Genomic DNA, 51,398 nt, shown 5'->3' on the forward strand with positions numbered 1-51,398 from the left:
TTTCTGCCTGATCGTCGTTGCGAACAATTTGCATCGCCGCACTCATTCCGGCTGCATCCCCGCCAATGATGACGTATCTCATTATTTCACTACCGATACATCGTCATACTCACGGCCACGGTCGAACTTGGCTACTACATAGGAACATGTCGGAACAATCTTCAAGTCATTTTCGCGCGCATATCCAACAAGAGCATCCAGCAGCTGACCTGCTGTTCCGCCGCCGCGCAATTCCTCGGATACATACGTATGATTCGCATTAATTTTCCCTTCTCCGGCTGGAACGTACGTGATTTCAGCTACGCGGCGTCCCTCTTTTTCTATATAAAACATACCCTCTTTATGATGAATTGTTTCCACTTTAAAAACTCCTTTCTCATTGTTTTATGATGGTATTATACCCATATCTATATAAATCCTTAAACCCATTATGAATTTCTGGACAAGAATATTCAAAGATAATTATGGTACAATATAAACACAATTTGAAAGTCGGAAAGGAGTTGTCGTCACTTGAAAGACCGCTCGACAACACACATTTTTTCAAAAGGAGAAGAAATCGCCAATTCGATTACACATGGCATCGGCGCATTGCTCAGCGTCGCTGCGCTCGTATTGCTCATTGTCTTCTCTGCACTGCACGGGAACGGATGGCATTTAGCGGGTTTTATGGTATTCGGTATTACGATGGTTTTACTATATATGTCGTCGACACTCGTTCATAGTTTTCCTCAAGGCAGGGTGAAGGACTTGTTTGAGATTTTTGATCACTCGTCCATTTACCTTTTTATCGCCGGCACCTATACACCATTTCTATTAATTGCAGTAAAAGGCGCGCTCGGCTGGTGGCTGTTTGGTGCAGTTTGGGGACTGGCACTGGGCGGAACGATCTTTAAATGTTTCTTTGTTAAAAGGTTCGTTGTTATGTCGACTGTTGTTTATGTCATAATGGGCTGGCTTATCGTGTTTGCCTGGGATCGGCTCGTTGATGCGCTATCCCCCTCCACTTTATCCTTTCTCGTTATAGGCGGCATTTTTTATACAGTCGGCGCCATCTTTTATGTGTGGCGGGGATTTAAGTATCATCATATGATTTGGCATCTTTTTGTGCTTGCCGGCAGTATTTTTCATTTCTTTGCTGTTCTTGGTTTGCTTCCGGACGCCTAAAAACCATTCCCGAAATTCGGGAATGGTTTTTATATTGTTTATCCTTTACATTTGTACGCCTTCTATTCATCTAAATCCCACAGCAAATTAAACGCTTTCAAACAAGATAAAATAAAATCTATTATAATTGTTGACTCCGTAACTTTGCATCAGACGGTAAAAAGACGGCGATTACTCCTAACAGCGGCAGAGCCCCGGCTAACAACATGACACTTCTGATTCCAAATGAATCTGCCATCATTCCAAACAAAACAGCGCCAAGAGCACCCATTCCGAATGCAAGTCCGACAATAAGACCTGATGCCATCCCTACTTTTCCCGGCAATAGCTCCTGTGCATACACCACCGCAACGCTGAAACTCGATAAAATAATGAATCCTGTAATGATTAAAACAGGCAAGACCGCAAACTCTGGCAGGTGCGGAAGCATCAGTGTAAACGGAACCGCTCCAATCATGGAAAAGAGAAGAACATTTTTCCTGCCGAACCGATCGGCAAGCGGTCCGCCAAAAAATGTGCCCGCAACACCTGCGCCTAAAAAAGCAAACAAATAAAACTGCGCTTTTTGGATCGAAAATCCGTACCCTTCTATTAAATAAAACTGATAAAAATTTGTGATGGCAGCTGAGTACCAGGAACGTGCGAAAACAAATAGAATCAGCAACAAGATCGCTAGTTTCATTGCATTTGGTATAGAGAGAGATGAATCTTTCCCCGATTTATTATGAGACGTACCCGTATTTATCATTTGTTTCTTGTACCAAATTGATACGTTATAAAGTAAAAAAATACCTGCTAACGTTACTGCTGTAAATAACAAGGCACCTATTTGACCAAACGGTACGAATAAAAGTGCTGTAAAAACAGGGGCTAGTGATTGACCTCCGTTTCCTCCCATCTGATAAATGGATTGTGCCAAACCTCTTTTAGAACCGGCAGCCATAAAGGCAACACGTGATCCTTCAGGGTGAAAGACAGCTGAACCTAATCCAATAAATAAAGCAGCTAGCAAAACGAGAAGAAAGTTTGGCGCAAGAGCATAGCCAATCACACCAGCAGTTGACAGCACCATGGCAAACGGCAAAAAATACGGCCGGGGTTTTACATCTGCAGCCGCGCCAAAAACAGGCTGCATAATCGATGAAGTCATGTTTAACATAAACGCGATCCAGCCAAGTTGAGAATAAGATAAGTCCAGTGACTTTTCCAGAATCGGAAACATAGCCGGTACAACTGATTGAATGGAGTCATTAATAAAATGGCCGCCGCTGATCGCAAATAAAACTCCATACGTTGTATATTGCGTGTTTATTTTACTCAAAAATGTGTCCTCCTTTCATTATTTAGACAATCGAAATATTTAAAAAAGCTTCTGCTAAGCAGAAGCAATGAATACTTGAATTATATCGAATTTAATAGACGTCTTCCAGGGCTTTTCTTAATAATGACATACTGCGGTCAAGGTCGGTTTTGACCTGTTTTTTATAAAGTTTCGCTTTTTCATAATCCGCAAATTGATAAATGACAATTTCTTTATACTTTGCCCCCTCCTGCACTTTTTTTTGACGCTTAAGGATGCCATCATCAATTAGTTCGTGCAGCGACCGGTATATTTCTGAATGGTTTGGCTCATAACCAAATGGTTTAAAAGAGGCTTTTAATTCATCCATTGCCTGCATCCCATACATTTTATGTTCTTCTACAAACCGAATCATATATAACTTTAAGAAAGCACGCTGTTTAATTAAGAATTTCCCTTCTCCTCTTGGCATACATTCACGTCCAGTCTATAATGTTTTCTTTATTTTAACACATTGAATTATAGACTTCTTTTGTTTTTAGAAAATTTGAATTTTGCACATAATTTATTATGTTAAAATCTTCTTAATTCAACTGCGTGTGCAATGCAAGGAATAGAGTCTTTCTGCAAAACTGATAATGGGGAGAGGAGAGCGCCAGTAGCCGCTATTAAAACTCGTGACCATTCGCCGGCCTTCATTTTTTGATAGATGTGCCCGCATGTAACGGCTGCGGAACATCCTGCCCCAGAACCGCCGGAAAAAACTTGCGGTTCAGAACCATATAGTAATTCACCACAATCCAAAACAGATGTTTGGGACAAATTCATCCCGCTTTCTTTTAACAATTTGATCGCAATTTGTTTTCCAATTCTGCCTAAATCCCCGGTAATAATACAATCATATTCATGCGGTTCCTGCACATGACGGATAATTGTGTCTGCTGCAGCAGGTGCCATGGCGCTTCCCATGTTATACGGGTCTTTTATTCCGTAGTCGATCACCCGGCCTGGTGACGCTGAATGGATGTAAGGCCCCTCACCGCTTAAAGACAGAATCGCTGCTCCACATGCAGTTGCCGTCCACTGAGAAACAGGCGGCTTTTGACCTCCATATTCGGTTGGGTAGCGAAACTGTTTTTCAACGGCGGAGTGATGGCTTGCTGCTGCAGTCAGCACATGTTTCGCGTAGCCGCCATCAATGAGTGCCGCTCCGGTCATAAAACCCGCCATCGATGTCGCACAGGCATTGTACAAACCAATAAAGGGAATTGACAGCGTACGTGCCGCAAAGTTTGTCGGCGTCATTTGGTTAATTAAATCGCCTGCTAAAAAAACGTCAACTTCCGCATTTTTTAATTCCGCTTTTTTCATTGCATGAACGGAAGCATCTTCCATTAACCGTCTCTGTGCTTTTTCAAAGCTGCCTTCTCCCCCGTCTAGCTTATCAAAAAATTGATCAAATGAAGAGGCTAGCGGACCTTTCGCTTCAAACGGCCCTCCAACGGCGGATGCAGCTTTGATGACAGGTTTTGTCTTAAAAATCCAGGCCATGGTTGAATCATCCTTTTCTTACTAGAATTGGTCCAGCCCCTATTTTTTATTCAAAAAAAAATGGCCTGAGCCATTTTTTGTTTAAAATGTAGTGAAATGAAGGAGTTTTTGGATTGTATAAATGATCCTTTTCGTTATAGCTATGTCTTCAGCATGTTTATGATAGTCAGCTGTATAGACCGCTCCTTCATTTCCCCATAACATATGAAAGTAGTTGTTCACTTCTGTCATGATTTTGCTGTCATTCGCGGATGAAATTTTCACGTCAGTTTCCAAATTAAAGTTGTTTAAATTTCTCGACGTATGATTGGCTGATCCGCTGATGATGACAGACTCTTTTTTCTGTTTCACATACATCATTTTTGGATGAAACTGCTCAGGGTAGTGTACAAACCATCGGACCTTCACTTTCCCATCGGTATCTTCAATCAATTCTGAAGCCATTGGAACGTTTGGCAGACCCGTCTTTTTACGCCCAAAAGAATTTTTATTCGTATCGAGAATCAGTTTAACTTCCACACCCCTGTTCGCTGCATCAGTCAATCCTTCAACAACTGTCCGGTCAGCTAAATAAAACATTGCAAGCCAAATTTCGTCTCCTTTTACTGTCTTGGCGATTTCATTCCTTATTGCTTCCTGCACTTTTCCTTCGGTTACAAGTTGTACTCGGATGCTGCCTCGATCTTGATGCTCTGGAACAGATTTCGGAAAAGATGTATCACGCCGTGTATCCGCTGCCGCTTTTTCACTTTTCAACATATCATTCACAAGCGCTCCTTTGACTTCAAACGCTGCGTTTGCAAAGTATGCACTAGCATCATGTGGATTCGCTGAACTAATGAGTGTTGTTTTTTCCGTAGTAAGAGTTTTGCGATGATTTGCTTTCACATTAAACAAAGTCAAATAGGATCGGATCGTCATATCTGGCGCTGTTTCAACAAACGCGTTCGACAGCCAGCCATTATGGCTGTCGCCAAACCATGTAAACAACATACGGTATATGCCGCTGTATACAGGGGTCGAGTCTCTTAACGGATCCATGTTCGTCATAACAACATCAATTCCTGCTTCTTTCATTTGTTCAAATTCTGGAACGTTGTGTGAATTGTAGGATGAGTTCACTTCATCAGAAATAAAGATGATCGGCATCTCTGGGTTCTCTCTTTTTTTCACCAATAACGCATCGGTTATATTTTTAACATTTCCCGGGTATTCTTTATCTTTCTCGTGATACGAGTTAAATAAAAAATAATCGATGACAATGAATTTGTCTGCTTCATCAATGATTTCCAACGTGCGTGTGAAAATCTCCTCTTTAAAAAACTTCCTGCCGTTTCGTTCGCCAGTTACATTGTAAAAAAAATCGATGTCCCCATCCGATACAAGATATTCTTTGCTTTCATATGAAATGTTTTCAGGAAGAGGTTTATAAACGTTATACAGCATAACTACAATATATATAGACAAAAAAAGAATGGCGGTCATCCGCCACTTTGCCAATTTATTCTCTCTTTTATTCAAACCCGGTCTCATCCTCTCTTTTTGCTTCTTGTACCATACCCCGATGCGTAAGAGAGATAAACCGGATAATCAATATTAATTTACATATTCAAACAACATCGCGACACCAATACCGCCAGCACTTCCAACAGCTGCTACACCGTACTTTGCCAATTTATGCGGCATGCCATAAAAAAGGCGAAGCGCAAGCATGGCACCGGATGCGCCGTACGGATGACCGAGTGCGATTCCACCGCCGAATACATTGATTTTTTCAAGCGGAATAGTGAGTTCACGGGCCGTGTATAAAATTTTGACTGCAAATGCTTCATTTATTTCCCATAAATCAATATCTGAAGGTGTTAAACAGGTTTGCTGCAATAATTTTTTGATCGCCGGAACAGGTGTGGCCGCCGGGAAATTCGGATCTGCACCGGCTGCGGCACTTCCGATAATTTTTAATCCACGGTTCGCTTTTGACGTTATCGTGACGGCGCATGCAGCATCATTATGAGCTGATGAGTTGATCGCAGTTACCGTTCCGCCTGTTTGAAATGCTGCTTTTGCGCGGCCTGCCATTTTTTCAATGGGCCTTTTTTTCACAGCTGATTCATCTGCTTTTATTCCGTGTACCGGAATCACTTCGTTTTGAAAAAAACCTTGATCATACGATTCATAGTAGCGCTTGTAACTGCGAATCGCGAAATCATCCTGTTCTTTCCGGGAAATGTGTTCCCGTGCCGCCAGCCACTCAGCAGCAATCCCCATTTCCGGATCGCCAATATAATCTGGTGAAAAAATGGCTTTTTCGGGACGTGGCGACGTGCTGGAACTTTCACATCCACCCGCAATAATCAAGTCTGCCTGCCCTGAATGAATAAGTGATGCACCAATACGAATCGCTTCTAAGCCGGATGAACATTGACGGTCTACCGTAAGTCCCGGGACGGTGTCTGGAAGTCCCGCAAGCAAGGCGGAAAGTCTTGCAATGTTCCCTCCTGGTCCTGTAACGTTGCCTAAAATGACTTCATCAGGTGGTGAGTCTAGATTAGCGTACAATGTTTTGATAACCGGTGCAGCAAGTTCTGCCGCGCCAATCTCTTTAAACATGCCGTTTTTTATGCCCACCGGTGTCCGGTACGCTCCTGTGATGTAAACACTCATTTAAACACCTCTAGTGCCATTTTTTTAAGCTCGCTGCGGGCGATTTTTCCATTTGTCGTATGGGGCAGCGATTCGGCTTTCACCCACTTGCGCGGTATTTTTTCAATCGAGAGAAGTGATTTTGCAAAAAATTGAAGATCAATCGGCTCAATATCACCTGTATATAGACATACGATACGCTCACCTAAATGCACATCCGGGATCGATGTGACAGCGGCTTCTTGTATGAGAGGGTGCGTTGTTATCACCCTTTCAACTTCTTCCGGATATACATTCACACCGCCGGTAATGATCATAAACTGCTCGCGCCCGACGATAAATAAATAGCCTTCTTCGTCTATGTACCCTGCATCCCCGACTGTATAAAATCCGTCTTCTCCTATATCCGCCTGATAGGAACCATTAATCGCGTACCCACTAAACAGCATTGGGCTTTTTACAAATACCTTACCCTTTTCTCCTGTTGTCAGTATTCGATCTCCGTCACGAATCGAAATCGTGACACCGGTACTTGGACGGCCGGATGAATCTGGTTTTCTCATATAATCATCAGGCGTCATATAAGAGACAAAACTAAGCTCTGAAGCACCGTAAAACTCATACAGTTCAGCATCCGGGTTCTGTTTCAGCCATTCTTGCTTCCGTTCAGCCGGCCATCCGGCTCCTGACAAAAATACGATTCCTTTTCCTTTCAGATTCAAATCGTATTTTAACAGTGATTCCAGCATGGTCGGGACAGCATAAAAAGCAAACGATGATGCGTTTTTGATCGTATTTACTGTTTGATGGGGCAAAAATTTTTCAAGAAGAATGATCTTCTGCCCCGTAAAAAATGCAAATGCGGCACCGTATAAAAATAGAGAATGATGAATCGGTCCGGCTATGATAGCTGACTCCTGTCCCGTTAATGGAAAATCAGCTAGCCCCGCCTCAAAACTTTTGATCCACGACTGATGATGCCGTCCAAATTGCTTCGGTTTCCCGCTGGAGCCGGACGTAAATCCGGAGTAAAAGATCGCTTCTCCGTCTTCGCAGCAATAGTCAGAGGGTACTGTTTCCATAATGGTTTGTCCTGCTTTTTCAAGATCATCTTTCCCGATAAAAAGCCGTGGAGAAGCCATTTGTAATCGCTCTTCCCGTTCTTTCCCTTTCATGCGCGGATCCAGCGGCATAAAGGTCCATCCCGCACGCGCTGCACCACAAAAAATAACAAGTGTTTCCCACCTGTTTATTGACGTAACGGCAGCGGTATCTCCGGGCTTTCCATGGGATAATAACCAGCTTGCCGCTTTTTTTGTTAGCTCTTCCCATTCAGCATATGTAAATCTCTTTGTTTCTGTCTCAACAAACAAAGAATCCGGGCACGTTTGTGCCCGGAGAGAAAATGTGGATGTAATATTCAACGATAATCCCCCCACATGAGTATATCAAAATTCACGCAGCCCTGCGAAATGACGGGACTGCCTGCAGAGCCTCCCGTAATTTAGGAACGAGAACAGCAGCAGCAGCTGATTTAATTATGTCACCAGGAATAAACGCCATGCTTGCAATGGCTACTTCACGAATGCCTACTCCCGTTACGAACGATTGAACCGGAATCCCAATTGCATATAAAACAGCGACGCCGCCGATTAAATTAGCTGTAAATGTGCGGCGGACGGTTAATTTCGCTGCACGCTCCGTCAACAAGCCGATTACGAAAGCCCCCGCAATCCAAGAGATTAAGAAACCGGCGCTCGGACCAGCAAAAACGGCAAGACCTCCGCGGCCGCCTGCTAGAAGTGGTGCACCCGCTGCGACAACAAGTAAAAATAAAATTTGGCTGACAGCGCCCAGTCTTGAACCGAGAATGCCTCCCGCAATCATGACCCCGATTGTTTGAAAGGATATTGGCACCGGTGTGAATGAGAGTGGAATAGGCGGCAAAAAGCCCAGAACCCCCATGATCGCAGCAAACATCGCAGCTTGTATCCAATGTATTGTTTTCATGATGTATGCCTCCATTATATTGTTTTTTACAGTGTAATCGAGATGCTTTTTCATTGTCAACCTAATATTATAATAGTTAACAATTAAGCTTTTCATTCATGCGCCCACAATTGATAGTCCGTGTGTTAAAATATAGCCCATGTATATCTATTTATAGGGAGTGCTTTTTTAATGATTGAACCTTCAGCCAAAATGACGGCATTTCAGCCATCAATTTTCAGTGATTTAAAACAATACACTGAAAGAAAACGAAATGAAGGAGCCGAGTTAATTGACCTTAGTTTAGGAAGCCCGGATTTGCCGCCGGATGAAAAAATTAGAAACGTGATTGCCGAGGAAAGTGCTAAAAGTTCTTCGTATGGCTATACACTTGGCGGCACAAAACGTTTTAACGAATCTGTTTCCCATTATTATGCCCGCCGTTCAGGTGTACAGCTTGATCCGGAGACTGAAATTTTACAGACGATGGGGTCGCAGGAAGGCCTTGTTCATTTGCCTCTTGCCTTCTGCAATCCAGGAGATATCGTTATCACAACGAATCCGGCATATGTGGCGTACGAAGCGGGTATAACACTAGCAGGCGCAATTCCTTATTATATGCCGCTGATTGAAGAAAACGGCTTTTTACCGGATATCGAGGCGATTCCAGAGGAAGTCGCAAAAAAAGCAAAGCTGATCATTTTTAATTTACCGGGAAATCCGGTGCCGGCAATGCCCGATGACGCTTTTTTTGAAAAAGTAATAGCCTTTAGTAAACAATATAATATTGTGGTTCTCCACGATGCCGCTTATTCTGAATTTTATTTTACCGGTACAAAACCATTCAGTTTTTTATCTGTTCCAGGAGCGAAGGATGTAGGAATTGAGATCAATTCGCTCTCTAAAAGTTTTAGCCTGGCCGGCGCACGGATTGCTTATATTGCAGGAAATGCCAGTATGATCGCGGTGTTAAAACAGTTAAAGTCCAACCTGGATTATGGTGTCTTCGCTCCTGTACAGGAAGCAGCAGCGACAGCATTGGACAATGCAGAAGAAATAACCGGCCGCTTGCGCAAGGAATTTATCCACAGACGTGATATTCTTGTGAATGGTTTAAACGATATCGGCTGGTCTGTTTCAAAACCGGACGGCGGCATGTTTTTATGGGCAAAAATACCAGCAGGAACAGATGACCGTTCGTTTGTTTTTGAAGCGATTGACCGTTCGGGTGTCGTCATGATTCCGGGCAGCGCCTTTGGGACAGGGGGTATTGGATTTGTACGAATTGCACTCGTCCAGCCTTCAAATGTCCTTACACTTGCAGTGGAACGCCTGAAAAAAATCATTCCAACTATTTGATCAATGGAGCAGGTTCATGATAAAACCTTTAAAAGTAAAAAAAGCGTTAAAGCTTTCTCCTTTTCAGTTAATCGTTCTTTTATATTTCACCGGAGCCGTTTTTTCGAGCATCCTGCTTCTCCTTCCGGTGGCTCATAAACCGAACGCTGACATTACATTTATTGACGCGGTATTTACGGCAGTCAGCGCCCTGAGCGTCACCGGGTTAACATCCGTCAGCACGATTGATACGTTTAGTACAACCGGCTACTTCTTTATTATGCTTATATTACAGGTTGGCGGAGTTGGCATCATGACATTCAGTTCGATGGTGTGGCTTTTCTTTGGAAAAAGAATCGGCATGCGCGAACGCCAGCTCATTATGGCTGACCAGAACAGGACAGACTTAAACGGCCTAGTGAAGCTAATGAGGGAAATCTTTTTACTTATTTTAGCCATTGAAGCCGCTGGAGCGTTAATACTCGGTATTTATTTTACCCAGTATTATCCAACCTTATCGGAAGCTTTCCTTCACGGGCTTTTTGCTTCGATCAGCGCGACAACAAACGGCGGATTTGATATTACAGGGGCATCACTCATTCCATTTGCGGATGATTATTTCGTTCAGTTTGTTAATATGATTTTAATTATTCTCGGCGCGATCGGTTTTCCTGTACTTATTGAACTGAAAGATTTTATTACGTACCGTGGAACGCGGAAATATGAGTTCAGCTTATTTACGAAGCTAACTGTAACAATGTATGTGATTTTAGTGGTGATCGGCATAGTGGGGATTTATTTTTTTGACCGGCATCATTTCTTTGCAGATAAAAACTGGCATGAATCCTTCTTTTATGCAACGTTTCAATCGGTCGCCTCTAGAAGCGGCGGTTTAACAACAATGGATTTGAATGAGTTCTCTTCTCCGACTCTTCTTTTACTTTCGATCTTGATGTTCATTGGTGCATCTCCTTCCAGCGTTGGAGGAGGCCTCCGGACGACAACGGTAGCGATCGCAGTTTTGGGTGTTTACACATTTGCGCGCGGTAAAAATACGATTAAGGTATTTAATCGTGAAGTTCATCCAATTGATATGCACCGGTCATACGTCGTCATGGTCACAGGGACATTCATCTGGGGAATGGCGATTATTTTCATGTCCTATTTAGAACCGGAAATTGGATTGCTGCCTATCTTTTATGAAGTTTCTTCTGCATTTGGTACAACCGGCTCATCACTGGGTATCACCCCTCATTTAAGCACGCCGGCAAAAATGATTTTAATCGTTCTCATGTTTATCGGACGAGTCGGATTATTCTCACTCCTATTCCTCATTCGCGGGAAAGAAATAAAAGATTCGTACCATTATCCAAAAGAACGCATTTTAATCGGGTAATAAAAAAGCCAGCGTAAAAGACGGCAAAACCTGTAGACAAAGTCTTAGCTTAGAAGACGATGTTTACAGGTTTTTTTATATTCAATACGCTTTTACTGCATCCTCATAATCCTTTGGTGTATCAACATCGAAGATCACGCCCCTATCATCAACAGGTACGAAAATATGTTTCTCCGCAAACTTAAATATCCTTTTCGCGCCTTGGTCACCTGACAATTCTCCAACATAGGGAAACAGTCCGGAGGGAATAAAAACAGGGTGTCCCGTTTGACCGTTATAAGTTGGCTGAATGATACATGTTGAAGAGGTTTCCAGGTTCATGATTTTATCAAATAATTGTAATATGGTCTTTTCCTTAAATAACGGCTGATCTCCTAAAAAGACCATCACCCCTATTATGTCTGTATCGGCATGTAATATTGCTTCTTTGATGGAACTGCTTAAACCTTCGTGAAAGTGATCATTTGACACCCATTTAAACCGTGTGTCCTTAATGATGACTGAATTCTTTATTTCTTCTTTTTTAAACCCTACTACTGAAATGATTTTTGAAAATGGAAATGATAGTACTTTTGTTAAGATGAGCTCTGCCATTGCGACACCTTGAATCGGTAATAACTGTTTTAACTGCCCCATCCTTGAAGACTTCCCCGCTGATAAAACGACAGCCATTATCGGAATGTTGTCTTTCATTTACTAACCTCACATTTCCTAATTCTATATAAAGCAATACTCGGCCATCCGCAGGAATTCCACTTTCATGCTGCACTTTTACATTTTTTCTTTTTCAACTAAATTAGCGATTATGGCTCCAATCGTTAAAGCCCATACTGGAGCGCTAATATAAAAAACAATAATATTTGATAAAGCTATAACAAAGGTAAATGTAACACTCATCGTCATTTTTTGTTTGGAAAAACTTAGATTTAAACTCGATCCCAGAACTCCTAATAGGGCAAATCCTGCCAGAAGCGAGACAAAATCGTTTGGCAGCGAATTTATAAATGGCACGATCATCCAAGCAAAAACCCCGAATAATAAAATCAGAATTCCTGATACAATTGCAGCAATATATCGTTTATCTTTTTCTCCAGCTTCATGACTTGAACAAATAGCAGACATCATACCTGCTACATTTGCCGATTGTCCTCCAAATAACCCGGCTGCCATAGAAAAAACACCGCTTAATGTCACAATCCGATTTGTCGGAGGCTTATAATCATTTTGTTCAAGTGCGCCAATACCCGGTGCGGCATCATTGCTTAAAATTAATAAAGCAAGTGGAAATGAGACAGTAAGTATAGATAACCAGTTGAAATCGGGATATTGAATATATGGCAAAACAAACGTTAATTCTTTATCGTATTGTTGGAAATCTTGTGTAAGAAACAACAAGAGAAAACTTGTAAAAATTGCTGCCAATACGGGTGGTATTCGCAAGTTCCATTTGGAGAATACGAAATAAACGAAAAGAGCAACACCACCAATTAAAGGAAGGTGGTGCAATCCGATGATAAATCGAACAACATAGTTTGTAATTAAACCAGCTAACATCGCTGCAATGATTTCCTTTGGGATATATTTTAATAACCTTGAAAACAAGCCTAATATCCCAATAAGAAAAATAATGACGCTTGACATGAAATAGCTCCCGATTAATTCACTGTATGTAAAGTGTGGAGCAACTGTTGCAAGAAAAGCTACTCCACTAATCGAGTGAGCGCCTACAATCGGAATTCTATAATAAAGGGGAAGAAATATACTGAATAATCCTCCAAATACATAAACTGAAAACATCCAAAAAATCGTCTGTTCATTTGAAAAATTCCCATTAGAAGCTGCCTGCAAAATAATAACCGGAGGGCCTGTTGCTGCTAATAAGCCAGATACTACTCCTGCTGAGATATTCTTAGTATTTATATCCTTAAGAGACCTGCTTTTTCTTTTCTGCTCCATTTCTAAATTCATTTTATCCTCCCTCCTGGACTTAGCTGTAAATGAGATCCGGCAAAACCATTGAGATGGAAGGGACAAATGTTACGACGATTAAGATAACAAGTGCGACAACAATAAACCTTACTAGCCCTGGAATCATTTCCACAAGGCTCATTTTCGTAATACTGTTTGCTACAAAAATGTTCAAACCAAACGGCGGTGTAAATGTGCCAATTGCTAAATTTAACACCATAATGATGCCTAAATGAACTGGGTCAATTCCAAATGAGAGAGCCGCCGGCAAAATTAAAGGAGCAATAATCACCAAAGCTATTGTCGAATCTAAAAACATTCCAATAAGTAATAAAATCAAATTTAAAAATAACAGAAATGACCAATCTGCAACAAATTGTTCCGCTAAATAATTAGACATCTCAAGCGGAACTTTAGCAATGGTCAGAACCCATCCAAATGCAGAAGCAGCCCCGATTAAAATCATAATTTGAGCTGTAGTGCCTGCGGTTGATAAACATAGATCATAAAGCTTTTTCATCGTAATTTCTTTATAGACAGCCATTCCGACAAAAATAGAATAAAGCGCGGCTATCCCGGCAGATTCTGTTGGTGTAAATACCCCGAGGAAAATTCCGCCCATAATAATAACAGGAACAAGAATGGACCAAGAAGCCTCTTTTGTTGCTTTCCAAAACTCATATTTCGTCGCTTTGGGCTCTTTTTGAAGATTATTTTTTTTGGAATAAAAGTAGGTGTATCCTAAAACGACAATAGAATAAAGAAGTCCTGCCCCTAATCCTGCCATAAAGAGGGCGCCAACGGATGTATTAGTGGAGGTCGCATATAGGATTAGTGTAATACTTGGAGGAATCAATAATGAGACAGAACCAGATTGGATAATTAAACCGCTTGAAAAACTTTTCGTGTACCCATTTTTTAATAGTTCCGGATACAGCACCTTACCAACAGCGATTACTGTAGCAGGGCTTGAACCTGATAAAGCGCCAAAAAATGACGCAGCTGTCTGAGTCGTCATGGCCAGTCCACCACTAAAATGACCTACAAGCGTCCTGCACCAGCGAATGATTCGAGTGGAAAGCCCGCCAACATCCATAGCATTTGCAACCAAAATAAAGAAAGGAAGAGACATTAGAACAAATTTATCAATCCCCCCAAACACTCTTTGCATAATGATCATTGGAGAAAGATCTGTAAAGAACCATAGGCTCGTTATGGAAGACAACAATAACGCTACAAAAATGGGAACTCCTAAAAATAACAAAACAAACATTAATAGAATCAATGTTAATACCATATGACCACCCCTAATCCTTTAATAAATTATCGAATATCTTCCACTTTTCTAAAAAGGACTTCGATAATCTTTTGAGAATATCGAATGGCCATTAATAAACCCGAAAATGGAATCACTATATAAATGATGTACATCGGCACATTTAGTGCAGGTGAAAATTGACTTGTATTCATACTAAAATTGATGAATTCGAAACTAAACCATGAAAAAACAAGAGCAAAAAGCAAGCCGATTGAATAATTGATTAAAACCAAACTTTTTTTAGCGTTTCCTTTTAGCAATCCAGGCAGAAAGTCAATGAACATATGATCATTTTTCCTTACACAGTAACTAAGACCAATAAATGTAACCCAGATTAATAAATATCGAATTAATTCTTCAGCCCAAATCGATCCATTCCCTGTAAGGCGCAAAAAAACATTAAATAGTACCAATAATGCTGAAACTAATATCGCAGCTGAAATAGATATTTCTTCTATTTTATTTAAAATCTTCACTGATCTTCCCCCCATCTTTACAAGAAATACAGGAGGACGAAAATGTATACCTCCCGTCCTCTCCACTATTGCACACTTATAATTGACTTCTTATTAATTCCAGCAATTCTTTCTTCTCTTTATTGTCACTTAGCTCATCATGCAATGGTGTTGAGGTCTCAATAAACGTTTGTTTTTGTTCGTCTGTTAACTCAAATACTTCAATGTTTGTTTTTTTAAGTTCCTGCAAATATTCCTTGTTTTGCTTTATATTCAGTTCAACTGCATATTCACCAGCTTCGTTTTCTGCTTCTTTCAGCACGTTTTGGATATTAGAAGGAAGCTGATCAAACCAGTTTTGGTTAACAGTAAAAATATAAAATTGGTAACCATGATTAGATAACGTCAAGTATTTTTGAACTTCGTAGTACTTTTGGGTGTAAATGGTTTCTAGTGGGTTTTCCTGTGCATCGACAGTACCTTGCTGGAGAGCACTATAAAGTTCCGAAAAATCAATCGGAACAGGGTTCCCTCCCCAGCTTTTGTACTGTTTCAATAAAGTCTGGGAAGGGATAACTCTAACATTTACTCCATCGAGGTTTTCAGGGGATAATACAGGCTCGTTATTGCTTGTAATTGCCTTGTATCCGCCTGCCCAGAACCCTAGTCCCGTTAATCCGTTATTTGAAAGTGACTCAAGCGCTTTTGATTCAACTTCACCATCAACCGCTTTCCAAAGTGATCCCTCATTTGTTGGCCATAAATATGGATATTCAAATACTTTTAAATTTTCATCGAACGTTGAAAGTGTCGAAATGAGTGAAATTGACATTTCAATGGTGCCCATTTGCGTAGCTTCCACTTGCTCCCTTAATGAACCGAGCTGGGATGTCGGGTAAATATCAACTAACACTTCCCCGTTTGTTTTTTCTTCAACCAGTTCTTTAAATTTAAAAGCCCCTTTTGTCTGTGATGTCATTAAAGGTGTCGACGTTGCCAATTTGATCACCATCGGTTCTTTTTCAGCTTGGACACTTGTTAAACTGTCTCTTCCACATGCAGTGAGCACGAATAGAGATATGACAACTAATACAACCATTACTGTGTAATTTAATCGCAAAGTAATCCCCCCTTTTCGACGTTTTTTCTGAATACTCAAATAAATTATTTTAGATAATCAGCCGCATAAAACTCTGCTTGCTTCCATTTCCCGTCTTTAACTTCCATTAAAGAGTAAGAAGCGATAACATTTCCATGGTCATCAAAGTCAATTGGTCCGGAAGCTCCTTGATAATTGATATCCTGACCAGCCTTTAATTCTTTCAATCCTTCTTCGAATGTATCAACTTCTTTGCCAGGAGGGTTCGTCACCTCTCGTATCTTTTCATTAATAGCGGACCCGCTCGCTTCTCCTCCAGCTTCCATTGCGAGTGCTGACGCAATAAGAAGATCATACGTATTCGCATTATAATAACCGCCAGATGGAACAGCGTTGAATCGTTTCTCATAATTTTCGTTGAAACGTTTAAAGGCGGCGTTGTTTTCATCTTCCATTGGAATAACTGTTTTAACACCTTCCGCCACACCTTTTCCAACGACATCAATGAATTCTTGAACAGCCACGTCCGGCGTTACATACCATTCCCAATCATAGCCGCGCTGCTCTGCCGCTTTGAAAATAATCGGTGCCGTATCAATACCGCCAGAATAGTAAACGAGCTTAGGATTCACTGAAGCAATTTGTTTTAACTCTCCATTATACGTATTTTGACCGATATTAAAGGTTACTTCCTTTAAAATTTTGCCGCCTAACTCTTCGAAAGTCTCCCTAAACCTTTCAACGTCACTTTGTGCTCCTTCATAGTTGCCAACCATAACAGCTACTTCCTTAATCCCATTATCAATTAATATCTTTGCGCGGACTTCTCCAATAAGAGAGTCTGATGCAGCTGTACGAAAGGCAAAATCCCCTCCTACTTCATCTAACTCAGTAGAACCCGCAAATGCAGACATAATAGGCACTTTCGCTTTTGGTGCTTCATTTAACAATGCGAGCATTGATTCAGTTTCCGGACCTATTGCAGCAACCGCACCATCAGCATTTACTAATTTTTGATACCCTTTAATGGATCCTTCGACAGTGGAAGCCGTATCCACATCGATCACGTTTATTGTTTTACCGTCAAGTATTCCCCCAGCATCATTAATTTCTTCCTGGGCAAGAATCATGGAATTAACATTTTCCTTCGTAAAAGAACCAAGCCAGCCGGTCAAGCCGGATAAAAATCCAACATTTATGCTGTCGCCTGTACTCCCGCTACCGGCCGCACCTCCTCCATTGGAGGATGAACAGGCTGTTAACATTGAAAAAATTAAAGATGCTGACAAAAAAGCTGTAACATTTTTCTTCATTTAATTTCCCCCTTTTAATGGCCTAAAAATAATTGTTCAAAATTCTCTTCTTCCAGAAACTCTCTTCCTGTACGTACCATTTTGATAATGCCAGAGTCCATTAAATAAACACGATCGGCATGTTTCAGCACATCTTTTGGATTTTCCTCTACAACCCAGACAATGGTTGTTCCTTGGCTGCAAGTTGCTACAATCATATCGATTAACCCTTTGATTATTTGCGGAGCCAACCCTGTTATCGGTTCATCTAACAATAGAAATGTAGGGTTTACGATGAGAGCACTGGATAATGCTAACATTTGCCGTTCTCCTCCGCTTAATGTGCCGGCCTTTTGCCCAAGCCTTTCTTTCAAGCGTGGAAACATATCCAGCATTTCATCGATACGTGCTTTTGGATTTTTTAGTGTATAGGCCCCCATTTCCAGGTTTTCCTGTACAGTTAATTCCGCAAATACATTTTTTCGCTGTGGAACATATCCCAACCCCAGCCGGGTGATCTCACTAGGCGCTTTATTATCGATTCGTTTTCCCTGGAAATAAATAGAGCCCTTCAATGCCGGCAGCAGCCCGCTAATTGTATGCATCAAGGTCGATTTCCCCGCGCCATTAGAACCTATAATCGCAACCATTTCCCCCTCATTTACTTCAAGGTTCACCTCATGTAAAATAGGAATCTTTCCGTATCCTGAAACCAGCTCATTCACTTCAAGCAGACTCATTTTCATTCACTCCTAAATACACGGATTTGACTCGTTCATTATTCGATATTTCTTCCGGCGTGCCCGATGCAATTAATTCACCGTTTGCCAAACAGTAGATCCGATCGCAAATCCGATAAATAAATCCGAGGTTATGGTCAATAACAAGGAAAGTCATTCCTTCCTCCCTGAGACGAAGAATATGTTCAACCATTTTGTCGAGCATTACAGGATTCACCCCTGAAGCAGGCTCATCTAACAGCATGATTTTAGGATTTGCCATCAGCTGCCGGCACAGTTCTAGCAATTTCAATTCTGCCGCACTCAAATTTTCTGCAAGTTCATTCCGTTTTTGGAACAAATTAAACTGTTCTAACAAAGCGCAAACCTTATAATAATTCTCCCTTTCGTGTTGAACAATTGATTTTCTTTTTAAAAAGGTGCTGAAAATCCCTTCACCTTTTTGCTTTGGAACGACCATTAAATTTTCTAAAACTGTTAATTTTGGAAAACCAACAGGTGTTTGAAAAGTGCGTAATAACCCTTTTTCAACAACCCTTTCCGGAGTCTCCCTGGAAATATTTTCACCTAAAAACTGAACCCCTCCTTTACTGGAAGAGAGAAAAAGACTGATCATATTAAATAACGTTGTTTTTCCAGCGCCATTTGGTCCGATTAACCCAACAATTTCTCCCTTTTTCACTTCAAGATTTACATCTTTTACAGCTTGAATCCCACCAAAACTTTTACTTATGTCATTAACCAGCAACATTTCTTCTCCCTCCATCCGGTTCATTTACTATGGAATTTTTCAGCTCTAAATTAAACAACCTTTCTACTGATTTAAATTTTTCTGCTATGAAGCCTTGAGGGAGAAATCTCAATACTAGGATTAGCAGCATACCTGAAATCAATTGCCTTATTCCAGCCAGTAATGTACTGTATTCCGTTGGCACAGGGATAAATCTTGTTGCTTCTTGAACGAAAATTAAAACAAATGCTCCTATTATTGCTCCTTTGTTGTTGCCAATCCCCCCTAAAACAAGGGCCGTCCACACGGTGAATGTAACGGTTGAGTAAAACATATTAGGTGCAATAATCGACATGTACCAAACATAAAAACAGCCTACTACACCGACCATTGAACTGCTTAAAACAAATACTTTTAATTTTGTTTTAAAAATTTCCTTCCCAATTGATTGAGTCACCTGTTCGTTTTCTCGAATTGCCCTCATATACCTGCCCATTGGTGAATCAGCTAATCTTTGTGCAAAGAAATAATAGCCTCCTAATGCAGCCAATACCAATCCTGCAAAAAACACCATATAAATGGAACCTGGAATAACCTCCTGAAAAGGTTTTTCTAGTCCGAATATTCCGACATTTCCGTTTGTCAGCCAATCTTCATTTGTCGCGACAATCCGGATAATCTCAGCAAATGCAAAAGTGGTAATTAATAAGTATTCGCTTCTTAAACGAAGAGCGGTAAATCCTATAAACAAACTGAGCAAACCTGTAATAACTGCTGATGCGATTACTCCGATCACCATGGGCAATCCAAGCCCGTATGGTGCATCAGTTGAAATCAGTGTATAAGAATAGGCGCCTAAAGCAAAATAACCAACGACCCCAAGATCCCACAATCCCAGCATTCCTCCATTGACATTCAATGAAATAGCCAGCATTGCATATATTCCGCCTAAAGCGACAAGGCCAGAGATAAAAACAAGTGCTTCCATTAGGCTGTACCTCCTTTTGAAAGTCCTTGAGGTCTTATTAACAATACAAGGATAACGAAAATAAAGGCAATGGCGGTCCGATAAGATGTTGGTACGATGATTGTGCTAATATCCATGCTTAAGCCAATAATAAGTGCCGCAAGCATCGTTCCATAAAGATTCCCCATTCCTCCAACGATGGCAACCGACATAATAATTAATATTTGCTGCCATCCCAGCTCCATATTAAGAGTGCCTGTCATGGCCAGCAAAATCCCTGCCAATCCAGCAAGACCAGATGAAATTAACCAAACATAATCGGATAATTTTTTTGAATTAATCCCTCTAATCTGGGCAAGATCACGATTCTCCGCCATTGCCCTAAACCCTTTTCCATTTTTCGTCTTCGTTAAAATAAAATGGAGGGCCATTACGCATGATAGCGACAAAATGATAATAAACAGTTCTTGATAGGAAATAATTTGTTTGCCGAGCAATTCAATCATACGGCTTGTTTCCAGTCCATACGTGCGAATGTCTGGACCAACTATCGCTTGAATAATTCCATAGATGACCCAGGAAAGGCCGATTGACGTAAAAAGCAAAACTAAAATCCCGCTTTTTCGTACTGGAAAATAAAAAATTTTTGCTAATAACAAGCCAACAAATGCTGTCAATATAACAGAGGACACTAAAGATAGACCAAATGGAATGTTTAGCACTTCTTTGAAAAGATAAGCAAAATAAGCGCCAATAAGTAATAGTTGGCCATGGGCGATATTTAAAAAATTTTCTGTTTTCCATACCATTGAAAAACCGATTGAAGCAATAATTAAAATACACCCTGTTACAATCCCAAATACAATATAATCCATCTCTGTCCCTCCCTTTCATGATCTAAGCATGAATTTTCTTTTTCCCTTTCAGGTGTCCCGAGGTTTTTTCATTTCGTACGGCAAGGAGCTCAGAAATAATGCTTATCGCGACCTCTTCAATTGTTTCAGCTCCCAAATCAAGTCCTACAGGAGAATATATCATTTTGTCTGAATACACATATCCAACTGATCCAAGCAATTCATCTGACCGTTTAATAGGGCCCAGCAGCCCGACATATTTTGGATTGCACTGGAGGGCTAATTGGAGAGCTTCCCGATCTCTTTCCATATGGTGGTTCATGATGATCCAATATGAGTCATGCAGCTCAGGTAAACCATCCATCATGTCAGACTCAGCAATCATATGATTCACTCCTGGAAACCGGGACTCGTGATTAAATTGCGTTCTTGGATCTAATACGGTCACATCAAAGTTTGCTTTCAAAGCCAGGTCAACAACAGGGACTGCATCATGCCCAGCACCACAGACAACGATTTTTTCAAGAGGAAAGTTTGTATCGATGACAAAACGCTTGCTTCCTGTTTGGATAACGTGCGCAAACTTTTTATCGTGTTTAGAAATACCATTTAATAGATCAATAGGTATATTTTCACCGTTTTGCGCTAATACCTCATTTTGAGCGTTTAGCAGCCATCCTTCTCCAGAGAAAGTGTCAAATACAAGACGGATGATTTGATTTTTGCACGCTTCTTCGTTTATCCTGTTCCAAAAAAGAGATTCTCTTTCTATCGGAAGTATCAATACCTCTAAAGAACCTTTGCAGCCAATGCCTAAACCCCAGAGGTCATTTTCACTCAAATTGTAAGACTTTGTCATTGCCTTATTTTGTTCAATGGCGATTTTCGTCCATTCTGCTAAATCACTTTCCAAGCATCCTCCACTCAGGCTTCCGGATATTTGTCCATCGCTCGAAATCAGGATTTTCGTTCCGGGTTTTCTATAAGAAGACCCTTTCACCTCTGTGATCATAAGCATCGCTGCCTTTTCATCCCGCTTCCATACCTTGTTTAATTGCAAAGAAATATCTTTTATTTCTTTTAAGAAAGACACTTTACTTCACTCTCCATTTCGCCTGATCTGTATCTTTGAACAATTTTATATCTTTTAAAGAAATCAAATGGGTGAGGTAAGGGGCCACCGTACGAAAAGCCTCTGTTTCAGGAAAATATCCTTCACTTCCCAGTAATGGATTAATCCAAATAATTTGGAAAACTTCTTGATTTAATTTTTTCATTTGGGTATTTAATTGTTCCATATCTCCCCGGTCCCAGCCATCACTGAAAATTAAGATTGTCGTGAGTTGAGGAGACAGTCTGGATGAATGATATTTACGAAAATCTCTTAAACATTGGCCAAGATTAGTACCATTAGAGGAAATACGGAGCCGTTCATTTAGCAGTTCCATCGTTTGTCCGTACTGACGGTTGAAAAATTTAGAAACTGGATAGATCGATGTGCTAAAGAAAAAGGTGTCCGCTCTCCCGACAGAGCGATGTAGTTGATAAAAAAGAGGCAAATACATTTTTATATATATTTCCATTGATCCACTAATATCGATAAGTGTTAATAGTATCTGTTTATCCGTTTTGCTTTTTCCTTTTTTATACAATTCTAAAAATTCCATAGCACCGTGTTTTATATTTTTACGCAATGTTTTCTTTAGAAAGAAATCATTATTGCCTTGAATAAGACTATCCTTTTGCATTGAATTCGTAAGTATTGTCAAAAGCTGCTTATATTCTTTCGATTTGGATAAATCTTGAATAGGCACTGATGTAAATTCTTTCAGCATGAGTCTTTCATCAGGCGAATAGGTGTACATTTTGCCGGCCTGTTCTAAATCTTGTTGAAAATCTTCTTTTACTAACATGTCATCATCCAATTCATTCATGCTCGCATCTGAAGAAGACAGATTTACATCCAATTCTTCCACATCTGCTTTCTTTTGAGCATCATTCATTTCTTGATCGCCTGTTTCTTCTTCGGATTCGATTTCTTTCCCCGCGTAAGGTACCGCATCTTCCCAAAATCCTCGAAACACACGATCGTAAACTTTATAATCTTCATGACTGGTACAGAAGATACAGCGAAGCCCATAATAAAATTTTTCTTTTTGCAGCACATTGATCTCTTTTAATGCTTCTATAGCCTTTAAAGAATGACTCTGGTTAATCCTTAAACCATCATCTTTTAGACGGCGGGCAAATCTGACAATGGTTTCATTAAGATGAAACGTATCCATTTATCCAATCAGCCTATTTAAAATATTTTTGCTGTCTTTTAGAGCGTCATCCAAAGACTTTATGACCATATCCGTATCTTCTTTTGTTTTAACCAGGCAGCCTGCCGTGTTTTTTAGAATATTTTTATCCCATATGTTATCTAACCCTAAGCTCGAAATGGTTCTCGCCCAATCAAGGCTTTCCGATAATCCAGGTTTTTTATCTAAAGGATATTTTCTTAGCACAGATAGGAAGGAACAAATTTGGTTTAGGAGAATTTCTGATAATCCTGACGTTTTGCTGCGAATAATCTCCATCTCTTTATCAAGAGATGGATAATCAATCCATTGATAAATACACCTTCTTCTCAAAGCATCATGTACATCCCGTGTTCGATTGGACGTTAAAATAACTCTCGGTTTATGGAATGTTTTAATCGTACCAACTTCGGGAATACTAATTTGAAAATCAGATAAAAACTCTAGCAAGAACGCTTCAAACCTTTCATCCGAACGATCGATTTCGTCGATTAGCAATACGACAGGCTGTCTTGATTGGAGTGCTGCCAATAGAGGGCGGGCTATTAAAAAATCTTTATGAAAAAGGTCTTCCTCTTCTAAAAACTGCCCATTCAAGCTCTCTGTCTTTAGAAGATGATGTTCCCGCATTCTAATGTTTAAAATTTGTTTTAAATAATTCCACTCGTAAAGCACTTCATTGCTTTCAATGCCTGGGAAGCATTGAAGTCGAATTAAATTCCCATTTATTCTCTTAGCCATTACTTTCGCTACTTCCGTTTTTCCCACACCCGGGTCTCCCTCTAAGAATAGGGGCTGTTCCAGAATTTCTGAAATATAGATTGCCATGAGCAAGGAAGGATCAGCAATATACCCTTGTTCTTTTAATTGTTGCTGTAACGCTTCAATTTTTTCATTCACATTCATCAAACCCCATTTTTTTATTGTGCTTCCGCCAATTGGATTAAATCTCTCAGTCTGTTTGGGCTAATTGGAACAGAATTAATTTTGATATTCAGCGGCTTCATTGCATCACAAACAGCATTGGCAATGGATGCTGGCGGACAAATGGCTCCTCCTTCTCCCACGCCCTTCACACCAATAGGGTTTCTCGGTGAAAGAAATTCTTGATGGCCCATCTCAACAACGGGCACTTCCATTGCTGTCGGGATTAAATAATCCATATAAGTTCCGGTCACTAACTGGCCGTTTTCGTCATATATGATCTCTTCATATAAAGCACCGCCAATTCCCTGCGCAACTCCACCCTGTATTTGGCCGTCAACAACCATCGGGTTTAATACGCGCCCGCAATCGTGAATAACAACATATTTTAAAATCGTAACAAATCCTGTTTGTTTATCTACTTCAACAATTGCCACATGGAATCCTGATGAAAATGTAACGGATGGCGGGATAAAATAATGGGTTACACTTGCTCCAGGCTCCATTCCTTCCGGTACTTTACTTCGCGGGCCTGGTTTAGCAGCCAATGCAATTTCCCGCAAAGTGACAAATTTTGATGGAAGCGCTTTCGGATACACTTTCCCTTCTTTCATTTCCAAATCGTTTGGTGCTACTTCTAACATTTCACCCGCTATAGCAAGAAATTTCTCACGCAATCGTTTTGATGCTACTTGAACAGCTGAACCGGCCGTTACAGCACCTCTGCTTGCAAATGTTCCTACACCATAAGGCAGCAAGCTGGTATCCCCGGCTTTCACTGTTACTTGATCCGGACTTACGCCAAATTCATCCGCACATATTTGGGAAAGTGTTGTTTCATGACTTTGACCATGTGGACTGGAGCCTACATAGGCTAAAATATGTCCTGACGAATCAACTCTAACGACCGCACCCTCGTGGGGACCAATTCCTGTTCCCTCAATATATGAGGAGACCCCAATTCCAATATACCTCCCTTTTGTTCTTTCCTCGATTTGTTCTTGGCGAAATTGTTCGTATCCCACAATATTCAGCGCCTGCTTTAACCCTTCTGGATAATCACCATTTTCCAAAACCATGTGTGTCCCATCCCGATAAAATAAATCCGTTTCATAAGGCATTTCTTCGGGCTGTATGAAGTTTTTTCTTGAAACTTCTATAGGATCCACATTTAACTTGTCTGCTATCATATAAATTAATCGGTCCATAACAAATACAGCTTCCGGCCTTCCCGCTCCGCGATACGGCACATTTGGTGTTTTGTTTGTTAAAACAATTTCTCCCACAATATTATAATTTGGTATTTTGTACATTCCTCTAAGATGTGCGGCACTGTTATAGGCACAGCATAAAGCAAAAGAATTGTGAGCTCCATTATCCAGCAAAAAATGATCCTTTAACGCCAATATCGTTCCATCACTTTTAAAAGCTACTTCAACATCATGAACTTGATCACGAGAATGTCTTGTACTTTGCATATGCTCCAGCCGATCCTCGATCCACTTCACTGGCCTTTTGTGTTTCATAGCAAGGTAAGGAATCACAATCTCCTCAGGATAAACAGCACATTTTGGACCGAATCCTCCCCCGACATCCGGTGCAACCACACGGATATTATCTTCGACTAAATTAACGAGTTTAGAAATGTAAGAGCGAACCATGTAAGGAACTTGAGTAGAAGACCAAACTTGTAATTGGCTGCTCCGTTCCTCATATTCCGCTACTACTCCTCTAGTCTCGAGCGGATTTCCCGATACTCTCGGCGTTTTTAATTGTGTTTTTATCGTATAATCTGCTTGTCGAAATGCACTTTCTATGTTGCCGACTTTTACTTCAAAGTGAGATTGGATGTTATTGTTTAACTCCGCATGGATAACTGGCGCAGCTTCTTTTTTTGCTTCATAAGGATCTGTGAGAACGGGCAGCGGTTCATATTCTACTTTAATTAACGCAACGGCATCTTCAGCAAGATAGCGGTTATTTGCTACGACAATGGCAATTGCTTGTCCAACAAATGTTACTTTGTCTTTGGCAAGCATTGGTTCAGGATTTCTCTTAATGGTTGGTTTAATTTCTTGTTCTAGATTAGAAGGTAATGTAAATTCGACAAATTCTGTAAATGGCTTTACTTTTCCTTCTAAATCAGAAGCAATCACAACGTCTATTACCCCTTCATATTCTTTTGCCTTTGATATATCAATATTTTTGATTTTTGCGTGAGCATAAGTACTTCGTAATATAGCCGCTTCCGCCATGTTATCTAAGCGTATATCCGCTACAAATATTCCTGTACCTGTTAGAAGTCGGTAGTCTTCTTTTCTTTTCACATTCTGTCCAACATACTTTGACATATCCGAGCCTCCTTATTGAGAATTTTTGGAAGAGTATGCTTCTTTTATTGCACTTATGATATTGCTGTATCCCGTGCATCGGCATAAATTCCCTGATATGCACTCCTTAATTTCTTCATCAGATGGCTGTTTAGAATTGTTTTTCATATAGCTTTCTATCGACATTAAAAACCCAGGTGTACAAAATCCGCACTGAAGTGCATGATTGTTAGCGAATGCTTGCTGAATCGTATTCAAAGAACCATCTTTCGAACTAAGGGATTCTACTGTCTTAATTTCACAGCCGTCTGCTTGAACTGCTAACATTAAACAAGAACGGACTGACTCTCCATTTACTAAAATGGTACAGGCACCACAAACTCCGTGTTCACATCCTACATGTGTTCCTGTTAATCCTAGATCATCTCTCAGGAAATCTGATAATAATAGCCTGGGTTCTATTTGCCGCTCCATTTTCTCCCCGTTTACATTTAATGCAACAGAAACCACATTTTGTTGTTCAATTCGATCGGCATTTACATTCATTCCAATAGAAAATACGCTCATATTTCCACTCCTTCCATTGCACGATCTGCGGCTCGGCACAACGCCTTCTCCAACAATATCCCTGATAAATGTCTTCGATACTCCCCTGAACCATGAATATCCCCTTCCGGATCAAGGTCATCCAGCTGCATAACCGCAGCCTCTTTCAGGATCGTTTCATCTGGTTTTTTTCCAATTAGAAAACGTTCAACTTCCTCCGGGATAAAAGGGACAGCATTTGCTCCGCCCAAGGCGATTAAGGCTTCTGATATCCTTCCAGTCTCATCAACATCAATAACGGCTGCTGCTTCGACGAGTGCAAAATCACCATGACGTCTGGCAACCTCTTCAAATGCATACCCGCAGCTTTCATGTATAATTGGAAAACGAACTTCTTTTATCAGTTGATCGGGTTCCAATGACGTTAATAAGAAACTGAGAAAAAATTCTTCCGGAGATACCGTTATTTCCTCTTCTTTCGAGACAATGACAATTTCACCGCGCAACGCTGTCAGCACACATGGCAATTCTGCTGAAGGATCTGCATGGGCGATACTTCCACCAACCGTTCCTCTGTTTCTAATTTGAGTATGACCTACCCACCGGATTGCTTCAAAAAGCAACGGACACTTTTTCTTGATCAAATCTGAATTTTCCACTTCAACATGACGAGTCATTCCACCTATTACAATCATGTTTCCTTCTTGCCTGATTCCTTTAAGATCGTCTATTCTACTTAAATCGATAATGTGTTTAGGTGTAGACAGCCTCATATTTAAAATGGGGATCAAGCTTTGGCCGCCCGACATGATCTTGGCGTCTTCTCCGTATTGATCCAGTAAGTCCAGAGCTTCAGCATAATTGCCGGGGCGATGATATGAAAATTTAGGCGGCTTCATCCTATACCTCCAATAACTGATTTATATTAAAAGTCTTTTTTGTATACGGCGAACTGTTGAATTCAGCACCAGCACGGCTGAGCACTAGTGCTGCTACTATATAATTTGATTGAATATTCAATCTTTTTTGAGTATAAAATTTATATAATTAACGTAGTTTCTCTTTTATACGGAGGTTTTAATCGTTTTCTGAATGTCCTTAAAAAACTTGTCTGCTAAAAATTTTGCTACTCCAGATAAAACCCGGTTTCCGACACTTGCAATCGTTCCTCCCACCACGGCATCACATTGCCACTTTAGTGAGCACCCACTATCAATTTGGGATAAATGACAGTCCATCTTTGCAGCGACATGACCGGGATTTCCGCTTCCTTCCACATGTAAAATATAATAGTTTGGCTTATCAATGTCTTCTAAGCGTACTTTTCCGATATACTCCCCTTTTACTGCGGCTACCCCAAGCTTTAAAATAACGTCATATTCACCATTCTCATTTAAAGTTAATTGTTGACAGCCTGGTATAACTTTTTGCAGGATTTCCTCATCATGAAGTGAGTCCCAAATCTTATTAACATCTACATTAAACTTAGCAGCCCCATTTAATTTCATCATTTCCTCCATTTTGTAAATAATTTATTTTCGGTGCAGCTGATCGCTTAACATTTAGTTTCAATAACACACTTTTCACTATTTTTATTTATACTCTAAAATCAAGAGTTATCGTTCATTTTTGTCAGGTTTGTTAACATCTTTTTCATAAACACCATTTTATAAGATAAAACTTAAATTCCCGATATACTCATTTTTATTTAATAAATCTATTTTTTTATACTGAATTTTCAAATCATCACCTATGTGCACTAAATGATGCTCATTTCTCCCCGAATAAATGGTTTGGATGCTCCGTCTTAATTCTACAATCAGAAAATTGGAAAAGACGACTATTTTTTCATTTTCATCTGTATCGACCTCTATGTTAGTGATTAAATGACACGTTTTGGACTTTGGTTCTTGACCGTATGCTAAACCACTTTGAAGTCTCTTTACTCTTTCCTCTAACCTTATTCGATCATCATAAATAATAGATACGTGTTTCATTGGATTGATATCACTACTGCCGGAAGGAATCCAATAGATTAATTCATCTGTAAATAAATCAAGCCAGTCGTTTAAAAGATCTTGGTCAAGTAACGCTGCTTCTTTGATAAGAAATTTCTCTATTTGTTGTCTTTTTGTCTTGACATATTCCATTTCCCTTCCTCCCTTACCTCGTTTCTACTGTCATCAACTTCTTCCATTGCTTGTAAAGCGCTCTTGCAGATACTTCATCACTAGACGTTGCTGTTATTACACCTCTTTCATCCACTGTCTCCCTGTCAATCCCACGGCTCATTAGAAGCCAGTCATTTTTTATATCTGCGTTTAATCCTTCCCTTACCCGATCAAACCCAACTTCTATATCATCAGCTGTCCCAAATGCAGCAGGACCGTAAAAGCCTTCATGTTTTCTAATTCGCTCAGCGTTGACTTCATCTGACTTGCCTTTTAATAAAAACGGGTAAAGTTTAACATTTGTTTTGTCTGTTGAAACAGGGTGTACAACCCTTACATGAGAACCAACAAAGCTTAAGTTTGGAAAGATGATAAGATTAAATGGCAATGCTCCGATGCCTAAATCGCCATCTAATTCATATAACGAATGGCCGTTGCCAAGATCAGAAATTTTTTCATTATTATGAATTTTGTTGAAGTTAAATTTTTTTCCAGTTTTCTTTGATAAAATATTAAAAAAGCTTCGATGCGTTACACTTAAATGATAAGGATCAATCGTATTTTCTACTTGAAGCTTCCAATTGGCATTATACGAATATTTATGAGCGCCAGCACTTAATTCAATCCCTTCCGGCCCTGAATTGACAATATGATCAATGTACTCTTTTGCGTATCCGAGATGGTCGTTTAGTGAACAAACCTCTTCGTTAAAACTTGCGAAAATAAACCCGTTATAGCTATCAACTCGCGGAAGCTTTATTAACCCGTTATGTTGTTTATCAAATTCTTTATCATATCCGTCTTGAAACGGCATTCCAATTAATTCTCCATTGTTAGAATATGTCCATCCATGATATGCGCAGCGAAAAAAGTTCGCATTGCCGCACTCACTTTGACAGACACTAGCTGCTTTGTGCCGGCAGCGGTTTAACATGACATGAAATTGACCGTCATCTGAGCCTCTCGTAACGATGACGGGATGTTTCCCGACATCTGTCGTTTTATAGTCACCTGGATTTGATATTTCGCTTTCATGAGCAACGTACACCCATGTTTTCTCAAAGATCTGTTTAAGTTCTAAATCAAAAACTGCTGGATTCGTGTAAATTTTCCCACTAACACCATCTCGGCTCACGAGTTCATCTACATTAATATTCATCCAAGATACGCCATCCTTTCCATTTATAAATTAACACATCGTTATTCATTCACAACGGCAACATGAATACATCCATCTTTGCCATTTGCATGTATATCCATTGCTTGACCAACTTCATCTATAGAAAAAGAATGAGAGATCATTTTTTCCAAAGGGTATTTCCCTGACTCTATGACACGCAAGGCAGTGCCAACCGCTTTTTTTGGCCGTCCCAATACTCCTTTTACCGTTAATAACTTCCATGTTATTTTACTGCCCATGACTTCTTTCGTCAGACGGTCGTCCGTACCTGAATGTACAATCGTACCTCGCAGCCCTGCAAGATCCAATGACACGGCCAGCTGTTGGGGAGCAGTGGCAGCGTTTATAACCGTATGAGCCATTTTGCCGTCCGTTACATTCTCAATCTCATTCACAAGATCCTGCGTGTCGGCATAAAAGATATGATCCGCTCCAAATTTTTTCGCAATATTCAATCTTTTCTCATCTTTCGAAAGCCCCGTCACAATAATCTTTCCTGCTCCCGCTTCCTTAGCGCCTATGACTGCTCCCAGACCCATTGGACCAGGTCCTTGAATAACAACTGTATCACCTGACCGGCAATTCCCAACTTCCTGCACCCAGTGGATTCCATTTGAAATCGGGATAAATAACTGAAGCAATTCCGGTGATACATCTGAATTAACTTTATGAACAATTGAGTTTGGATGGAGATACATATATTCGGCAAATCCCCCCCAAAGTGCGGTTGTGGAATGGTCGATGGACATGGCGCCATAACGCAATTCGAAGCATTGGTGATAATGACCTGTCAGGCAATTGTCGCAATGTCCGCATGGGATATATTCTTCAACCGCAATTCGGTCTCCAACTTTAACACCCCATCGCTTTCCGGCTTCTTCACCTATTTCTTCAATCCTCCCTACAATCTCATGGCCAATCACACATGGAAGCTGAAAAACGCCATTTCCGCCAAATAAATACGCCTCACTGTCAAACCCGCAAACACCACAAGATTCTACACGCAAAAGCCCGTCATTGTTTCCCGTTTCAGGAATAGGGAACTCCATTATTTCAATCGTTTCTTTTTTTGTTAAAACTGCTGCTTTAGCCATTTTCGCCATATATTTTTTCATTCCTCCCCTGTGATAAACCTTCAATCGGCCTCCATCTTGTTAAGGATGGATTCAATAAATCATTTAGTTCTTTATGTTCTGTCCATGCTAAACATTCCAGCTCCAGAGGGTCAAAAAAATTTATTTTCCCAGTTCGAACATCTTCAATTAATAGTCTTGTCCCATTTGCAGATGTGTCTTTTTTTACTTTGACATGGGCAAATTCACTTTTTAATGTAATGAATTCATTGTCCATTTATATTTTTCACCTACTTTTGAATGGAAGGTTTATTTCGGAATAACATGCCATTCTATATTCTCTTTTTCAGTTTTTTCTACTATTTCTTTTGCTTCCCGATGATTTTCATAATCGCGGTCTTCTATTTTCCTTGCCGGGATGACTGTTTTAAATCCAGAATCAAATGGGAAAGGATCAAGTGTGAGAGTCCCATCTCCCGCGGTCTCTACATGTAAATGAACAAAATCACTTTTACGCGACATTCGGACAGGTCCTAATGTTACGTTATTTTCTTTCATTGGATCATTTAAAGACATAAACAAAGATAAACGATCCATTACTTGAAAAAATTCGTACTGCATCCAAATATGATCTTCAAATTCACTTCTTTGCTCCTTTTTATTCCAGAATTGCTGTTTAATATTCACCCATTCTTTTTGGATCTTGACAATGGTGCTATCCATAAAATCAATCAAATCATCCGAAACGTTATACGTAAATGCAGGATCATAGCCAAATCGGCTCGTGTAAAGGCCAATCCAGTGCATTCCTAGCAGCATCCCCGCGTAAGGATCTTCTTGCAGCGTTTCCCTGTAGCCATTTTCGTAGAATTCAACATGCTTAGGAAGGTTAATATCCATAAAGTTTAGCGGTCTTTTCGTGGCCTTATTAAACAGCACTTGATCATCCGGTTTCTTCCATCCTGCATCATGTTTTTCGATTCCATAGCTGACATTTTCATGATTAACCAGTTTTTGGAATTGATCATTCCCCCATCTGCGGGCAACATCAGCTGCTTGTTTTCCATGCTCATCCTGTCTAACTAATACTAATTGTCCCCCTTGTTTCGAAATGATCATTTTACCAGATCCTCCTTAAAGGTTAATTGGTTTAGTTCTTTTATTACTTCATCATTACTCATTACATCTGCGTATTTTTGCTGCATATCAAATAAATTAATCGCATGCGAGGTAATCCCTCTGTCAAATACACATTCCTCGGGTACAATGACTTTGTATTGAAAGGAAAAAGCATCAATTACAGTAGCACGGACACATCCGCTCGTTGTGCAGCCGGTCACGATTAAACTATCAACCCCTTTTCCAGTTAAATATGTTACAAGCGGGGTTCCGAAAAAGGCACTTGGCTTTTTCTTTGAAAGAACGACTTCTCCTTCGATCGGTTTTAGCTCTTCTACTACCCTTGTTCCTTTTTCACCTTCCAGCAGTTCCTGGTGGTTAAAAATACTGCCTTTAATCGCTACACGGTCATTATCAGACGTTTTGCTTCCTTCTATTATGGTGAAAAATACAGGTATTTTTTTCTCACGCGCTTTATGAAGCAATCGTTGAATATGGGGAATCGCCTTCCAGCTGGCTGGACCACAGCTTGTAGGATATTTTTTAATAGATTCCTCAATTGCCAAAGGTCCATCACCTGTAAACCCATATTGCACATCTACAATAACCAAAGCGGGACGTGTTCCTAAGCCGTAATTTATTCCCAAACCTGCGCTTGAATAAATCTCGGCATCTTTTTCATCCAAATATTTTTCCCATACGTTAGTCATCCTCTTCCCTCCTTATCCGTAAGTGATGACTTTATCATTGTCCGCAGTCAACTGTACTAAAACACTTGGCGAGCCAAGCTCAACCTTTTTTCCTTCTAACTCTTTATCCGTAATACCTCTTGCACCACACGATACCTGTGATAATACAATCCGTCCTCCCCCCTCAATAATTTCATTAAAGGAGTTTCTTATTTCTGTTGCTGTTACGCCGACTCCTAATACAGAATCAAGGTATTCATCTTTTATTAATTGAACAGAGCTTCCCGCTAAAAACATGGAAACCTCATGCCCGTCCTTTATGGCTGTTTTTGCGATTAAAAAAGCACGATCAGCTTGTGTAGGTGCTTCAGGTCCGTGTGTTAAGTGAATTAATAGTTTCATTTTTTACCACCCCTTGAATTTTTATATTATCCCTATAAGGTTCTTGCTTGTCATCTCCCATATTCTTTATTCTGAGTCCCGGCTGTAATTTTAATTATCTCTGCGATGGTCAATGGTGATTGGTTTTGACATTAAAGCTTTATGCCGAATCCCATCTCCCGTAAATCACCACCTTTTATTTTTAATTGTGATTAGTTCAACTAAATAATGAATATTTGAATGTTCGTGTTGAAGAGTTTTTTTACTTTCTAGTTTTCGTGGAGTGAAGGCAGCTTGACCTGCCGTAATGATGATTGATTTGGAGAAATGTTTTTATGAATACGCTTTCTTTCTCTTTTTGGAACTCTTTAATTTGTCTTTCCAACAGCTATATCCTATTGATTGTCTTGCTCTTTTAACTGATTAAAGAGAGCTTGTGGTTTTTTTGAAACATCTGCATTATCAAAATATTTTTCCGTGTATAGGCAGCTAACTGTCCTCCGAGTTGTCCAAGGCTTTCAATTACTTTCACCTTCCCCCTTATCCCTTCAAAAATCCGGAGAAAATGCCAGCTGGACTGCACCAATTTTGTTATATCATAGACATTCTCTTCTTCCCTTGGAAAACATTCCACAATTCTCCTTTAGAGAACTACCGATAGTTAGTACTAACTAACACGTACGCAAAATTATTCAGGTGTTAAATACTCCACAAAAATCATCACACTGCCTTTAATGATTTCATCTTCTGGAGTCTTCGTAATGATGTCCCCCGAAACAAAAGACCGCGATATAAAATGACCATAGCACATATATAAAAAATTCATTGCTTGAAGTTCATAGTTCGATTCAATAATAAGGTTCTTTTTTCTCATTTCTTCAAAATACTTTACTAATAATTCTTTTAACTGACGTGGATGCTTATTTACATGATCCAATAATCCTTTAACATTCTTCCCCTCTTGAATAGCGATCTTAATGACATTTTTATTTTTTTTCATTATGATGTGATACGTTTGTGCAATTAAGAGTAAGTCTTTGCCTAATTGCCATTGAATTTTTTGTTCAAAAAGTTCTTTCATTTGAAAACTGTAATAATATCTATCGATTGCCGCTTCAAGTATTTTCTTTTTGTTTCCAAAATGTCTGAAAAGGGTCATTTCACTAACTTGGGCATTTTCAGCAATTGTTTTTGTAGTTGCCCCTTTATAGCCTTTCAACGCCATTAAATCAATTGCTTCTTTTAATATTTTGTCGTCTATAGTCATTGTTAATACCTGCCTGTTTTAGTTGTTAGGTTCTAGACAGCGCTTCCATCTCTCCTGAATCATTAAATTTCAATCCAGCAACACCTATCCCCTTTTGAATACATTCATGTTCAAAGATGAAAATACCTCGTTTGGGTTTTGTTTTATAATTTATTCAGATTTTTGCTTCTTAGAACTTGAGAGATTTAATTTTTATAAACTAAGTATAACAATTTAAACTTTTTCTTCTCGTGTTTAGTGAGGTTTTCTTACACACTTTTTACTAAATTTTTTTAAGAGGTAATAACTGTCCCGTATTATCACATGATAAAATGAACCAATCAAAAAAATCATAACGCGAAAAGGCTGTCTAATTAATAGACAGCCTTTTGAAAACAACGTCCCAGTAGACAATGTTTACAGATTTTTTTGCAATGCGTACCCAGCTCTTTACATATTTTGTGCCCAATTTAATGTCTCATAGCCTGAACGAACAAAGTGCTTCATTGCGTCTTCAATAAATTTCTTGCAATCTTCTGGAGAGATTTCATCACCTTTGTTTGCTGAATAAGATTCATCTTTTAAATTTTTTACTTGTACGGCCATGTTTAGGATCCCCCCCCTCACACTTACTCAACATTCTTCATCATGTACTTAATGCTAAATATTTATTTTTTATTTCATTGGTCATCTCTTCTTTAGAGCCGGTAAACACCACAGTTCCTTTGTTTAAAATATAAATATGGTCGGCAAGTTCAAGAGCCATCGAAAGATTTTGTTCTACGAGTAGCATGGTTAGCCCTTCTTCTTTCAATCGTTTTATAATGGCAATGACTTCATTTACCATTAATGGAGACAGTCCTTCTGAAGGCTCATCAAGCAGCAATACACTTGGATTGGTAAGCAATGCTCTTCCAATGGAAAGCATTTGCTGTTCTCCTCCGCTCAAGTTTCCACCCATCGATGTTTCTCGTTCTTTTAACCTTGGAAACATGTCATATATCTTTTCAAGGGTCCACCCGCCTTTTTTCTGTCTATGCGTCGTAAGTAGATTTTCTTTCACTGTTAAATTTGAAAAAATTCTTCTCCCCTGAGGAACAAGAGCTACTCCTGATTTGGACACTTGAAAGCTCGGCTTCATTTGAACTTCTTTATTTTGCAAAAGAATTTCTCCTTTTTTCGGAGGCACCATTCCCATAATCGAATGGATGGTTGTCGTTTTCCCCATTCCATTTCTCCCCAATAACACAGTGACTCTTCCTTTTTTGACGGTGAGGGAAACATCGTGAAGAATATGACTTTCTCCATAAAACGTATTTAGTTCTTTAACTTGAAGCACTAAGACTCTCCCCCTGACCAATGTAGATGTCATTGACGCGCTTATCATTTCTCACTATTTGTGGATCCCCATCCACTAAAATCCCACCGTTATATAACACAATCATCCGGTCAGATAATCCAAAGACAACTTCAAGATCATGTTCAATAATCATGAGGGTTAACTCTTTTGGCAGAGTATGAAGTAAATTGACGATATAATTTGTTTCTGCCTGTGACATCCCCGCTGTCGGCTCATCTAGTAACAATACTTTTGGATCAGTTGCAATGCCGAGAAGAATTTCAATCTGCCTCTGCTCACCGTAAGATAGACTCTTCACGATTTTATGTGTTTGTTTTTCTAATCCCCACTTACTGAGAAGTTCTCTCGCTTTTTCAAATAATATCGAATAATGCTTTTCAACACGCGGTTTAAACCAAACATTTCCAAGCCCCTCTTTTCTTTGAAGAACGAGCAGCAAATTGTCCAGAACCGTCAAATCAGTTAATAAATTGTTTTTTTGAAACGTTCGAACAATACCTATGTTCGCTCTCTTATAATTGGGAAGGTTCGTAATGTTTTGTCCGCAGTAGTAGATCGTTCCTTTACTCGGGTCTAGGTCGCCGGCAAGCAAATTATAAAAAGTGGTTTTACCGGCACCATTCGGCCCGATAATGCCAATTCGCTCCCCTTTTTTAACATCAAATGTAATATTCCTCAAGATTTCGAGTCCGCCAAAGCTCTTGCCAACACCTTCTACTTTTAAGATGGATTCTCTATTCATTCCGCAGCCTCCATTTTACGCGTCTTTTTTATAGACCGCTTCCGGTTTACTTTCATTGTAAAGGGGCTTGCTTTTTGCTAAATTGTTAACGAGTGAGTTTCCTATTCCCACAATTCCTTTCGGGAAGAAAACAACAAAGAGAATAAAGATGACCCCGATAATGAGCATCCACATGTTCGTGTAAGAGCTGACAATTGTTTCAAGGATTACGATTAAACCCGCACCTAGCACGGGACCTGCCATTGTACCGGCACCACCAATAATGACCATAATCAAAACAGAGCCGGACATCGTCCAATAGACGTCACTTGGAGAAATAAACCCGTTAAAATTCGTATATAAGCTTCCAGCTACACCGCCGAGGGCTCCAGCGATAATAAACGAAGAATATTTGTATAGCGTTGTGTTGTAGCCCATGGATTTCATTCTCGTTTCATTTTCACGAATGCCAATCAGCACCTGGCCAAACGGAGACCGAACTAGAACGCTTAAGCCAGTAAAGACAGCCGCGAAGATGAGAAGAATAAGATAATAAAGAAAAACCGGATTTGAAAAATCCACTCCTCCCAATTGTGGAGATGGAATTCCTGATAATCCATTCGTTCCTCCGGTCAAATCTGTAGATTGATGAATGAACGAATAAATCATTTGTGAAAAAGCAAGGGTTAACATTAAAAAGTAAAACCCGCTTACTTTCATGCAAAACATCCCTATGATGGAGGAGACAAGGATCGAAACCAGCAACGAAACAGGTAATGTCGCAATCAAATTAGGAGACAATTCTTTTGCGACAATACCGGATGCATATGCCCCTATTCCAAAAAACGCAGCGTGCCCGAGCGAAACAAGACCTGTGTAACCTACCAGAAGATTTAAACTTAAAGCAAAAATCCCCAAAATTAATATCTCAATTAATAAATTCAAGTGGAACAGAGAAAGAAAAAATGGTGAGAGTGCCATTAAAAGAAAAATGAATAGAAATTTTATTGAGTGATTCCCTTTCATTAGGCCACCTTCTTTCCGAGCAATCCATTTGGTTTTACGACCAGGATCACCGCCATAAGACCGAATACGAGAAATAAACTAAGTTCCGGCATTAAATATTTACTGAATGTTTCGACTAATCCAATTAAAATACTGGCTGCAAATGTTCCCGCGATGGATCCTAATCCTCCAATGACGAGCACAACCAAGGCAAGGATCAGAGTTTGGAACTCCATACTCGGATAAAGCCCAAGTATGGGAGCTGCAATGACCCCGCCAAAACCAGCAAGAAAGCCGCCTATTATAAAAACAATGGTTAAAACTAGTTTAATATTTATGCCAAGAGCGCTGATCATTTCTTTATCACAAAGACCCGCTCGAATAATCGCACCCCACCGTGTTTTTTCTTGAATAAACCACAAAGCGGCTGCCAGCACCAAGCCTATTCCTATTACAACTAAGCGATACGTTGGAAAGTTCTGGTTAAAAAGGGTTGTCGTTCCCGATAAACTAGGAGGCAGCGCAACTGTCAAAACGTTCGATCCCCAAACCATCGAGGCAAGATCATGGAATACGTATGCTAAGCCAAATGTAAGCAGGACTTGCGACAGATGGCCAAGATGGTAAGTCAATCTTAGCAATGTGGTTTCTATTAACAATGATAACAAAGCGACGGCAATTGGAGCGATGATCAGGGCAATCCAGAAATTCTCTGTTGAGTTTACCGTCACCGAATAAGCGATATATGCACCAATCATATAAAGGGATCCATGTGCAAGGTTTAAAACGCCAAGAATACCAAACACAAGGGCCAGACCGCATGTAATAACGAAAAGCAAAAGTCCATAGGAGACTCCATTCACTAATTGAGCACCAATGATGTCCATTAATGCACCTCCATTGCTAGTTATTTTCCTGGATCTTTTACCTGTTTTACTGTACCAATCACTTCGTTTTCCGATTTCCCGTCAACAAGTTTTGCCTTTGTAATGTACATATCTTGAATGACGTGATGTGTTTCTTTGTCAAATTTGAACTCGCCGCGCGGACTTTGAAAGTTAACTTCCGAGAAAGCGTCCACGACTTTCTTCGAATCCGATACATCGCCTTTTAAGCTTTTAACTGCTTCGGCAATAATGCGTGCTGCATCATATCCCTCTAGTGATTCAAGTGTTGGGCGCTCGCCATATTTTTTTTCATAAGCTGTAACAAACTTTTTATTTTCGTCAGTTTGCAAGTTATAATCCCAGAATGTGGCTGCAAGAGTTCCCTCTGATGCATTTCCTTGAGACGCCCGGAGATCTTCAGAAACAAGCCATCCTGAACCGATTAATGGCATTTTTTCTTTCACGCCATATTGTTCATATTGTTGAACAAACCGTACGGCATCACTTCCTGCAAAAAAGGCATAAACAGCATCCGCATCAGAGCCGCTAATCGTTGTTAAGTAGGAAGAATAGTCATTATTTTCAAGCGGAGGATATACTTCTCCTGCAATCTTTCCACCAGCAGCGGTGTACGCTTCTTTAAACGCAGCCGACACTTCTTTTCCAAAGGCATAATCTGCCGCTGTCAAATAGATTTTCTTCCCTACATTTTCATACGCCCATTCACCCATAGAGTTTCCAATTTGCCAGGAACTGAAAGACGAGCGCCAAATATAATCGCTGCGTTTGCTTCTCGTTAAGTCATTCCCACCCGCATGTGATACAAGAAATGGCATCCTTTTGCTGTCGACTTCATCTCGAATGGCATATGCAACAGCTGTACTGACAGTCCCTGTTAAAATATCAATATTATCTTGTTCTATTAGTTTTCTTGTTTTTCGAAGAGATACTTGTGGATCTGCTTCTGAATCTTCATTAATGATTTCAATTTTCTTTCCTTCTACTTCCCAATTAATCTCTTCAAAATAAAGCTCCATGCCCCGATTTAAGTTCTTGCCAAGGGAAGCATATACTCCCGAGTTTGGTAATAGAGCGCCGATTTTGATCGATTCATTTCCACCACTGCTTGATTCAGTCTTCTCATTCGTACCCGATGTCGATTGAATGGCACTATTTCCACAAGCACCCAGAAACAATAAACATGCCGTGATCAGCGTGATTAGAACGTTTTTATTCAATATCTTTCACCCCATCATAGTTATTTTCACCCTATTGCAAACGCTTTCAACAAGATCCTTAAAACATACCCTTTTCACTTTAATAATGTGAGAGGTTCTAGAACACTTCTTCCTTCCCATTTACAATTCATTAAAGGGACTAAAAGCGATTTTATACAAGTGTATTCTGTGATCTTTCCTTTTCATCTTTCGAAAAATCCATTGAACTGCTGTGACCTGGCTGCAGTTTTGCGCCCGGATCAATATACCCTTTTGCATTATTCACTGCAGTCGGGCCTTCTCCAAACCCGACGGCAATCAGCTTTACTTTCCCAGGATACGCAGTAATATCCCCTGCAGCGTAAATACCCGGAATATTGGTCTCCATTTTCGTATTAACAACAATTGATCCTTTTTCCAAATGTAGTCCCCATTCTTTAATTGGGCCTAGAGAGGAGACAAAACCAAAGTTCACGATCAATTCATCGATATCAGCCATTTTTTCTTCCTTTGTTTTTACATGTTCCAGGACAATACGGTTCAACTTTTCTTCCCCGATTAAGTCCTTTACTGTATAGGGTGTATGCATAGTAACTCGGGAATTTTTGAGGTTTTCTACACTACTCTCATGCGCGCGAAATTTATCCCGCCGGTGAACAAGGTGTACTTCTTTTGCGATCGGTTCAAGCATCATTGACCAATCGACTGCTGAATCTCCGCCGCCAATGACAACCACCTTTTTATTTTTGAAGCTGTTTACATCACTGATGAAATAATGAAGGTTTTGTCCTTCATACTTGGCGGCCATTTCATGTTCAAGCCGTCTTGGTTCAAAAGCGCCTGCACCTGCCGTAATAATAATAGCCTTTGAATAATGAATAGCTTTATCAGTTGTGATACGGAATGAATCATCAGCTTGCTTCTCGACATTTAACACACATTCTTCCAATGAAATTGTCGGATGAAATTGTTCAATTTGCGATGTTAGATTGTTCACCAATTCCTGTGCGCGTATTGGCGGGAAACCTGCTACATCATAAATATATTTTTCCGGATAAAGTGCAGCCAGCTGTCCGCCCAATTGCGGCATACTTTCAATAATTTTTACACTGCACTGGCGCATCCCACCGTAAAATGCGGTGAAAAATCCCGTAGGTCCTCCACCGATAACGGTTATATCATACACTTTATTATCGGTTATAAGTGTTATTTTTCTTCCCTCCTATCACCCTTATGAGATGATCATGCATTAAACATCGGCTTTTGTTCAACCGTTTCTGTTTCCGGCTCATCCATTAAAACCTGGCGGACATGATCAGGAATACGGACTGCTGAAATGGAACCGTCCTTCTGTTTTTTCACCCATCCCCGCAGCTCATATCCACTTCCAGCCATTGTATCATTCCGAAATATTTCATGGTTCAATTTGATGGTTTTATTGTTTATTTCCGATGCTGCCGTCTTAATCGTCAAAATATCATCATAATAAAGAGCATGTTTAAACGTACATCTCGTATCCAGTATCGGGAGAATGATCTGTTGTTCCTCTGACAGCTTCAATGGTGACAAACCGGCATTTCTAAAAAAGTGGTGCCCTGCAATATCAAACCATTTAAAAAAATTCGGATAATAAACAATTCCTGCGACATCCGTATCTCCCCAATTGACGAGTACTTGTATTTCATTTTTTCGCATACGTTCCTCCCTACACCCGTAATCGGAAACGCTGAATCTTTCCAGAACTTGTTTTTGGAAGTTCATCAATATATTCAATCACACGCGGGAATTTATACCTTGCCAGTTTTGATTTAGCGTAGTTCACTAACTCATTTGTCAACTCATCACACGGTGAATAACCATCTTTTAATACAACATACGCTTTTAATAAGGTTAATCCTTCTTCTGTTGTTTCCCCGACAACGGCTATTTCGAGGACTGCTTGATGTTCCACTAAGCAATTCTCTACTTCGACCGGCGAAACCCAAATCCCGCCAATCTTTAACATATCATCTGCTCTTCCATAATACGTATAGTATCCGTCTTCGTCCTTGTAATACTTGTCGCCGGTAGCGAACCATTCACCGATTATTTTTTCCTTGTTCAAAGTATGAAGATTCCAATAGCCAGGGGTGAGACTATCTCCTTTAATGAGTAAATCTCCAACCGTGTTTGGCCCTACTTCATTCCCATCCTCATCCACTACTTTCGCTTCGTAGCCTGGAACAACCTTTCCGGAAGTGCCCGGCCGGATATCATGGATGCGATTGGAAATGTATATATGAAGTGCCTCAGTCGAGCCAATACCATCTAAAATATCAATGCCAAAAAGTTCCTTCCATCTCTTTAAAAATGCCTCAGGCAATGCTTCTCCAGCCGACGTACAAATTCTTAATGATGACAAATCATATTGGTTTCCACTTCGTTCAACATAATCCATAATCGAGCCATAAAGTGTTGGCACACCAAAGAAGATGGTCGGTTTGTATGTTTCGATTATACTTAATACTTTCTCTGGAAGAGGCCGTTCTGAAAGCAGGACAGTGGACGCCCCTGCTCCTAACGGAAAATACATCCCGCCGCCGAGCCCGTATGCAAAAAATAGTTTTGAAGCGGAAAAGCAAATATCATCTTCAGTGATTTGCAACACTTCCTGCGCATAGGTGTTTAACGCATATTCCATATCATGCTGCAAGTGAATGACACCCTTGGCTTCACCTGTGCTGCCAGAACTAAAAAGCCAAAAAGCAGCATCATCCCCGCACGTATAACTTGTTTTTACGTTATCCGGCGCACTTTTGATTAGTTCCCAATACTGATAATCACGGCCTGATAGCTTCTCCCGGTCATCCGATATAATAATCACATGCTGAAGATAAAGAAACTTATCTCGAAAAGCGCTTATGTTCTCCCATAAATCTTCATGGATGATTAATGCTTTTGCTCTGCTTTTATTAAGGTAGTATTCGTAATCTCCTGGTTTCATCATCGTATTAACCGGAATCGGAACGGCGCCAATTTTGATGGAGCCATAAAACGAAGTGATAAATTCTGGTGAATCATAACAGACTAGCAGCACTCTATTTTCAGCTTCAATCCCTAATTCTTTTAAAGCATAGCCTACCTTATTTACACATTTTTGTAATTCGATATAGGTGATTTGCTCATCACGGTAATAAATAGCGGTTTTTTCACCTAAACCAAAACTAATTTTTTCATCAATAAATTTTGTGGCAGCATTATAAGGTATCCCGATGCCCTTTACATCCATTTTCTTCTCCCCTGTCATTTAATCAATTTATTTCATTTCCAAAAACGTAAGGGTAAAGTGTCTAGGAGGAATAATCGTATTCGTATCATCACATGCAGCAAAACAAAACACGCTGAAACAAATGGTTTCCATGCAAAGGACAGGACAGGAACACCTCTTTAGGGATGAAGAGATATTTCTGTCCTTGCATTTTTATGTTAAGCAATGAGATCCTTATAGCCCTTTCCAGTCGGGGCTGCGTTTTTCAAGGAACGCGCTAAGTCCTTCTTTTGCATCTTCCGAACGGAACAACAGGTTTTGCAGCTCTCCTTCATAGCGGATTGCCGCATTTAATGGCATTTCTTTCCCGTTCATGATCGACAGTTTAATGTTTGATGCGGCATATGGAGCAGTGCTCGCTACGCGCTCTGCGTATTCCATTGTTTTTGCTCTCGTCTCTGCCTGCGGGAACACACGGTTGACAAGCCCCATATCCAGCGCTTCCTGCGGCGTGTATAACGCTCCTGTTATGTTCATGTCAAGTGCTTGTGAGAATCCGACGAGACGTGCAAGTCTCTGTGTTCCGCCAGTTCCTGCAAGAACACCGAGAGAGATTTCCGGAAGTCCGATGTTGCCTGATTTATCTCCCATGAAACGGAGGTCGCAGGCAAGCGCCATTTCAAGACCGCCGCCGACTGTGTGGCCTTCCAGGCACGCAATGTAGATCTGCGGCGAACGTGCAATTTTGTCAAGTGTTTCGTTGCAGAACAGGCAGAACTGTGTTTTAAAGCGCGGTTCTGCCGCTTTTAGGAAATTAATATCAGCCCCAGCGGAGAAGAATTTTGGCATGTCGCTGACCATGACGACTACTTTAATATCTGAGTCAAATCGGATCTCGTCAATGGCTTCATTCAGTTCTCTGTAGTAATCAAGCGTGTAAGAGTTTGCTTTATTTACATGAAGATGGATTTCCGCAATAGATCCTTTTTTCACGACGGATAAATTTTCTTTTTTCGTTTCTGTTACTAGTGTCATTGTAATTCCTCCTTATTTATGAAAAGAAATTTTTTTATAAATTACTCTTATACTTCAGCTGCGCTTTGTTTATAATCCGGGAGACGCTTTTCTTTAAAAGCTGCCAGTCCTTCCAAACGATCAGGGTGAGGAATGGTCTCTTGATAACAGGCCCATTCTTCTAAAAGACCTTCATTTACTTGCGCTTTAAATTGATAATTAATCGCCTTTTTTGCTAATTGAACAGAATGATTGGAATTTGCCGCTATTCCCTCCGCTATTTTAAGCGCTTTCATTTCTGCTTCGCCAGAAGGGCACATTTCTTCAACCAGCCCTAGCGAAACAGCCTGCTCTGCAGGTAACTTTGCCGCAGTGAAAATGAGTTTTTTCGCCATGCCAATTCCGACTAGCTGTGAAAGCCGTTGTGTCCCGCCCGCCCCCGGAATAATTCCCCAGGAAACTTCAGTCAGTCCAATTACCGCATCCTCTTCCATTACACGCATGTCGCATGCCAGCACCAACTCACAGCCGCCCCCTAAAGCCAAACCTTTTATGGAGGCAATTGTCGGCATTGGCAGATCAGCTATTTCATTAAATGTCTGTCTTAACAATGAAACGTATGAGCGAATTTCTCCCTCATTCATTTCTTGGCGTTCTTTTAGGTCAGCCCCTGCACAAAACGACTTACTTTCTCCACCTGTAAATATAATTGCTCGCAGTCTTTGATCAGTGGACAGCTTTCTCACTTGTTCCTGTAAATCTTTCACTAAAAATTCACTGAGTGCATTCGCTTTTTTTGGGTTGTGAAGGTGAACAAACCCGATATTGTTTCTCACTTCGAACAGAACGCCGCTTTGGGTCATACTAGTAATTCACCCCCCTATTGTTTAATTGGGCACTGCCATTTTTTGTACTCTTCGATCAAATTCCTCTGCCAGCTGTGCGTTTGGAAGGATGTAGTTTCCATCAGCTAATTCTTTTTTTCCTTCTATCGATTTTAGCCAGCTGACTGCTTCAAGAATAAATGAATCTAAATAACCCTGAAACTTCTCCTGAATGGGTGCACTGTCTTCCAATAGCTGCTGGACCCATCCTTCGGTATAGACAATATGCTCTTTTTGTTCTCTCACTAATTTGTGAATTCGGGAAGCCACTTCTTTCTCATCCGCTTCTAAAATAGCTCTTAATACAATATCCACACTCAAATTTACAGCGTATAAAGCCGCGATTAATGACAACCAGTCATTAACACGTTCAACAAACGGAAATGCTTTTCCTGTTTGTTTTTCAATTTCGGGCTTGCTTCCTTTGAAACCCTTAAGATCTAACGACCAATTGTAAAGGAGCCGTGCGTGTCCAAGTTCACCTTGTGCCATAGCGACAGCAGAAAGTGTTGATTCCAGTCTTGGGCCGCTAATACCTACTTCAACAAGCCGGTCTCCTAATAAATATTTATTGTCTGCGATCGTTTCAAGTATTGAAGTAAGGGCTTGCAACCCTTTATCTTGTTCTGCCATATCCCTCATGCCTCCTCTTTTTCAAGCAATGCTTCTGGCTTCCGTATCCAATAAATCTGATCTCTTTTTACAACAAGCATCTCAACCCATTTTTCCTCGTCATACGTAAAAGACGCGTATACTTTCGCCAGTTCTTCCGTTTCAGCTTCAACTGAGCCGATATGAACAAGGTCGTCACCCCGCTTGATACGTGTAAATACATCATAGACACACAGGCTTTTCTTTTTTGTGTTCATCGGGAACTGACCCCCCAATTTTTCATTTTTTGCTTCCCTTCCTCCGTGAGGCGATCCACTGTCCATGGCGGATCCCATACAACATGAATGTCCACTGAACGTATTTCCGGTTCATCCAGCAGCCGTTTTTCAATGTCACCTTTAATCCATTCTGTACACGCACAGCCTACAGCTGTAAACGTCATTGTGACCTTCACTGTTCCGCTGTCTTCTTTTATTCCGTATATAAGCCCCATATCCACTACACTTATTGGAAACTCAGGATCCATCACTTCCTTAAGCGCATCCCAATACTTTTGTTCATTTTGTACATGCACCGCCACGTTAGCTCACCTCTTTCCGCATGTTTTCCAGTTCATTCGCACCTTTTTGTAAGCGCTCTACAAATTCTGAATTTCTTGGTCCACGGTTTTTAAAACGTTTAATTACGTTTTCCCATGTATCCGGCTGATCCGTCAGCCACTGCTTCTTTTCTGCATCAAACTTACATGGAAATGGGACGTCCAGTACATATTTCCCGCTTGTCTCATCATAATGCGCAGGGACTTTAACGCCGATCGATTCGCAGAATGGAACGGCTGTTGAAAGCCACTTTTGACGAAGCTGATCATTTGTTTTTCCTTTGAGTTTATAATCAAGCTGTGCTGAACGGCTTTTTAAATCATCTGCGACCCCGAAAAATTCAAGAGCCATCAGGAACATCCAATCACTTGCTTTTTGAACCTGTTCTTTTAATTCAGGATCTTTCATAGCAGATTTCATAATGATCTCGCCGTTACGCAAATGAAACAGTTCTTCCTTATCGACTTTTACCAATGCCCGTTTCCATGGACCATAAGATGTATGTTCGAACGCATCTCCTAACAGGGTATAACCTGCACGGTCAAAATAAGCGTTAAACACCCCCAGTTCAACCCAATTTGACAATTCAAAATCAAATGCATACGGGTTCTTCCACTGATTTGGTTCACGTTTATATAAAAGTTCATCTACATCTTCTCCTAATTCTTTAAGAAGACGATAAGCAATATGAGCATGCCCAATTTCATCCTGCATAATCGCCAGCGCCGTGATCTTATGATTTAGCGTCGGTGCCTGATCGTAGACGGTAAGCAGCGGCGGAACACTTAATAATTCCGTGTCTCCCACAATCAAAAGCGTTTGTTTTATGGCTTTTAAATATTCTTCATTCATATCTTCTGCTCGTTCAACAATAAATCCATTATTTACTTTATCTTTTAGAAGGTTCGTCCCCACTTTTTCCACCTCTTTTTAATTACGTTTTTTTAACAATCGTATTAATAACATAATAAAAATATTATAAAATAAAGTCAAGTCTTAAAAGTGATAATTTTCAGTTTTTTTACTAAATTCAGTATATTCAACACAAAAAAGCTATCTGAAAAAAATTTTTCAGATAGCTCCATTTTTAAAAAACACTCTTTCATCATCTGTATTGGTTACGGATTTAAAAAAAACATAAAGTTTCTGTTCTAACTGGCTTTTTTCTGCATATACACATACTTGTTTTCTTTTACTTCTTTTACAACACGCTTTTCAAAAACAAGGTATTCCAGATGGGCAACAATCTCAGCTATCGCAAACCGCCATTGGTGAGTGGTCAATTTTCTATTCTCAAATAGATAGGAAGCCACTTCGTAGGCTGTCCAGCCATCGTTTACTAACATTTCGATTTGTTCAAGCCTTTTTTCATGATGAACGAATATTTCTTCCACCCGTACAGCAAGATGATTGACAATGTTTCCATGTGCGGTTAATGTGATATCCACATTTAAGTTTTGTACTTTTTTCAAAGATTCAAAGTAGTTCTGTAACGGATTTTTATCGCAATCAGGCCATAAACTTATATTCGGCGTAATTTTATCCAGTACGTGATCCGCTGCAAGTAAATAATGCTTTTCCCTCTGATATAGACATATTAACCCATCACTATGCCCTGGCGTTTCGATAATTTCCCACACGTTTCCGCCCAGAGTTATTTTATTTTCTGGCAGTACGGTTAACTTCGGCAGCGGGTGAACAAACTTTGATAATCTTTTCATATTATGCTCAATAGATTTTGCTAATTCGGGAGGAGCCCCGTGCTCTCTGCACATCTCTCCTACTTTTTCGGCTTGCCTGCTGCCTTCCCCCCAAACACGATGAACCATTTGTTCATCTGTATTACTTATATACACTGGCGCCCCGGTTTTTTCTTGAAGCCAGCCGCTGAGGCCAAAATGATCAGGGTGAAAATGGGTAATCACAATCGCATTGACCCGATCTTCTTCAATACCTAATGAAAAAAACACATCTTCCCAAGCTTTTGCCGCTTCATTATTATTCAACCCCGTATCCACGATACTCCATCCATCTGGTTCTTTGAATACATAGCAATAGACATACTTCATTGGAAAAGGAACAGGGATAGCGACTCTGTACATCGTCTCATCAATTTGCTGAATCGTCATGATTTCCCCGCTCTTATCCACTATGAATTTTTCCAAACAGGCTCCCTCTTTTCTACAAAAGATTGCAGCCCTTCCTGTGCATCATCGGAAACGATTAATTCTCTAAAATAAATTTGTTCTACTTTCCCGATTGACGCGGAGAAACTAGCTGCCATCGCTTCACGGACAGCTTTCCTTGAAAGGCGGAGAGCAAGCGGGCTTTTTTTCCTTAAATTGTCCAAAAGATTCCGTACTTCTTGATCGATTTCTTCTTTTGCCACAACTTTATTGATGAAACCATATTCATATGCCTTTTCTGCGGATATTATGTCCCCTGTCAGCATTAATTCCATTGTTCGATTAAAGCCGGTTATCTGCGGGAATGAGACAGCAGAAACAGGAGGAAATAACCCTAAGTTAATTTCCGGCTGCCCAATCTTTGCTTGATCAGTCGCATATACAATATCACAAAATGTGGCCAACTCACACCCTCCTCCAATTGCAGCTCCTTCAATTACCGCAATAGTTGGACAGAGCGGTCCTGACATAATGTGAAAGATTTTATGAAAAAGATGCAGCATCGGTTCTGCTAAATCTCCCATATGATCTTCTACGGACACTCCTCCAGAAAAGACTCTTCCTTCCGCTTTGATCACTAAAGCAAACAGATCCTGATTTTTCGAAACAGCATCCAGCGCATCACAAAGTTCTTCCATCATCTTCATATTCATAATATTGACCGGAGGATGATTTAAAACGATAAAAGCGACGTGATCTTCTACAAAAAAACGAATAGTACGGTATGATTTAGCCATTCTGTGCATTTCTCCTTCCTTCACTTCATTCAATTACATTTTCAAGCTCACTAATGAATGCGCTTACTTTTTGTTCGTTTATTGTCAGCCCGTTTACAATATCCTCGATAATGTCCTGTACACTCTCCACAGAATCGATTAATCCCGCCGATTGTCCAGAGTGCAGCCAACCTTCATTTAGATTGCCATCGATGGCAGCCGCTTTATTACGCAGTCCGTTAATATGAGGATATAATTGTTCAAATGAAGGCGTCTCCTTTTCCAGTTCCAGAATTTCATCCGCAATGTTTGTTCGAATGACCCTGTTGACCCGTCCGATGCTTCTTTCTAGGACTATTGTATCCATATCTTTCGCTTCAACTAATTTTGTTTTATATTCCATATGGGCAGGACTTTCATGCGAAGCGATAAAACGTGTCCCAATTTGTACACCTTCTGCACCAAGTGCAAGCGCAGCCAATACACCTTGAGCGTTGGAAATTCCTCCTGCTGCTGCTATCGGAAGCTGAACAGCTTTCGCAACTTGAGGAAGCAGGCTGAATAAAGTTAACTCATACGGACTATTTCTTCCTCCTGCTTCAAATCCTTCACAAATAAAGAGATCAGCGCCGTATCTCTCTGCATGAATCGCATGTTTCACAGTCCCGCCGACAGTCATGACTTTTAGACCCCATTCTTTTAATGCAGAAATGAATGGTCTTGGATCACCTGCTCCAAGGCTGACCGCTTTAATTTTCCTTTTATGTGCTTTGATTATGTGAAAGTATGGATGGTCGATTGTCATCCTGCCAATTGGTATATTGACGCCAAAAGGTTTGTCCGTCAAAGAAGCAGCAACCTCTATTTGGCGCTCAAACTCCTTCGCCCCGTGGCCAGCAGCCGCCACCTGGCCAAAACCACCGGAATTTGATACAGCTGCTGCCAATTTCCCATCGCCTATGAAGGCCATCCCGCCTTCTATAATAGGATAGGAGATGCCCAATACTTCCAAAACCCTATTTTTCATTGACCACACATCCTTAACGATTATACCCCCATAAATGGATTGACAGCCTTATCCCGATTAAGGACAGGCTCTTGATCTGGCGCGTGTTTAAAGATTGTTTCAAAGTGCTTTGTTGACGGTACTGACAGGATTTGATGTAAATTAAAAAAGAGCTCCCTCGCTTTTAACCCATTCCATCCTTCCGGAAGAAGATCTGTTGGGAGGGCGGGATCGACAAATAGAAATTTTCGATATTCATGAACAAGAATCGTCCTCATGACAAAACAATCTTCTTCAGACAATGAACCGTTCCACGTTTTTTCTTTTAACTCTTCAAATTTTCCTTCGTAGTTGCTTATGAAAGTCGCATATTCAGCGGATATTTCCTCTAAATCCCAACCTTTATGAATTACTTCTTCATTGGTATGTGAAAGGATCGAACTTGTTTTAAATAAAAGGATATGATCTTCCAGGTCGTATGTTTTTGCCATTTCCAAAACCTGATCTTCCAGCGGATTTGGACTAGCCCATGTACTGTTGGAAATCATGCCGAACCCTGTCCAGCCTAACTCTTTACGGATTTGATTTCGAAGTTCCCGTCTATTTTCCGGAATAGAATAAATGATGACCCGCCAGTGGCCATCCCACTGCGAATTGCGTACGGAATAAACTCTCGCAAGTCCATCTTCCATTCTCCTTCTGCCTTTTTCCGTTAAAGACGCATAACTTTTATTTCCTATCTTTCTTACTTTTAAATAATCCTGCTGCACCATGCGAAGGACTGCTCCCCTTAGAGAAGATTCCGATATATTGAAATGAGCCATCATTTTAATCAAGCTGCCCATCCAAACTTCCCCGCCGTAGTGCTTAATATATTCACCAAAAAACGTAAACATTAATGATCTCGGTTTCATAGCTCACCAATCCTGTTCAAATGATAACTTCACCTACCTATTATCTATTATCATTTTTCACTTTACAAGCAACGCATGATTCCTGGTCTTTTCCCAATAAAAGAAAAACCAGTATAAACCGAATAGGCATACTGGTTTGAAAATGGGCGAATATAGTGTAGGTTCTTAAACACCATTTGCGAATAGTTTCAGTAGTGATTACATCCCTTTCCAGTCAGGGCTGCGTTTTTCAAGGAACGCGCTAAGTCCTTCTTTTGCATC

The 51,398-nt window shown here is 40.3% G+C and carries 56 protein-coding genes (1 of these 56 only partly in view); 3 read left to right on the forward strand and 53 right to left on the reverse strand.

The window, feature by feature from the left end; translation table 11 throughout:
* Together BTO28_RS07925 and BTO28_RS07930 are read right to left on the reverse strand one after the other, a co-directional pair.
* Positions 1 to 82, reverse strand: the start of a protein-coding gene (locus BTO28_RS07925; RefSeq protein WP_076765020.1) for an FAD-dependent oxidoreductase. Its footprint begins 1,238 nt before the window's first position; the window shows 82 of its 1,320 coding nt (coding positions 1–82); the start codon lies at positions 80 to 82; the stop codon falls past the left edge of the window.
* Positions 82 to 360, reverse strand: coding sequence for a GNAT family N-acetyltransferase (locus BTO28_RS07930; protein WP_233129843.1), 279 nt, complete (start codon positions 358 to 360; stop codon positions 82 to 84). The genes BTO28_RS07925 and BTO28_RS07930 overlap by 1 nt, the downstream gene beginning before the upstream one ends.
* A gap of 153 nt (positions 361 to 513) precedes the next feature.
* On the opposite strand from BTO28_RS07930, the gene trhA reads away from it, so the two are divergent.
* Positions 514 to 1,167, forward strand: coding sequence for a PAQR family membrane homeostasis protein TrhA (gene trhA / locus BTO28_RS07935; protein ID WP_076765022.1), 654 nt, complete (start codon positions 514 to 516; stop codon positions 1,165 to 1,167).
* Between the two features lie 121 nt (positions 1,168 to 1,288).
* Here trhA and BTO28_RS07940 read toward each other — a convergent pair whose 3' ends face one another.
* From BTO28_RS07940 to BTO28_RS07970, 7 genes are all read right to left on the reverse strand, one after another.
* Positions 1,289 to 2,488: an MFS transporter gene (locus BTO28_RS07940; protein ID WP_076765024.1), complete on the reverse strand. Its 1,200-nt coding sequence runs from the start codon at positions 2,486 to 2,488 to the stop codon at positions 1,289 to 1,291.
* Positions 2,489 to 2,579: 91 nt separating this feature from the next.
* The gene (locus BTO28_RS07945) at positions 2,580 to 2,939 is read right to left on the reverse strand and encodes a helix-turn-helix transcriptional regulator (protein WP_076765025.1); all 360 of its coding nucleotides are present in this window, start codon (positions 2,937 to 2,939) and stop codon (positions 2,580 to 2,582) included.
* 101 nt (positions 2,940 to 3,040) lie between these two features.
* Positions 3,041 to 4,018 carry a stage V sporulation protein AD gene (spoVAD, locus tag BTO28_RS07950; protein ID WP_076765027.1) on the reverse strand — a complete coding sequence of 326 codons (978 nt, stop codon included), beginning with the start codon at positions 4,016 to 4,018 and terminating at the stop codon, positions 3,041 to 3,043.
* 81 nt (positions 4,019 to 4,099) lie between these two features.
* Positions 4,100 to 5,539 (reverse strand): phospholipase D-like domain-containing protein, encoded by a 1,440-nt coding sequence (locus BTO28_RS07955; protein ID WP_158068795.1) that lies wholly within the window; start codon positions 5,537 to 5,539, stop codon positions 4,100 to 4,102.
* Positions 5,540 to 5,614: 75 nt separating this feature from the next.
* Entirely contained in the window at positions 5,615 to 6,682 is a 1,068-nt protein-coding gene (locus BTO28_RS07960) for an acetyl-CoA C-acyltransferase (protein WP_076765031.1), read from the reverse strand.
* Entirely contained in the window at positions 6,679 to 8,085 is a 1,407-nt protein-coding gene (locus BTO28_RS07965; RefSeq protein WP_076765033.1) for an AMP-binding protein, read from the reverse strand. Before BTO28_RS07965 ends, BTO28_RS07960 begins: the two co-directional genes overlap by 4 nt.
* Before the next feature lie 31 nt (positions 8,086 to 8,116).
* On the reverse strand, positions 8,117 to 8,671 hold the full coding sequence (locus BTO28_RS07970) for a biotin transporter BioY (RefSeq protein WP_076765035.1): 555 nt from the start codon (positions 8,669 to 8,671) through the stop codon (positions 8,117 to 8,119).
* Between the two features lie 171 nt (positions 8,672 to 8,842).
* Here BTO28_RS07970 and BTO28_RS07975 point away from each other — a divergent pair, with 171 nt between their 5' ends.
* Positions 8,843 to 10,009, forward strand: a complete 1,167-nt coding sequence (locus tag BTO28_RS07975; protein WP_076765037.1) for an aminotransferase class I/II-fold pyridoxal phosphate-dependent enzyme — start codon at positions 8,843 to 8,845, stop codon at positions 10,007 to 10,009.
* 16 nt (positions 10,010 to 10,025) lie between these two features.
* Positions 10,026 to 11,384, forward strand: a complete 1,359-nt coding sequence (locus tag BTO28_RS07980; protein WP_076765039.1) for a TrkH family potassium uptake protein — start codon at positions 10,026 to 10,028, stop codon at positions 11,382 to 11,384.
* An 81-nt stretch (positions 11,385 to 11,465) separates the two neighbouring features.
* Here the strand turns inward: BTO28_RS07980 and BTO28_RS07985 are convergent, their stop codons facing one another.
* The 44 genes from BTO28_RS07985 to BTO28_RS08200 all read right to left on the reverse strand — a co-directional run bounded on the left by BTO28_RS07985 (position 11,466) and on the right by BTO28_RS08200 (position 51,137).
* Positions 11,466 to 12,077 (reverse strand): nucleotidyltransferase family protein, encoded by a 612-nt coding sequence (locus tag BTO28_RS07985; RefSeq protein WP_076765040.1) that lies wholly within the window; start codon positions 12,075 to 12,077, stop codon positions 11,466 to 11,468.
* Positions 12,078 to 12,155: 78 nt separating this feature from the next.
* Positions 12,156 to 13,352 carry a benzoate/H(+) symporter BenE family transporter gene (locus BTO28_RS07990; protein WP_076765042.1) on the reverse strand — a complete coding sequence of 399 codons (1,197 nt, stop codon included), beginning with the start codon at positions 13,350 to 13,352 and terminating at the stop codon, positions 12,156 to 12,158.
* A gap of 19 nt (positions 13,353 to 13,371) precedes the next feature.
* On the reverse strand, positions 13,372 to 14,649 hold the full coding sequence (locus tag BTO28_RS07995) for a TRAP transporter large permease (protein ID WP_076765044.1): 1,278 nt from the start codon (positions 14,647 to 14,649) through the stop codon (positions 13,372 to 13,374).
* 26 nt (positions 14,650 to 14,675) lie between these two features.
* The gene (locus BTO28_RS08000; RefSeq protein WP_158068796.1) at positions 14,676 to 15,146 is read right to left on the reverse strand and encodes a TRAP transporter small permease; all 471 of its coding nucleotides are present in this window, start codon (positions 15,144 to 15,146) and stop codon (positions 14,676 to 14,678) included.
* Positions 15,147 to 15,222: 76 nt separating this feature from the next.
* Complete coding sequence (locus tag BTO28_RS08005) at positions 15,223 to 16,245, reverse strand: TRAP transporter substrate-binding protein (RefSeq protein ID WP_083711396.1); 1,023 nt, start codon at positions 16,243 to 16,245, stop codon at positions 15,223 to 15,225.
* 44 nt (positions 16,246 to 16,289) lie between these two features.
* A complete protein-coding gene (locus tag BTO28_RS08010) occupies positions 16,290 to 17,537 on the reverse strand; it encodes an ABC transporter substrate-binding protein (RefSeq protein ID WP_076765048.1) in 1,248 nt (415 codons plus the stop codon).
* A 14-nt stretch (positions 17,538 to 17,551) separates the two neighbouring features.
* A complete protein-coding gene (locus tag BTO28_RS08015; protein ID WP_158068797.1) occupies positions 17,552 to 18,256 on the reverse strand; it encodes an ABC transporter ATP-binding protein in 705 nt (234 codons plus the stop codon).
* Complete coding sequence (locus BTO28_RS08020; protein ID WP_158068798.1) at positions 18,243 to 19,007, reverse strand: ABC transporter ATP-binding protein; 765 nt, start codon at positions 19,005 to 19,007, stop codon at positions 18,243 to 18,245. The genes BTO28_RS08015 and BTO28_RS08020 overlap by 14 nt, the downstream gene beginning before the upstream one ends.
* Positions 18,994 to 19,974 (reverse strand): branched-chain amino acid ABC transporter permease, encoded by a 981-nt coding sequence (locus BTO28_RS08025; protein WP_076765050.1) that lies wholly within the window; start codon positions 19,972 to 19,974, stop codon positions 18,994 to 18,996. Before BTO28_RS08025 ends, BTO28_RS08020 begins: the two co-directional genes overlap by 14 nt.
* Positions 19,974 to 20,828, reverse strand: coding sequence for a branched-chain amino acid ABC transporter permease (locus BTO28_RS08030; RefSeq protein WP_076765052.1), 855 nt, complete (start codon positions 20,826 to 20,828; stop codon positions 19,974 to 19,976). Before BTO28_RS08030 ends, BTO28_RS08025 begins: the two co-directional genes overlap by 1 nt.
* A 22-nt stretch (positions 20,829 to 20,850) precedes the next feature.
* Positions 20,851 to 21,900 (reverse strand): XdhC family protein, encoded by a 1,050-nt coding sequence (locus BTO28_RS08035; RefSeq protein ID WP_076765054.1) that lies wholly within the window; start codon positions 21,898 to 21,900, stop codon positions 20,851 to 20,853.
* 1 nt (position 21,901) lies between these two features.
* Positions 21,902 to 23,092, reverse strand: coding sequence for a VWA domain-containing protein (locus tag BTO28_RS08040; RefSeq protein ID WP_076765056.1), 1,191 nt, complete (start codon positions 23,090 to 23,092; stop codon positions 21,902 to 21,904).
* On the reverse strand, positions 23,093 to 24,010 hold the full coding sequence (locus BTO28_RS08045) for an AAA family ATPase (RefSeq protein WP_198936749.1): 918 nt from the start codon (positions 24,008 to 24,010) through the stop codon (positions 23,093 to 23,095).
* Positions 24,011 to 24,030: 20 nt separating this feature from the next.
* The gene (locus tag BTO28_RS08050; RefSeq protein ID WP_076765060.1) at positions 24,031 to 26,385 is read right to left on the reverse strand and encodes a xanthine dehydrogenase family protein molybdopterin-binding subunit; all 2,355 of its coding nucleotides are present in this window, start codon (positions 26,383 to 26,385) and stop codon (positions 24,031 to 24,033) included.
* Between the two features lie 12 nt (positions 26,386 to 26,397).
* Entirely contained in the window at positions 26,398 to 26,931 is a 534-nt protein-coding gene (locus BTO28_RS08055) for a (2Fe-2S)-binding protein (RefSeq protein WP_233129844.1), read from the reverse strand.
* Positions 26,928 to 27,809: an FAD binding domain-containing protein gene (locus BTO28_RS08060; RefSeq protein WP_076765062.1), complete on the reverse strand. Its 882-nt coding sequence runs from the start codon at positions 27,807 to 27,809 to the stop codon at positions 26,928 to 26,930. The genes BTO28_RS08055 and BTO28_RS08060 overlap by 4 nt, the downstream gene beginning before the upstream one ends.
* A gap of 165 nt (positions 27,810 to 27,974) precedes the next feature.
* A complete protein-coding gene (locus tag BTO28_RS08065; protein WP_076765064.1) occupies positions 27,975 to 28,418 on the reverse strand; it encodes an SRPBCC family protein in 444 nt (147 codons plus the stop codon).
* A 159-nt stretch (positions 28,419 to 28,577) separates the two neighbouring features.
* Positions 28,578 to 29,060 carry an aromatic-ring-hydroxylating dioxygenase subunit beta gene (locus tag BTO28_RS08070; protein ID WP_076765066.1) on the reverse strand — a complete coding sequence of 161 codons (483 nt, stop codon included), beginning with the start codon at positions 29,058 to 29,060 and terminating at the stop codon, positions 28,578 to 28,580.
* Positions 29,061 to 29,073: 13 nt separating this feature from the next.
* Positions 29,074 to 30,240 (reverse strand): aromatic ring-hydroxylating oxygenase subunit alpha, encoded by a 1,167-nt coding sequence (locus tag BTO28_RS08075; RefSeq protein ID WP_076765068.1) that lies wholly within the window; start codon positions 30,238 to 30,240, stop codon positions 29,074 to 29,076.
* A gap of 41 nt (positions 30,241 to 30,281) precedes the next feature.
* Entirely contained in the window at positions 30,282 to 31,376 is a 1,095-nt protein-coding gene (locus BTO28_RS08080) for a zinc-dependent alcohol dehydrogenase (protein WP_083711402.1), read from the reverse strand.
* Positions 31,348 to 31,611, reverse strand: coding sequence for a hypothetical protein (locus BTO28_RS08085; RefSeq protein ID WP_076765073.1), 264 nt, complete (start codon positions 31,609 to 31,611; stop codon positions 31,348 to 31,350). The genes BTO28_RS08080 and BTO28_RS08085 overlap by 29 nt, the downstream gene beginning before the upstream one ends.
* 32 nt (positions 31,612 to 31,643) lie before the next feature.
* Entirely contained in the window at positions 31,644 to 32,453 is an 810-nt protein-coding gene (locus BTO28_RS08090) for a DUF3891 family protein (protein WP_076765075.1), read from the reverse strand.
* The gene (locus tag BTO28_RS08095) at positions 32,450 to 33,163 is read right to left on the reverse strand and encodes an isochorismatase family protein (RefSeq protein ID WP_076765077.1); all 714 of its coding nucleotides are present in this window, start codon (positions 33,161 to 33,163) and stop codon (positions 32,450 to 32,452) included. Before BTO28_RS08095 ends, BTO28_RS08090 begins: the two co-directional genes overlap by 4 nt.
* Before the next feature lie 12 nt (positions 33,164 to 33,175).
* Positions 33,176 to 33,544, reverse strand: coding sequence for a DsrE family protein (locus tag BTO28_RS08100; protein WP_076765079.1), 369 nt, complete (start codon positions 33,542 to 33,544; stop codon positions 33,176 to 33,178).
* A gap of 667 nt (positions 33,545 to 34,211) precedes the next feature.
* Complete coding sequence (locus tag BTO28_RS08110) at positions 34,212 to 34,790, reverse strand: TetR/AcrR family transcriptional regulator (RefSeq protein ID WP_076765084.1); 579 nt, start codon at positions 34,788 to 34,790, stop codon at positions 34,212 to 34,214.
* 429 nt (positions 34,791 to 35,219) lie between these two features.
* Positions 35,220 to 35,375 carry a hypothetical protein gene (locus BTO28_RS17105; RefSeq protein ID WP_158068799.1) on the reverse strand — a complete coding sequence of 52 codons (156 nt, stop codon included), beginning with the start codon at positions 35,373 to 35,375 and terminating at the stop codon, positions 35,220 to 35,222.
* Positions 35,376 to 35,415: 40 nt separating this feature from the next.
* On the reverse strand, positions 35,416 to 36,108 hold the full coding sequence (locus BTO28_RS08115) for an ABC transporter ATP-binding protein (RefSeq protein WP_083711404.1): 693 nt from the start codon (positions 36,106 to 36,108) through the stop codon (positions 35,416 to 35,418).
* Positions 36,095 to 36,871 (reverse strand): ABC transporter ATP-binding protein, encoded by a 777-nt coding sequence (locus tag BTO28_RS08120; RefSeq protein WP_076765088.1) that lies wholly within the window; start codon positions 36,869 to 36,871, stop codon positions 36,095 to 36,097. Before BTO28_RS08120 ends, BTO28_RS08115 begins: the two co-directional genes overlap by 14 nt.
* Before the next feature lie 15 nt (positions 36,872 to 36,886).
* On the reverse strand, positions 36,887 to 37,876 hold the full coding sequence (locus tag BTO28_RS08125) for a branched-chain amino acid ABC transporter permease (RefSeq protein ID WP_076765091.1): 990 nt from the start codon (positions 37,874 to 37,876) through the stop codon (positions 36,887 to 36,889).
* Positions 37,876 to 38,742 carry a branched-chain amino acid ABC transporter permease gene (locus tag BTO28_RS08130; protein WP_076765092.1) on the reverse strand — a complete coding sequence of 289 codons (867 nt, stop codon included), beginning with the start codon at positions 38,740 to 38,742 and terminating at the stop codon, positions 37,876 to 37,878. The genes BTO28_RS08125 and BTO28_RS08130 overlap by 1 nt, the downstream gene beginning before the upstream one ends.
* Positions 38,743 to 38,762: 20 nt before the next feature.
* Complete coding sequence (locus BTO28_RS08135) at positions 38,763 to 39,983, reverse strand: ABC transporter substrate-binding protein (protein ID WP_408606648.1); 1,221 nt, start codon at positions 39,981 to 39,983, stop codon at positions 38,763 to 38,765.
* A gap of 148 nt (positions 39,984 to 40,131) precedes the next feature.
* The gene (locus BTO28_RS08140; protein WP_076765096.1) at positions 40,132 to 41,160 is read right to left on the reverse strand and encodes an NAD(P)/FAD-dependent oxidoreductase; all 1,029 of its coding nucleotides are present in this window, start codon (positions 41,158 to 41,160) and stop codon (positions 40,132 to 40,134) included.
* A 41-nt stretch (positions 41,161 to 41,201) separates the two neighbouring features.
* Positions 41,202 to 41,654 carry an acyl-CoA thioesterase gene (locus BTO28_RS08145; protein WP_076765098.1) on the reverse strand — a complete coding sequence of 151 codons (453 nt, stop codon included), beginning with the start codon at positions 41,652 to 41,654 and terminating at the stop codon, positions 41,202 to 41,204.
* A 10-nt stretch (positions 41,655 to 41,664) separates the two neighbouring features.
* A complete protein-coding gene (locus BTO28_RS08150) occupies positions 41,665 to 43,227 on the reverse strand; it encodes a benzoate-CoA ligase family protein (protein WP_076765100.1) in 1,563 nt (520 codons plus the stop codon).
* 213 nt (positions 43,228 to 43,440) lie between these two features.
* Positions 43,441 to 44,241, reverse strand: coding sequence for an enoyl-CoA hydratase/isomerase family protein (locus BTO28_RS08155; protein ID WP_076765102.1), 801 nt, complete (start codon positions 44,239 to 44,241; stop codon positions 43,441 to 43,443).
* Between the two features lie 47 nt (positions 44,242 to 44,288).
* On the reverse strand, positions 44,289 to 45,083 hold the full coding sequence (locus tag BTO28_RS08160) for an enoyl-CoA hydratase-related protein (protein ID WP_076765104.1): 795 nt from the start codon (positions 45,081 to 45,083) through the stop codon (positions 44,289 to 44,291).
* A gap of 24 nt (positions 45,084 to 45,107) precedes the next feature.
* Positions 45,108 to 45,737 (reverse strand): Phenylacetic acid catabolic protein, encoded by a 630-nt coding sequence (locus tag BTO28_RS08165; RefSeq protein WP_076765106.1) that lies wholly within the window; start codon positions 45,735 to 45,737, stop codon positions 45,108 to 45,110.
* A 5-nt stretch (positions 45,738 to 45,742) separates the two neighbouring features.
* A complete protein-coding gene (locus BTO28_RS08170) occupies positions 45,743 to 45,973 on the reverse strand; it encodes a hypothetical protein (RefSeq protein ID WP_076765108.1) in 231 nt (76 codons plus the stop codon).
* On the reverse strand, positions 45,970 to 46,296 hold the full coding sequence (locus BTO28_RS08175; RefSeq protein WP_076765110.1) for a metal-sulfur cluster assembly factor: 327 nt from the start codon (positions 46,294 to 46,296) through the stop codon (positions 45,970 to 45,972). Before BTO28_RS08175 ends, BTO28_RS08170 begins: the two co-directional genes overlap by 4 nt.
* A 1-nt stretch (position 46,297) precedes the next feature.
* Positions 46,298 to 47,230, reverse strand: coding sequence for a Phenylacetic acid catabolic protein (locus BTO28_RS08180; protein WP_076765112.1), 933 nt, complete (start codon positions 47,228 to 47,230; stop codon positions 46,298 to 46,300).
* A gap of 236 nt (positions 47,231 to 47,466) precedes the next feature.
* On the reverse strand, positions 47,467 to 48,480 hold the full coding sequence (locus BTO28_RS08185; protein WP_332888713.1) for an MBL fold metallo-hydrolase: 1,014 nt from the start codon (positions 48,478 to 48,480) through the stop codon (positions 47,467 to 47,469).
* Positions 48,465 to 49,238, reverse strand: coding sequence for an enoyl-CoA hydratase/isomerase family protein (locus BTO28_RS08190; protein ID WP_076765114.1), 774 nt, complete (start codon positions 49,236 to 49,238; stop codon positions 48,465 to 48,467). Before BTO28_RS08190 ends, BTO28_RS08185 begins: the two co-directional genes overlap by 16 nt.
* Before the next feature lie 25 nt (positions 49,239 to 49,263).
* Entirely contained in the window at positions 49,264 to 50,244 is a 981-nt protein-coding gene (locus tag BTO28_RS08195) for an NAD(P)H-dependent flavin oxidoreductase (protein WP_076765116.1), read from the reverse strand.
* Between the two features lie 20 nt (positions 50,245 to 50,264).
* Positions 50,265 to 51,137, reverse strand: a complete 873-nt coding sequence (locus BTO28_RS08200) for a PaaX family transcriptional regulator (RefSeq protein ID WP_076765118.1) — start codon at positions 51,135 to 51,137, stop codon at positions 50,265 to 50,267.
* Between the last annotated feature and the right edge of the window lie 261 nt (positions 51,138 to 51,398).

This window comes from Domibacillus epiphyticus, assembly GCF_001975785.1.
Lineage (GTDB): Bacteria > Bacillota > Bacilli > Bacillales > Domibacillaceae > Domibacillus > Domibacillus epiphyticus.

Excerpts from the sequence above, each read along its gene's own strand:
- BTO28_RS08025 (WP_076765050.1), bottom strand. The coding sequence starts at position 19,974 with ATGGAAGCACTTGTTTTTATCTCTGGCCTTGTCGCTTTAGGCGGAATA.
- BTO28_RS08145 (WP_076765098.1), bottom strand. The coding sequence starts at position 41,654 with ATGCGAAAAAATGAAATACAAGTACTCGTCAATTGGGGAGATACGGAT.
- BTO28_RS08055 (WP_233129844.1), bottom strand. The coding sequence starts at position 26,931 with ATGAGCGTATTTTCTATTGGAATGAATGTAAATGCCGATCGAATTGAA.
- spoVAD (WP_076765027.1), bottom strand. The coding sequence starts at position 4,018 with ATGGCCTGGATTTTTAAGACAAAACCTGTCATCAAAGCTGCATCCGCC.
- BTO28_RS08150 (WP_076765100.1), bottom strand. The coding sequence starts at position 43,227 with ATGGATGTAAAGGGCATCGGGATACCTTATAATGCTGCCACAAAATTT.
- BTO28_RS08015 (WP_158068797.1), bottom strand. The coding sequence starts at position 18,256 with ATGAGTCTGCTTGAAGTGAATGAGCTGGTTTCAGGATACGGAAAGATT.
- BTO28_RS17105 (WP_158068799.1), bottom strand. The coding sequence starts at position 35,375 with ATGGCCGTACAAGTAAAAAATTTAAAAGATGAATCTTATTCAGCAAAC.
- BTO28_RS07960 (WP_076765031.1), bottom strand. The coding sequence starts at position 6,682 with ATGAGTGTTTACATCACAGGAGCGTACCGGACACCGGTGGGCATAAAA.
- BTO28_RS08020 (WP_158068798.1), bottom strand. The coding sequence starts at position 19,007 with ATGTTGCTGGTTAATGACATAAGTAAAAGTTTTGGTGGGATTCAAGCT.
- BTO28_RS08030 (WP_076765052.1), bottom strand. The coding sequence starts at position 20,828 with ATGGATTATATTGTATTTGGGATTGTAACAGGGTGTATTTTAATTATT.
- BTO28_RS08130 (WP_076765092.1), bottom strand. The coding sequence starts at position 38,742 with ATGGACATCATTGGTGCTCAATTAGTGAATGGAGTCTCCTATGGACTT.
- BTO28_RS08155 (WP_076765102.1), bottom strand. The coding sequence starts at position 44,241 with ATGACACTAGTAACAGAAACGAAAAAAGAAAATTTATCCGTCGTGAAA.
- BTO28_RS08060 (WP_076765062.1), bottom strand. The coding sequence starts at position 27,809 with ATGAAGCCGCCTAAATTTTCATATCATCGCCCCGGCAATTATGCTGAA.
- BTO28_RS08160 (WP_076765104.1), bottom strand. The coding sequence starts at position 45,083 with ATGACCCAAAGCGGCGTTCTGTTCGAAGTGAGAAACAATATCGGGTTT.
- BTO28_RS08110 (WP_076765084.1), bottom strand. The coding sequence starts at position 34,790 with ATGACTATAGACGACAAAATATTAAAAGAAGCAATTGATTTAATGGCG.
- BTO28_RS08040 (WP_076765056.1), bottom strand. The coding sequence starts at position 23,092 with ATGGATACGTTTCATCTTAATGAAACCATTGTCAGATTTGCCCGCCGT.
- BTO28_RS08125 (WP_076765091.1), bottom strand. The coding sequence starts at position 37,876 with ATGAAAGGGAATCACTCAATAAAATTTCTATTCATTTTTCTTTTAATG.
- BTO28_RS07970 (WP_076765035.1), bottom strand. The coding sequence starts at position 8,671 with ATGAAAACAATACATTGGATACAAGCTGCGATGTTTGCTGCGATCATG.
- BTO28_RS07985 (WP_076765040.1), bottom strand. The coding sequence starts at position 12,077 with ATGAAAGACAACATTCCGATAATGGCTGTCGTTTTATCAGCGGGGAAG.
- BTO28_RS08090 (WP_076765075.1), bottom strand. The coding sequence starts at position 32,453 with ATGATCATTTCGAAACAAGGGGGACAATTAGTATTAGTTAGACAGGAT.
- BTO28_RS08190 (WP_076765114.1), bottom strand. The coding sequence starts at position 49,238 with ATGGCTAAATCATACCGTACTATTCGTTTTTTTGTAGAAGATCACGTC.
- BTO28_RS08170 (WP_076765108.1), bottom strand. The coding sequence starts at position 45,973 with ATGAACACAAAAAAGAAAAGCCTGTGTGTCTATGATGTATTTACACGT.
- BTO28_RS08065 (WP_076765064.1), bottom strand. The coding sequence starts at position 28,418 with ATGAAATTAAATGGGGCTGCTAAGTTTAATGTAGATGTTAATAAGATT.
- BTO28_RS07990 (WP_076765042.1), bottom strand. The coding sequence starts at position 13,352 with ATGAATTTAGAAATGGAGCAGAAAAGAAAAAGCAGGTCTCTTAAGGAT.
- BTO28_RS08120 (WP_076765088.1), bottom strand. The coding sequence starts at position 36,871 with ATGAATAGAGAATCCATCTTAAAAGTAGAAGGTGTTGGCAAGAGCTTT.
- BTO28_RS08100 (WP_076765079.1), bottom strand. The coding sequence starts at position 33,544 with ATGAAACTATTAATTCACTTAACACACGGACCTGAAGCACCTACACAA.
- BTO28_RS08075 (WP_076765068.1), bottom strand. The coding sequence starts at position 30,240 with ATGAATATTAATGTAGATGAACTCGTGAGCCGAGATGGTGTTAGTGGG.
- BTO28_RS08200 (WP_076765118.1), bottom strand. The coding sequence starts at position 51,137 with ATGAAACCGAGATCATTAATGTTTACGTTTTTTGGTGAATATATTAAG.
- BTO28_RS08085 (WP_076765073.1), bottom strand. The coding sequence starts at position 31,611 with ATGGACAATGAATTCATTACATTAAAAAGTGAATTTGCCCATGTCAAA.
- BTO28_RS08010 (WP_076765048.1), bottom strand. The coding sequence starts at position 17,537 with ATGAAGAAAAATGTTACAGCTTTTTTGTCAGCATCTTTAATTTTTTCA.
- BTO28_RS08080 (WP_083711402.1), bottom strand. The coding sequence starts at position 31,376 with ATGAAAAAATATATGGCGAAAATGGCTAAAGCAGCAGTTTTAACAAAA.
- BTO28_RS07980 (WP_076765039.1), top strand. The coding sequence starts at position 10,026 with ATGATAAAACCTTTAAAAGTAAAAAAAGCGTTAAAGCTTTCTCCTTTT.
- BTO28_RS07975 (WP_076765037.1), top strand. The coding sequence starts at position 8,843 with ATGATTGAACCTTCAGCCAAAATGACGGCATTTCAGCCATCAATTTTC.
- BTO28_RS08070 (WP_076765066.1), bottom strand. The coding sequence starts at position 29,060 with ATGGAATATGTCAAGACAAAAAGACAACAAATAGAGAAATTTCTTATC.
- BTO28_RS08050 (WP_076765060.1), bottom strand. The coding sequence starts at position 26,385 with ATGTCAAAGTATGTTGGACAGAATGTGAAAAGAAAAGAAGACTACCGA.
- BTO28_RS07995 (WP_076765044.1), bottom strand. The coding sequence starts at position 14,649 with ATGGTATTAACATTGATTCTATTAATGTTTGTTTTGTTATTTTTAGGA.
- BTO28_RS07945 (WP_076765025.1), bottom strand. The coding sequence starts at position 2,939 with ATGCCAAGAGGAGAAGGGAAATTCTTAATTAAACAGCGTGCTTTCTTA.
- BTO28_RS08165 (WP_076765106.1), bottom strand. The coding sequence starts at position 45,737 with ATGGCAGAACAAGATAAAGGGTTGCAAGCCCTTACTTCAATACTTGAA.
- BTO28_RS08195 (WP_076765116.1), bottom strand. The coding sequence starts at position 50,244 with ATGAAAAATAGGGTTTTGGAAGTATTGGGCATCTCCTATCCTATTATA.
- BTO28_RS08095 (WP_076765077.1), bottom strand. The coding sequence starts at position 33,163 with ATGACTAACGTATGGGAAAAATATTTGGATGAAAAAGATGCCGAGATT.